Below are 56,346 nucleotides of genomic sequence, written 5' to 3'. Positions count from 1 at the left end.
GCATCAGCCCCAGCTCCAGGTGGATGTGGAGATCGCTGTCGGTAATCTCCAGCTGTCCCTTCACCCCACTGCGTTTAAACCGCAAATGATCCCCTTCCCACTGGTAATTCACATCGAACTGCTTCGACAGATCCTCGGCCAGGGTTTCCGCTGCCTGGCGAGCATGGTCTTTATCGAGGGAATGGGCGCGATGAACATCAATAACAGACATGGATCAGGTTTCTCCGGGAATTAAGGGACGTTTTACAGTGTAAGACGGCATTAAACTTGTAGCCACCCCCGCAGGCGTTAGAATACGGGGTTCAGATTCTGACAGGACCCAGCCATGAGCGAGCAACAACCATCTGCCAACGAGCCGAAGCCGGAGGCCCCGAAAGACGACGTTACCCATTTTGGCTTCCGCGATGTGCCAAAAAGCCAGAAGGCGGGCCAGGTAGCGGAAGTGTTCCACTCGGTGGCCGGCAAGTACGACCTGATGAACGACCTCATGTCCATGGGAATCCACCGCCTCTGGAAGCGCTTCACCATTGAGCTCTCCGGCGTTCGCAAAGGCCATCAGGTGCTGGACATTGCCGGTGGCACCGGCGACCTGACGATGAAATTTTCCGATCTGGTGGGCCCGACCGGCAAGGTCGTACTCGCCGATATCAACGCCTCCATGCTGCAGGTTGGCCGTAGCCGGCTGATGGATCGCGGCTACGCCGGCAACATTGAATACCTCCAGGCGGATGCCGAACACCTGCCGTTCCCGGACAACAGCTTCAATGCTGTGAGCATTGCCTTTGGCCTGCGTAACGTCACCGACAAGGACCAGGCCCTGCGGGACATGACCCGCGTGCTCAAACCCGGCGGCAAGGTGATGGTGCTGGAGTTTTCCAAACCCACTAACCCGCTGCTCAGCAAAGCCTATGATGCCTACTCGTTCAACGCCCTCCCGCTCATGGGCCAGCTGATCGCGGGTGACTCCAGCAGCTATCAGTACCTGGCCGAATCCATCCGCATGCACCCGGACCAGGACACCCTGAAAGCCATGATGGAAGAGGCCGGGCTGGTAAACTGCAAGTACTACAACATGACCGGCGGCGTGGTCGCGCTGCACGTGGGGATCAAGCCCTGATGTTTCCCGGCCCTACCCTGCTGTCCGCTATTACCGCCATCGTCGAGAGCGCCCTCAATCGCGCCCTGGAGCTGGACCCGGCCGGAAAGCAGGCGCTGATGGCCTCGTTAACAGGGCCCGTACAGTTTTCGCTGCAGTCAGTGAACCTCACGCTGGTGCTGCAGCAGGCGGGAGGCAGGGTCCAGGTTGCCAGCCAGCCGGCGGAAATGCCGGCTCTGGTGCTGTCTGGGCGGCCCATGGCCTTTGTCGCCCTCGCTACCGGCGACGACCGGGTATTCACTGAAGGGCGAATTCAGGTGAATGGCGACACCGCCCTGGCACATCAGTTCCAGCGCGCTATCGATCAGCTCAATCCGGACTGGGAAGCGGCCATGGCTGCGCATGTTGGCGATGTGCCGGCGCATTTCATCGGCCAGCGCATTCGCGGCGCCGCAAGCTGGAGCCGGCAGGCGTTCAGGTCCCTGAATGCCAATATCGAGGAATACATCCACGAGGAAAGCCGCAGCTTGCCCGGGCGCCGTGAACTGGAAGCCACCTTCACGGATATCGACCGTCTGAACCTGCAGACCGAGCGCCTGGAAGCCAGGGTCGAGCGGCTGGAACAATCCAATCAAAAAGACCAACCGGAGACGCCGTGACGCGCCTGCAACGCCTGTTCCGCATTGCCTGGGTATTCTGCCGTTACCGGCTGGATATTTTTTTGCCACTGGCGGAACTGCCGCTCCCGCTCAAGCTGTTCTTCCTTCTGGCCCCCTGGCACCTGTTCCCGCAACCAAAGCTCGACAGAGGCGACCGCCTGCGCCTGGCCTTTGAGGAACTGGGGCCGGTGTTCGTCAAGTTCGGCCAGATTCTCTCCACCCGCCGGGACCTGCTGCCGGACGACATGGCGCTCTCGCTCAAGAACCTGCAGGACCGGGTACCGCCTTTCCCTGGTGAGGTGGCCCAGGCTATTATCGAGAAATCCCTTGGTGCTCCGGTGGCGGAGCTGTTTGCACAGTTTTCCAAAGAGCCGATGGCCTCCGCCTCGGTGGCTCAGGTTCATGCCGCCACCCTGCGGGATGGGCGGGAAGTTGTGGTCAAGGTCATCCGCCCGGGCATCGAACGGGTCATTCGCCAGGACCTTGCTCTGCTGTATATGATGGCCGGCCTGCTTGAGCGCTACTGGTCCGAAGGCCGGCGGCTGCACCCGGTGGAAGTGGTGGCGGATTACGACTCCACCATCCACGACGAACTCGACCAGCAGCGGGAAGCCGCCAATGCCAGTCAGTTGCGCCGCAATTTCGAGAATTCGTCGCTGATTTACATTCCCTCCATCGACTGGGACTACACGCGCAAGTCGGTGCTGGTAATGGAGCGCATCCACGGCATCCCCATCGCGGATATTCCGGCCCTCAAGGAAGCCGGCGTGGACCTGAAAGTGCTGGCGGAAAAAGGCGTCGAAATTTTCTTCACCCAGGTCTTTCGCGACAGTTTCTTCCACGCCGATATGCACCCGGGCAATATTTTTGTGGATGTGAGCAACCCGGCGGACCCGAAATACATTGCTATCGATTTCGGCATTGTCGGCACCCTCGCCCCGGATGACCAGAGTTACCTGGCCCGCAACCTGCTGGCATTCTTCCGCCGTGACTACCGCCAGGTGGCGGAGCTGCACATCCAATCTGGCTGGGTACCGCCGGATACCCGGGTCAACGAATTCGAGGCTGCCATACGTACCGTCTGCGAGCCCATTTTTGAAAAGCCGCTTAAGGATATTTCCTTTGGCCATTTCCTGTTACGGCTGTTCCAGACGGCCCGACGCTTCAATATGGAGGTGCAGCCCCAACTGGTGCTGTTGCAGAAAACCCTGCTCAATGTGGAAGGCCTGGGTCGTCAGCTCTATCCGGACCTGGACCTGTGGAGCACAGCGCAACCTTTCCTGGAAACCTGGATGCGCAAGCGAATTGGCCCTTCCGGACTGATCAAGTCCCTGCAGTCCCACCTGCCGGCCTGGCTGGAGCAGTCGCCCGAGATGCCGCAACTGGTCCACGATGCCCTGGTACAACTGCGCAATTCGGGCTCCAACGACCAGTCCAGCCGCGCTACACTGGAACTCATTCGTAAAAACCGTGCCCGTGCGGACCGGCGCTGGCGCAGAGGGCTGGGGGCAGCGGCTCTGGCTGGCGTGGCCTGGCTGAGTGTCGACCATGACCTTGCCACCATCGCCCAGACCATGCCGGCCCACGGCTGGGCACTGCTGGCCGGCGCTACCTGGCTTATTGTTGGCGGCAGACGAAAAAACTGATGGAAGTCATATAAATGCAAGATTCAAAAGCTACAGTCGAGACACCTGACTGGTTAGACGAAATCCGCTGGAACGCGGATGGACTGGTGCCCGCCATCGCCCAGGATGCCACCACTGGCGATATTCTGATGATGGCCTGGATGAACCCCGAGTCTCTCAGGCTGACGGCTGAGGAAGGCCAGGCGGTGTACTGGTCCAGGTCACGGGGGAAATTGTGGCGCAAAGGGGAAACCTCAGGCCACCAACAGGTGATTGCAGAAATCCGCCTGGACTGCGATGAAGACGTGATTCTGCTCAAAGTCGAGCAGAAGGGTGGAATCGCCTGCCATACCGGTCGTCGCAGCTGCTTCTACCGCAGACTGGAAAACGGCAAATGGGCAGGCGTAGACCCGGTGCTCCGTGACCCGGACGCAATATATGGCAACAAGCAGGGAGATAGCAGCAATGAGTGACGTTCTGGAACAACTGGCCCAGGTGTTGGAGGCGCGCAAGGAAGCCGACCCCGAAACCTCCTACGTTGCCAGCCTGCACCACAAGGGACTCAACAAAATCCTGGAGAAGGTCGGGGAAGAATGCACCGAGACGCTGCTCGCTGCCAAGGATGCGGAACAGTCCGGCGATACCCGGGACGTGGTCTATGAAACCGCCGACCTCTGGTTCCACAGCATGGTGATGCTGTCGCGGCTCGGGCTGGGCCCAAAGGATGTCCTTGACGAACTTGCCAGCCGCTTTGACCTGTCAGGCCTGGAAGAGAAAGCCTCCCGGAGCCAATAACCGGGCCACTACCCGGGATAGTACTGGTAATACCTCTGAAGAGGATTTCCGGATGCCCCCCGATGTGGCGTACAATCATCTGTAACAGAAACATTGAAACGAGGGTCCCGGCATGGGCATCAGTATCTGGCAACTCCTAATCGTACTCGGCATTGTTATTCTTTTGTTCGGAACCAAAAAGCTCCGCAACATCGGTAGCGATCTGGGCGGCGCCATTCGTGGTTTCAAGAAATCCATGAGCGATGAAGACAAAAAGGACGCAGACCCGGACGCCATCGAAGGCGAGAATGCCGACGCCAAGCCCTATGAGGCCAGCGCCGAAGAAAAGCCACGGGACAAGTCCCACAGCTGAGACGGCTGAATGTTTGATATTGGCTTTGTCGAGCTGCTGATCTGCGGCATCATCGCGTTACTGGTTCTCGGCCCCGAGCGGTTGCCCACGGCAGCCCGGGCGGCCGGGCGCTGGATTGGCGGTGCCCGGCGCATGGTCAGTCAGTTTTCCTCGGAGCTTGACCGCCAGCTCAAGGCGGAGGAGTTGCGGGAAGAGCTGCGCAAGGCCGGCGACATCGGCCTGGACGATGTCCAGAAGTCCGTTCGCGGCGCCCTGGATGAAGCCAAGAAGTACGAACACATGGTCCTTTCGGACGACGAGAAACCCGGGCACCGGCCCGCCCCCGCCACCCGGCGGGTTGCGGAACCCGCAGAACCAGAAATCCAGCAGAGCGAAGAAATCCCGAAACAGGAAGACACCCCGAAACAACAGGACAGCACGCCGGAAAACCGTTCATGACCACCCAGCCTGACGGCAAAAACACCCAAGGTTCCGACGAAGCACAACCGGAAATGCCGCTGATCGAGCATTTACTGGAGCTGCGCAATCGCCTGCTGAAAATGGTGCTGGCGGTGATCATCTGTTTCGCCGCTATCTATCCGTTCGCCAATGAACTCTACCTGCTGATATCCCAGCCGTTACGGGACCTGCTTCCGGTCGGTCAGACCATGATCGCAACGGACATCACATCGCCTTTCTTCGCACCGCTGAAGCTCGCCCTGGTACTGGCGGTTTTCGTGGCCATACCGGTGATTCTCTATCAGCTCTGGAGTTTTATCGCACCGGGACTTTATGCCCATGAAAAGAAACTGGCGTTTCCACTGCTATTCACCTCGGTGATCCTGTTTTACCTGGGCGCGGCGTTTGCCTACTTTGTCGTGTTTCCCCTGGTGTTCGGCTTCTTCACCGCCATTGGCCCAGAAGGCATTGTTGAATTGCCGGATATCACCAGTTACCTGAATTTCGTGCTGAAAATGTTCTTTGCCTTCGGCATTGCCTTCGAGATACCCATTGCCACCATCCTGCTGATTCTTACCGGCGCCACCACCCCTGAAGATCTTGCTGAAAAGCGGCCGTACATTGTGGTGGGCTGTTTTGTGATCGGCATGCTGCTGACCCCGCCGGACATCATCTCCCAGACTCTGCTGGCCGTACCCATGTGGCTGCTGTTCGAGCTGGGCATTCTGTTCGGTCGCCTGGCCAGGCGCGAAGTGAAAGACCAGGACGCCACGGAAGTCTCTGGCGAATGAACCTGGCGTTACTGTTCGGGGAAGACTTTGTCTCCGCTGAGCAAGCAGTGCTGACCGGGCGCCGGCTGGCGCATCTGAAGTCGGTACTGAAGGTTGCCGAAGGGACTCTGGTGCCGGTGGGCCTGGTGAATGGCGATATCGGCACCGGCCGCGTTCTGCAGCTCACCGACAGCCAGGCAACTCTACAGGTGGAACTGACTGAACCACCGCCCTCGCCACTGCCCCTTACAATGGTTCTGGCGATGCCACGGCCGAAAATGTTCCGCCGGGTACTGCAGACCTGCGCCACCCTGGGGGTCAAGGACATCTGGCTGATCAACAGTTACAAAGTTGAGAAAAGCTTCTGGCAGACACCCTGGCTGTCAGAGGAAAATCTGCGGGAGAACATGGTGCTTGGCCTGGAGCAGGCGCGGGATACTCTGATGCCCCGGGTTCACATCCGTAAGCTGTTCAAGCCGTTCGTGGAAGATGAGCTGCCGGCGCTGCTGAAAAACACCCACGCGCTGGTTGCCCATCCCGGCACCGGCACGCCCTGCCCGGTTCATATCAATGCGCCGGCTACCCTATGCATCGGCCCCGAAGGGGGCTTCATTCCCTACGAAGTGGAAAAGCTGGTTGAGGCTGGCTGCGAAGCGGTTCACCTGGGCAGGCGCATTCTGAAAGTGGAAACGGCGGTGCCGGTATTGGTCAGCCGCCTGTTCGATGCCTGCAGCTAACTCAGTCCGAACGACCCTTCCAGAACTTCATAACAGGCGTGATCACCACCACCAGCACAGCGCCCACCACAACACCGAACAGTCCATCAGCAATGACAGGCACTATGGCCTGGGCATACCCACCAAAGCCCTCGGCAAAGCGATGAATGGCCTCATACACCGGAGGCAACCCGTGGGTCAGAATGCCACCGCCCACCAGAAACATGGCTATGGTGCCTAATACAGACAGGGTTTTCATCATCCACGGCGCCAGCCAGAGGATACCCTCTCCCACCCGCTGAGCAACCAGGCTTTCTTTTTTGCTCAGGTGCAGGCCACCATCATCCAGTTTCACAATACCCGCCACCAAGCCATAGACGCCGACGGTTACTATCACCGCCACCACCGTCAGCACCAGAAACTGTGTGCCGAAAGCCTGGGTACTGACAGTGCCAAGGGTGATCGCAATAATTTCAGCGGAAAGAATAAAGTCTGTACGAATCGCACCTTTGATCTTGTCTTTTTCAACAGACCTCAGGTCTGCACCAGGATCTTTCAGGGCTTCGTGCAGTTCTGCCTTGTGTTTCTCAACCTCCTGCTTGTGCAGGAATCGGTGGACGAGCTTCTCAAAGCCCTCAAAGCAGAGGAAGGCCCCGCCCAACATCAACAGGGGGATGACCAGCCAGGGCACAAAGAAACTGATGGCCAGCGCCCCGGGGACCAGGATGGCTTTGTTGATCATGGAACCCTTGGCCACTGCCCAGACCACGGGCAGTTCCCGGGCAGGCTTCACACCGGTGACCTGCTGGGCATTGAGGGCAAGGTCATCGCCCAGTACGCCGGCGGTTTTCTTGGTGGCGGCCTTGGTCATCAACGCAACGTCATCCAGAACTGTCGCGATGTCATCAATCAGTACGAGAAGACTGCTGCCAGCCATAGTTCATTCCTTTGTGGTTAAACTGCTCCGGCGATCACCGTGCAATCCTGTATCAGGCGTCCAATCCCATGGCCTCGGCCGCAATGCGGTTCTTGATGGGGCCAAGCTGGTTCAGCCAGCGCATTCCGGTATTGCGTAGCCAACGCACAGAGAGCTCATCACGGCCAAACAGCTGCTTGAAACCCTCCATGGCCGCCATCATCGTGAGGTTTTCACCTTTGCGGCGACGCTGGTAACGAGCCAGCACCAGATCATTGTCAGGGTCGATGCCCGCTTTTCTTGCCCGCAGCAGCTCATCCAGCAAGGCCCGGACATCGCCATAGCCCAGGTTCGCGCCCTGCCCCGCAAGGGGGTGTATGGTATGGGCCGCGTCACCCATAAGCGCGAACCCGGTGGCGATGTAATCCTTGGCGTGGCGCTGGCGCAGCGGGAACGCGTAACGACGCGAAACCACCTCAACCGATCCCAGTTCGCGCTCAATAGCGTTTTCAAGCTCCGCCCTGAAGGCATCGTCATCCAGTGCCATCAGGCGTCGCGCTTCTTCGGTATCCTGGGACCACACAATCGAGCAGAAATGCTCGTCACCGGATTCGGTCAGCAACGGCAGGAACGCCAGCGGTCCGGTGGGAGAAAACCGTTGCCAGGCGGTAAACCGGTGGCTTTGCGCGGTTCGTACCGTGCACACAATCGCCTGCTGGTCATAGTCCCATTCCCGGGTTGGCAACCCGACCCACTGGCGCAGACGGGAATGGGCACCATCGGCCGCCACCACCAGTTGCGCGGCCAGCATGCGGTCATCTTCAAGACGAATGCCGCGTGTGTTCCTGTCCTGCCACCAGCCGGTCACCTTGACGCCATCGATCAGCTCCACATTGCTGTCAGCCAGGGCCGTAAACAGCGCCCGCACAATGCGACGATTCTCGATGATGGTGCCCAACGCGGGAGCCCGGAGCTCTGCGGCCTCAAACTGAATACGGCCGGTGCCGTCGCCGTCCCACACGGTCATGGTCTGGTAAGGGCAATGGCGACCGGCGGTGATATTCGACCACACGTCCAGCTGTTGGAGCAGGTGCTGACTGGCGACTGAAATGGCGCTGACACGGGGGTCAAAACCGTCCACATCCGAGGCTGGCGCTGGTTCCTGTAGCAACGTCTTGCGGTCGCTCCCTTCCACCAGCCCGACGTTCCAGCCCTGCCGTGACAGCCCCAGCGCCAGGGCGGATCCCACCATGCCGCCGCCAACCACCAGGATATCGAAATGTGTTAGCTCACTCATGATTGCTGCGTTCCGTTGATTCGGTTCCGGGCGTGCGGATCTGGGCACGGCGACCGCCCAGGCCCATGGCCTGGCGGGCAAACCAGCGTTTGGTGCCGGGCAAAAGATCCAGTCCCATCAGGCCGGCATCACGGGCGGTGGTTATCAGCGGCAGATCCGTGCCGAAGAGTTGAATCAGGGAATCGGAAAACCGCACCGTTTGCTGCCAGTCCTGGCGATGGCGGTTCTGATAGCTTTTCAGTACCGGCAGGCTACCCAGGGCTTGCTGCCGGTCCGCCGCCATCCGGAACTGCTCTACCAGGGCCATCAGCCCGCGCAGGGCCAGGTTAAAGCCCTGCCCGGCCACCGGATGCAGGGTGTGGGCCGCATTGCCCACCAATACAACGCCAGGGCGAACCGACTCGTCCACGGTTTTCAGGGTCAGCGGGTAATGGCTGCATTCGCCGATGCGGGTGAAGCGCCCCAGGCGCCAGCCAAACCGTTGCTGCAGGCGATGGCACTTGTCCTCATCGCTGAGGGATAAAAGCTCCTCGAGCGCATCGCTGTTCAGTGTCCATACCAGAGCCGCGGTGTTTCCCGCCCGGGTTGGTGAGCCATGGGGCAACAATGCCATCGGGCCGGCATCGGTAAAGCGTTCGTAGGCGGTGTAGTGATGACAGTTGGCGGTAGAGACATTGGCGATCAGCGCGTGCTGGTCGTACGCCTGCTCATCGACCCGGAACCCCAGCTTTTCGCGCAGCCCGGAGCGACCACCATCTGCCACCACCAGGCATTGCGCGGTCAGCTCCTGTTCGCCACTTTTGGCGCCAAGGGTGACGCGAACACCGTCCGGCAAAGGCTGCATGCCCGTCACTTCGGCGGGGGCTTCCCACACCACACCGGTCTGAAGCAACTCCCGCATCAAACACAGTCCCATCCAGCGGTTGTCTGCCACATACCCCAGGGCTTCCTGCTGATGGTCGGCTGCATTCAGCCGTGTAGCACCAAAGTGACCACGGTCCGAGACATGGATGTGGCGAATGGGAGTGGCGTACTCCGAAAGCCGCTGCCAGAGCCCCAGTTCCTCGAAAATCAGCCGCGAGCCCCAGGCCAGCGCTGTGGATCGGGCGTCATAGCTGGGCTGATAGCTTTCTGGCAAGGCTTCAGGAGACAGTGGAAACGCCTCCACCACGGTCACCCGCAGTTGCGGCAGGGTTCTCGCCAGCGCCAGTGCCAGCGTGGCTCCCGCCAGCCCTCCGCCGGCGATGATGATATCGGTATCATGCTGTTTCACGGTCAGTCGGCCATCAGCGCTTCGATCTCGGGGATGGTTTTGGGAACCGTATCGGTCAGTACCCGGCAGCCTTCTTTGGTAACCACCACATCATCTTCGATACGGATGCCGATGCCACGCCATTTTTCGTCCACGTCGGTGTTGTCCGGTGCAACGTAAAGCCCCGGCTCAACCGTCAGCGCCATGCCCGGTTCCAGCTGACGCCAGGCATCGCCTACCTTGTAATCCCCTACGTCGTGCACGTCCATCCCCAGCCAGTGGCCGGTGCGGTGCATGAAGAAGGGCTTGAACGCCTGCTCCTCGATGGCCCGCTCCACGGTGGTGTTTTTCAGCAGGCCGAGATCAATCAGCCCCTGGGTGAGCACCTTCAGTGCGGCCTGGTGAGGATGGTCCCAGTGATTACCCGGATGTACCTGTTCAATGGCCGCGTACTGCGCCGCCAGCACCACCTCGTAAAGGGCGCGCTGCTCGTCGCTGAACTTGCCGCTGACCGGGAAGGTACGGGTAATATCAGAGGCGTAACAGTCCAGTTCGCAGCCGGCATCGATCAGCACCAGATCGCCTTCCTTCAAAGGGGCGCTGTTCTCGATGTAGTGCAGTATGCAGGCGTTATGTCCGCCGCCAACAATGGACGGGTAAGCCGTGGAGCGGGCGCCGTTTTCCATGAAGGTGTGGATCAGTTCGGCCTCGAGGTTGTACTCAAAACCGCCCTTGCGGGCACGTTTCATGGCCCGCTTGTGGGCCTCGCAACTGATTTCGCCGGCCCTGGCCATCACCTTTATTTCCGCTGCACTCTTGTACAGACGCAGGTCGTGCAGAAGGTGCTCCAGTGCCACGAACTCCCCGGGAGGGTGGGCGCCGGAGCGAACCTTGCTGCGGATAACCTTGACCCAGTCCATGACTTTGGCATCAAAGTTGTGATCCTTCCCCAGCGGGTAATAAACACGGCTGCGGCCTTCAATCATGCCTGGCAGGATGTCATCGATATCGGAGATCGGGAAGGCATCGTCCAGGCCGAATGTCTCAATGGCGCCTTCGGGGCCGACCAGGAAACCGTCCCACAGTTCTTTCTCGGGGTTCCGCTCCTTGCAGAACAGCACCGACTCGCCATGCTCCCGGCCAGGAATCAGTACCAGAACGGCATCCGGCTCTCCAAACCCGGTCAGGTAGTGAAAATCGCTGTCCTGCCGAAATGGATGCAGTACATCCCGGTTACGTACCCGCTCCGGGGCAGCAGGCAGAATGGCAATGCTGTCCGGCGCCATCCGTTCCATCAGCCGGCGACGACGATCGTTGAATTCTTTGACGGGTATCAGTGAGGCCATGATTTCTCCCACAATTCTGTAGCCTGGATCAGTGCAGCGTCGGTGTTTTCGGGGACGGCTTTTCCGGCGGATTGAATTCGGTAAACACCGCAAGCGCACCCAGCCGCACGTATTCGACGATTTCCATCAGCTGCTGCTCGCTCTCTTCATCCGGTTCGTCATCGTCGGCGACCTGGCTGATGGCGACCATGTCTTCGATCAGCTCGCGAATCTCGTCCGGCGCTTCGCCCAGGGATTCGCCCGCCGACAGCGCCATACCCTCGAGGAAGCCACGGACCCAGGAGGTCAGTGCTTCCAGGCGTTGCTCAATGGCATAGTCATCATCCGGCAACAGTGGCTGAAAGCTCATATCGGTGGCTTTCATAAGTTCCAGGGTCTGGTCGTAGGCAGACCCCATGAACTCCCGGAGCTCATCTGACTCTTCCGTTGCAGTGGGCGGCAGACCCATGTGTTCGCAGACCATTGCCAGCCAGTCTCCTTGGTCTATACGCGAGCCGGCGGCCAGTCGGCCACAAAGAGCGCCGTGGAGTTCCGAAGGGTGGCTGAAGGCCTTGTGGGCACTGAACACATTTGCCCAGCGCTCGAATGCCACAGCGCGGGCGTTGGAGGTGTCGGTTTCGGACATGAAACGGGACGATCCTGTATCAATGAGTGAAGGCTCTATCCTAGCATTCAGGCAATGTTAAGGCACTTGCCCTCTTGATTCCCGGCGCGGATTGCGTAAATTATGTTATAACATATCAATATTCAAACGGAGTACCTGTCCATGCCGATTCAGACATCCACCGTGCTGACATCAAGGGCAAGCCGAACGCAACCGTTCCTGGCCCTGGGCTACCTGCTTGCCACCTGCACCCTGCCGGCCGTCACTTTTGCCGCCGACAACCCCGGCGCCCACGAGCATGGCCACGCCCGGCTTCAGCTAGCGATAGAAAAGAACAGCATCGACCTGATGTTCACCTCGCCCGCCTACAATCTGGCCGGATTTGAACACGAAGCCCGCACAGACGAGGAAAGAAACCGGCTTGCGGAGATCAAACAGTGGCTGAATACCACGCCACTGGTGAATGTGGATGATGCCAGCTGTCGAATAACGGCTGCCGCTGTCGAACTCGGGGGCGAAGATACCGACGATACTCATGGCCATGATCACCACGACGACGATGAGAAAACCAGTCATCGGGAATACGACGTTTCCCAACAACTGCAGTGCCAGGGCATGGGCGCAAACCGGGAATTTACGTCGGCTCTGATGGAGAAATTCGAGAACCTGGAGGAACTCACTGTCGAATGGGTGAGTCAGTCAGGTCAGGGCAGCGCCCGGCTCACGCCGTCCAACCGGGCATTCACAGTCAGCCACTGATCAGTAGACGTCCTCGTCCTCGTAGGGCGTCACGTTTTCGGCAACGATGGAATACGAGGACGAGGCCACATCGTTCTCGGTTCTCTCGATTTGCAGGGTGCCCTCAATCCATACCGGATCGTACAGGGCCTCCAGCTTGAAGCCTTTTTTGTACTTCACATGGATAATCTGGTTCGGGGGCGGGGGCGGCACGTGGATACAGGCGCCATAATACGGCACCAGGAAGAACTCGAGAATCCGCATATCCTGGGTTGTTTTCAACGGCACCACAAAGCCCGGAATCCGGCCGGATTTGCCTTCCATCTCCGGGACGACACGGCCGGTCATGATTTCGTCCGGCAAGGCAGCAGGGCCGTCACCGTCGTGGCTGACCTCTGGCATATTCTCCAGCAGATTGAGATCCTCTGCCGGCATCAGTTCAAGCCAGTCGATCTCAGCGGCGGCTTCCTTTGCGCCGGCTGTCGTGACCATACTCAGCGCAGAGGTGAATACCAGGGCGGCAAATACAGACAGCGGAACCGCAAGTCGCTTACGCTGTCCAGTAGCCTTCAGATTGTGAACCATAAGACCAGTTACTCCCGAGATAATGCAGGAATCATACACCGGATGACCAATGCCTGACATGACCAGCAAGACAGACTTGTCAGCGGATAGTTCCGCAGTCCCCCGGCAAGCTCTCAGCATCAGCAACCTGGCCTTTTGCTGGGACAAGACCCAGCCGCCATTACGCTACCCGGACATCACACTGAACGCCGGTGAACACCTTTTCCTTCGTGGCCCCAGTGGCAGCGGAAAGAGCACACTCCTGAGCCTGCTCGGTGGCCTGATTCTCCCCGACGCCGGCAAACTGAGCCTGCTCGGAACCGACCTGGCCCGCCTGAGCGGCGGCCAGCGGGACCGGTTCAGGGCCGACCACATGGGCGTGATCTTCCAGCAGTTCAATCTGGTGCCCTACCTCACTACCCTGGACAACGTCATGCTGCCATGCCGGCTTTCCCCTAAACGCCGTGCCCGTGCCTTGCCTAGTCCGGAGAGCGAAGCCGAGTCCCTGCTGACCGCCCTGGACATCCCCCCGAGCCATTGGCATCGCCGGGTGACGGGGCTGAGCGTTGGCCAGCAGCAACGGGTGGCCGCAGCGCGGGCACTGACCGGTGGACCGGAACTGATCCTGGCGGACGAGCCCACCTCCGCCCTTGACAGCGACAACCGCGATCGCTTTATCGAACTGTTGCTCGGGCTGGCAGAGGCAAAACAGTCATCCGTTATTTTTGTCAGCCACGATCAGAGCCTGGCCGAGCGATTCAACCACCAGATTGCGCTGACTGCGCTGGATACGCTGGAGAGGGCCCAATGACTGTGCGGTTGGCATTTTCACTGGCGATGGCGAGTCTGTGGTACCGGCGTAAAGTGCTGGCACTGGTCACCCTGACCCTGACACTCAGCATCACCCTCCTCCTGGGGGTTCAGTACCTCCGTACCGAGGTCAAACAGACCTTCACCAATACCATATCCGGCACTGACCTGATTGTGGGCGCTCGCAGTGGCCAGCTGAACCTTCTGATGTACACCATTTTTCATATAGGCGACGCCACCAATAACATTCGCTGGAACACCTACCAGAAACTGCAGGAAGACCAGCGCATAGACTGGCTGGTACCCCTATCACTCGGTGACAGTTATCGCGGCCATCGGGTGGTGGGAACCAGTGAGCAGTTTCCTGAGTACTTCCGTTACGGCCGCGACCAGAAACCCGAACTGGTCGAGGGCAGGTGGTTCAGCGATGTGTTCGAAGTGGTGCTGGGGGCCCGGGTAGCCCGCAAGCATGGTCATCAGCTGGGCGACGACATCATCCTTTCCCACGGGGGCGGCCGGACCAGCTTCTCGAACCATAAGGACACCCCGTTCACAGTAGCCGGAGTGCTCGCTCCCACCGGAACGCCGGTAGACCAGGCGGTTTATGTCAGCCTGGAAGGCCTGGAAGCCATTCACATCGGCTGGGAGTCCGGTGTCGCCATTCCCGGGCGCACCGTGACCCCGGAACAGGCCCTGGAGCGCGACCTGACGCCCGACAACATCACCGCCGCACTGGTCGGGATCGAACGCAAGGTGCTGACCTTCCAGGTGCAGAGGGAAATCAATGAGTTCCGGGAGGAACCCCTGTCCGCGATTCTTCCGGGAGTCGCCCTCAGCGAGCTATGGCGCATCATGGGACAATTCGAGAACGCCCTGCTGGGCATCACCGGTTTTGTGGTAGTCACCAGCCTGATCGGGCTGATTGCGGTATTGCTGACGCTACAGGTGCAGCGCCGGCAGGAAGTCGCCATACTCCGGGCTACGGGCGCCTCGCCCCTGCTGATTGCAGCACTCCACGTGATCGAATGCGTGGCTCTGGCGATAGCGGCCTGCATACTCGCGGTGATAGCGGGCGCGGCCGGCATTGCCGGGCTCAGCCCCTGGCTGCTCGAAACCTGGGGCATTCAGATCGGCTTGCGGCCGTTGAACGGGGTGGAATGGCTGATCATTGCCAGCGTACCCTTCGCTGCGTTTGTTGTAGGACTGATTCCGGCCCTTCAGGCCTGGCGTGGCAGCCGCAAACAGGGGCTGGGGCACGTGGCGCCGGAGTGACGGACGTCACGCATCGCGGGCCATGACATCCCTGTAAATTGACCAGCTTGCAGTCCACACTTATAGTTAGTTCACTTCTTTGATACAGGCGTTGGACGACTCATGGAACAGTCCGAACTACAGGCATTGGCGGACAAACTCGACAGGCTGATCGAACACTGTCGCAAACTGGAACGTGACAACGCGATGCTGCGCGAGCTGCAGGACGACTGGAACCGCGAGCGGGCGCAGCTTACGCACAAGAATGATCTTGCCAAAAACAAGATCGAAGCCATGATAGGCCGCCTCCGGGCACTGGAGCACCACTGATGCCAAAGCAGCCGACAACCGTCGAAGTCAAGATTCTCGACAAGGAATACCTGGTCGCCTGCCCTGAAGAAGAGCAGAACGCCCTCTTACAGGCCGCCAGGCACCTCGATATCAAAATGCGGGAGATCCGTGCCAGTGGCAAGGTCTTCGGCACCGAGCGCATTGCAGTGATGGCGGCCCTGAATATCACCCACGACCTGCTTGAACGGGACACCATGTCCAGCGCCGCCAGCTCGATTCTCAGCGCCATGGACGAGAAGCTGGATACAGCCCTGGGCGAAACCTCCGGTAACTAAGCATTACACACAGATCCGATTCAGGTGTTGCAATCAGCCCCGGCAATGCCCGTATAATAAAGATAACTTCCTGGGCTGTTCGCTGGTCGGATTCGTCCTCGAGCCGATGCGCACTACCCAGGTGGCTACTCTAGGGCATTGTGAGCACGTCCCCTCACGGGGAAAGCCTAATATGTCACAGCGGCCACCGACCTTGAACTTTGGGTTCAAGGGCCACATCCGATAACGGCAGCCCGGGAAGCTTATTTTGACCAACGTTATCTCCCCCCATTCTTTCGAAGACCACTCCGATTCACCATCACGCAGCAAACTCCGCAAGACCCTCAGGCAAAAACGCCGAGCTCTTTCTGTGGAAGAACAGCAGGTAGCGGCCGACCAGCTTGCCTTGAACCTGCTGCGACATCCCGACCTCTACCGTGCACGCCACGTGGCCATTTACCTGCCCAACGACGGTGAAATCGACCCCCAGGTCTATGCCCACATCGCCCGCCGGAGGGGTGTCCGATTCTATCTGCCGGTTCTGCACCCGGTTCATCATGGCAGACTGGTATTCAGCCGCTACACCGACGACACAGGGCTCACAGCCAATCGATTCGGCATTCCCGAGCCTCCTTTCCACAGGGGATTAAGGCGGCCGCCATGGGCACTGGATGCGGTACTGTTTCCATTGGTAGGTTTTGATGAATTCGGTGGCAGGCTTGGAATGGGCGGGGGATTCTATGACCGTACCTTCGCGTTTACGCGCATCCGGCCACGGTTGGCGCCCAAGCTGATCGGGCTGGCCCATGAATGTCAGAAGGTATCGGAATTACCGTTGGAGCCCTGGGATATCCCCCTGCACAGTGTGGTAACGGACCGGGGATATTATCGGGTAAAAGCCGGGAAACAGGGGTGAGGCAGCTCAGTCCCGGACCGCAGGAACCATAACGATTTCGCTGCCATCAGCACTGTAAGTGGCCCTGGGCTCATCCTCGGAAGCCTGAAGCGATGTAAAGCCGGTAATCACAAGACCAACTGCAAAAATCAGCACAATCGACCGAATGATATCGGGCTTGCGGTCCATGGTGAGGGTCTCCGGAATCGGAAAAGTAAAATCTATCTAAATCAGCGGACTATTCTTGTTTTCAAGAATTAGACGAAAGACTAACACCTATCCTGAGTTTTACAATTTTTCACAGGTTAAAATTTTGTAAGAATGGAGTTAGCCTGCCGGATTGGGTGCAGGAGGCCTTCCAAAACACGCTCAAGCACATCCCTGTGGCGCTTGAGCTCCGCCATCCATGGCTCCGCACAGTTTTGGAAGGCCTCCTGCACCCAATCCCAATCTGCGTTATTCAGACTTGTTATTACCTGCACCCAAAAACAGCTGATAAGCCTCGTTATCAGTCATGTTTTCGTAGCGGAAACCGACCTTGTCGAGCATTTTTTCGAAGTCTTTCACCTCGTCATCTTCCACCTGAGCTCCGAGCAGCACACGGCTGTAGGCCGCACCGTGGTTGCGGTAGTGGAACATGGAGATGTTCCAGCGGGTGCCCAGTGACATCAGGAATTTCAGCAAGGCGCCCGGGCGTTCCGGGAACTCGAACTGGAAGACTTTTTCATTGGTGATGCTCGGCGCGTGGCCGCCCACCATATGGCGGATGTGCTGCTTGGCCAGGTCGCTGTCGGTCAGGTCGATCACCGAGTAACCGGTTTCCCGAAGATCCTGGATCAGGTCCTCGCGGCCGTGGCCGCCGGCCTGGATCTGGATGCCGACGAAGATGGTGGCATTGGTGGCATCCGCGTAGCGGTAATTGAACTCGGTGATGCTGCGCTTGTGCAGGGCGTTGATGAAGGTCTTGAACGCACCCGGCTTCTCCGGGATGGTCACCGCCAGGATGGCTTCGCGCTTTTCACCCACTTCCGTGCGCTCTGAAATATACCTCAGGCGGTCGAAGTTCATGTTGGCGCCGCTCAGGGTGGCGATCAGGTTTTCATTCTCGATCTGCTCCCGCTCGATGTACTTCTTGATACCCGCCACGCCCAGCGCACCGGCTGGTTCGGCAATGGAACGGGTGTCCTCGAAGACGTCCTTGATGGCGGCGCAGATCTCGTCGGTGGAAACGGTGATTACCTCGTCCACGTGATCCTTGCAGATCTCCCACGGGTATTTGCCGATCTGCTTGACCGCCACACCGTCGGCAAAGATGCCTACCTCATCCAGAACCACGCGCTTGCCGGCCTTCAGAGCCGCCTGCAGGCAGTTGGAATCTTCCGGCTCCACTCCGATGACCTTGATTTCGGGGCGCAGGTACTTGATGTAGGCGGCCATGCCGGCAATCAGCCCGCCACCGCCAACGCAGATAAAGATGGCGTGAATAGGCTTGCCGAACTGCCACATGATTTCCATGGCCACGGTGCCCTGCCCGGCAATCACGTCCGGGTCATCGTAGGGCGGGATGTAGGTGTAACCGTGCTTCTCGATCAGCTCCTGGGCGTGCGTGGCGGCTTCATCAAAGGCATCGCCCTTGAGAACCACCCTGGCGCCATGGTCACGCACGGAACGTACCTTGATCTCCGGGGTGGTCTGGGGCATCACGATCACCGCCTTGATACCCAGCTTCTTCGCAGCCAGGGCCACGCCCTGGGCATGGTTACCGGCAGAGGCGCAAATCACGCCCTTGGCTTTTTGCTCCTCCGAAAGCTGGGCAATCCGGTTGTAGGCGCCACGAATCTTGAAAGAAAACACCGGCTGAAGATCTTCGCGCTTGAGCAGAATGTTGTTGCCAAAGCGCTTTGAGAGGCTGCGGGCCTCGGTCAGCGGTGTCTCGATGGCCACGTCGTAGACACGGGCATCAAGGATTTTCTTTATGTAGCGTTGCGGCATGGTTCCGTCCGGAGGTCGATGTTTTGTTGGAAAAACGGACAGTGTAGAAACTTTGGCGGGGTTCCGTCTATAAGCGGGTCGCCCGGAAGCGCTATAATGGCGGACACTGTGACCATTTCCCGAAAAAACCGGAGCTCCTTCAATGAATCAGGACGAACTGAAGAAAGCCGTCGCCCAGGCCGCGCTGGACTACATCAGGCCACATCTGGACCAGGACAGCATTATTGGCGTGGGTACCGGCAGCACTGCCAACTGTTTTATCGACCTGTTGGCCAACATACGTAATGACTTCGACGGTGCTGTTGCCAGTTCCGATACCACGGCGGAGCGGCTGAAGAGTCACGGTATTCCGGTGTACGACCTGAACAGTGCCGCGCCGCTCGAGTTCTATGTGGATGGCGCCGATGAGACCAATGAACACCTGGAACTCATCAAGGGAGGCGGTGGCGCCCTGACCCGCGAGAAGATCGTTGCGGCTGTATCCAAGACGTTTATCTGCATTGCCGACGAGTCCAAGAAGGTGGGTATCCTGGGTGAGTTCCCGCTTCCGGTGGAGGTGGTACCCATGGCCCGCAGCTATGTTGGCCGCGAAATCGTGAAGCTGGGCGGTGACCCGGTTTACCGCGAAGGTTTCACGACGGACAACGGCAATATCATTATCGACATCCATAACCTGGATATTTCCCGGCCGATCCAGGTGGAAGAGAAGCTGAACAATATCGTAGGCATTGTTACCAACGGCCTGTTTGCTCGTCGGCCAGCGGATTTGTTGTTGCTTGGCACCAAGGATGGCGTCAAGAGTATTTCCCGCGAGGACGGCTGACTTTCTGCGGCGACCGTGAGCTCGGGGAAAGCCACGAAGAGGGGAGCTCATCAGGGGCACGCTGTGAATACGTCCCTGTACGCTCGACAAAAACACCCATGTTTTTGACGTCCCCTGATGAGCTCCCCTCTTCGCGGCCCAAATTCTTTTCGGGCCTTCATTGAACCAAGCGCTTGCTTGGTTTTTTGATTTGAGTGAGACTGCTCCTATGATTTCCGATCACAGGGAGGCTTTCCGTGTCCGATTACTTCAACGATACCCATGAGCAGGTCCGTCAGACTGCCCGCAAGTTTGTTACCACACATGTTCTGCCTTACATAGACGACTGGGAGGAAGCCGGCGAGTTTCCCCGGGAACTTTATAAACAGGCTGGAGATGCAGGGCTTCTTGGGGTCGGGTTTCCGGAAAGTCTCGGCGGCATTGGCGAAGGCGATGTGTTTATGAAGGTCGCCGTTTCAGAGGAACTGATGCGTTCCACCTCTGGCGGCCTGGTGGCCGGGCTTGGGTCGCTGGATATCGGCCTTCCGCCTGTGGCGAAATGGGCGCAACCAGAGGTGAAAGAGGCCATCGTACCGCCGGTGCTGCGCGGCGAGAAGATCGCAGCACTGGCGATCACTGAACCCGGTGGCGGCTCTGATGTGGCCAGCCTCAAGACGAAGGCGGTCAGGGAAGGCGATCATTACATCGTCAACGGTAGCAAGACCTTTATCACCAGCGGCATTCGTGCCGATCACTACACAGTTGCAGTACGCACCGGGGGCGAAGGTCACGGGGGTGTCAGCCTGTTGCTGATTGACCGCGACATGCCGGGTTTCTTCAGGGGCAAAAAACTTCGCAAAATGGGCTGGTGGGCCAGCGATACAGCGGAACTGTTCTTTGAAGACTGCCGGGTGCCGGTCAACCGCCTGATCGGCGCCGAAAACGCCGGCTTTATTGCCATCATGAGCAATTTTCTGGCGGAGCGCCTGAGTCTCTCGATTATGGCGTACATGACCGCCGAAATAGCCCTGGAAGCGGCCTTGGCCTGGGCCGGGCAACGGGAGGCGTTTGGTCGCCCGGTCAAAGGCTTCCAGGTAACGCGCCACAAGCTGGTGGACATGGCTACCCAGGTGGATGTGGCGCGGGAGTACACCTACCGCTGCGCAGCGCTGATGCAGGCGGGCAAGAACCCGATCAAACAGGTGGCGATGGCGAAGAACTTTGCGGTGGACGTTTGTGAGAAGGTCACCCGCGAAGCCGTCCAGATTCATGGTGGCATGGGGTATATGCGGGAATCGGTGGTGGAGCGGCTGTACCGGGATGGGAAGATTCTGTCGATTGGTGGTGGTACCGATGAGATTATGAAAGAGTTGATCGCGAAGCAGATGCGGTTTTAGGGGGTTGGTTTTGTCGGATTACGGCTTCGCCTAATCCGACCTACATAGAAGATGACCTGCAACCCCCAAAGCGAGACCAACGTTTAGTTTCGATCCGCACCATTGTGCCGTATAATTGCGCCCACTTTTTAAACGCCGTTAAACGCACTTCAGGAAGGATCGCTCATGAACTTCGATAACATCCCGGTTGGCAAAAACCCGCCAGAAGACATCTACGTCGCCATCGAAATCCCGTCCAACAGCTCCCCGGTCAAGTACGAGCTGGACAAAGACATGGGCGCACTGCTGGTAGACCGCTTCATGGCTACACCCATGTTCTATCCGGCCAACTACGGCTTCATCCCCCATACCCTGGCCGATGATGGCGACCCCATTGATGTACTGGTCGTCACCCCCTACCCGATACAGGCAGGTTCGGTTATCCGCTGCCGCCCGGTTGGCGTGCTGAACATGGAAGACGAAGCTGGCGGCGACGCCAAGCTGGTGGCGGTTCCCCACGACAAACTGACCACTTCCTACCACAATGTGAAGGAAATTGACGATCTGCCGGAACTGCTGCGGGACCAGATCCATCACTTCTTCGAGAACTACAAGACTCTCGAGCCGGGCAAGTGGGTCAAGGTTCAGGGCTGGGGCAATGCCGCCGAGGCCAAAAAAGCCATTGAAGACGCCGTGAATGCCTACAAGGGCTGACACCAGCGCTTTCAGGTGAACCTAAAAAACCGGGCTCGAATGGCCCGGTTTTTTTAGGTCATCAGCTTTTCCCGGCATCAGCCCCGGGTCAGCAAGTCACGCATGTCGCTGATTGCAGCACTGGCGCGTGACAGATACGCCGCCATAGTCAGGGAATGGTTGGCCAGCACACCAAAACCGCTGCCATTCAGAATCACCGGGCTCCACATATCGCCCTGGCTACCTTCCAGTTCGATAATGATCTGCTTGGCGCTGGCGAGCGCGTTCTTGTCGTTCAGCACCTTGCGAAAGTCCACCTCGATGGCGCGGAAGATGTGCAACAGGGCCCAGGCACTGCCACGGGCCTCATAGAAGACATCATCGATTTTGGTCCAGGAGGTTTTGACCTCCTCACCCATGGTGTCTTCCGAAAGCGGATCCTCAGGATTGATATTGGACACTGCGTCGGACACCGATGCCTTTCCGACACTCTCACCCAGTGTACGGGAGAGACTGCCCAGACGGGTTTCAAGGTCCCCCAGCCAGTTTGCCAGGTTATCGGCCCTGGCGAAGAACTGGGCATCGGGCTGATCCGGGCGCGACAGGCGGTCGAGGTAGCTGCGCAAGGCCTTGATACCACGACGGTATTCCGCCTCGGTGGAGGGGAGCGCCCAGCTACCGCTGTCGAAGTGCAACTGCGGCTCGGCAATAACCAGGTCCCGATCTTCAGCCGACTGGCTCTGGGAACGGCTGATGTCCCTGCGCATGGCGCGGGAGAAGTCGCGAAGCTGCACCAGTACACCAAATTCCCAGTTGGGCATGTTATCCAGCCAGAGCCCCGGCGGGAATATGTCGTTGGAAACATACCCCCCGGGCTTTTCCAGCAATGTTTCAGCAACACGAATCATGGTCACTGTGGTCGCAAAACCAGTAACAGGCTCCCGCTGCATTTCGGTGGCAACCGCCCGCGTATGCTCCCGAACTGAAAATACATCCGGCTCACTGCTCCAGATCATCCCCAGCACCAGAGCAACCAGGAAATAAACGACCAGGACAGCCAGGATGAGTTTGCCGATAACCCCACCACCACCGGAGAAATCCCGAAGGTCATCTTTGCGATCACTGAAATACTGTCTGATTTTTCCTGACATTGGTTGTTTTTCCCCTGTCTGTCGTTTTGTCTGGCTCAGTCCGTCCGAGAGCGTCAATTACCATGACGCATAGGCGAACTTTATGCAATTTGCGGCTCTGCAGCCGGTGTCACTGGCCCGCTTCAAACGGGCGTCCCAGATGGTACCCCATTGCTCCATCAACACCGATACCGCCCAGTACCGAGTACTCGCTCTCGGTCTCCACACCGGTCACGTATACCCTGACGCCTCTGCTGTGGGCTATGGTGGCCACGGATTCAAGGTAGAAGCGGTTATCCTCATGACTGTCGATGTCGTGGATAAAGCTACTATCGATACGCAGCGCCTGGAATCTCAGATTCCTCAGGTAGCTGAACGGCACACCGCCAACCCCGAAGCGATCGACAATCACCGGCACCTGCAGGCGGTTCAGGGCACGCACCAGGAGCCCTACCTGGACACGGTGATGGTGGATAGCCTGCTCGGATACGCCTACCTGTAACCGTTGGCGTTCCGGTCCCGCCATGGCCAATTGCTCCAGAAGATCTGTCCGGAACCTGTCGCTGGCCACGGACACCACTCCCAGGGTCATTGCCAGTTGAGCATCCGGCTGCTCCCGCAGCAGCGCGAGTGAGCGCGTCAAAACCCAGCGGTCAATATCAGGGGTCATACCAAAACGCTCTGCCATGGGCACGAAGATATTGGCCTTGACCCAGCCATCGGGCGTCTTCATCCGGGAGAACACCTGGTGGAACAGCACGTCACCGTCACCCTTGCCAACCATGGGCTGCAGCCAGAGTGACAACCAGCCATCCCGTATAGCCTGCTTGATGATCGCTCGCCAGGTTTCGCTGTTGTAGTGCTCAAGCCGGTCGGCGTCGGCGGCATGGCATGTGGAAGCCTCGTCCGCCTGGGCCTGGCGCAGGGCCTCATCGGCGGCAGCCATCAGGTCACGGACATTGCGATTCTCGGCAGCCTGGGCGATACCGGCGTGAACCGAAACGTCCATCGGCGCGGAGAAGTCGGAGTAGATGCCATCGAGCTGGTCCAGCAATTGGCGGCACCATATGACGCCGTCTGCCCGGGAAACACCGGGCAGAAAGACGGCAAACCCGGCTCCGGTCAGCCTTCCTGCAAAGGAGTCACTGTGACCGCGGCTAAAGCCCCCGATGGCGTCGCCAATGCTGACCAACAGGCGATCCGCCTCTTCACGGCCGTAGGTCTGGTTATACCGGGCAAAATCCGCCAGCTGGATCAGGAACAACACACCCGGTGCAGCGCGCTCCTCAGACTCCACCTCTACCTTGAGCCTCTGTTCGAAAGCCCTGCGACTGGCCAGCCCCGTCACACTGTCTTCGTTGTTGACCTTGCGCAAATGCTGGATCAGCTTGGCCTGCCCTTCAAACAACTGGCCAAGGTCATCCGCCATCTGGTTCATGGCACGGGTAACCTGATTGAGCTCGCGGGTAGAAGTGATATCCACCCTGCGCCGGAAATCTCGCCGGCCAAGGGCCTGAGCCTGTATCTCTACAGCCCTCAGCGGCCGCAGGATGCGGGTCATCGTCCAGAACAGGCCAATCAACCCGACGCCGGCAACCAGCACGGAACCGGCGACCGTACGGGACGTTACCTTCCAGAGATCTTCATAGGCACGACCAGGATGACTGACCACCCTGACCTTGCCCAGCCGGCTCCAGCCCCGCACCACCTCTGCCTCCCCTACGGGCAGGGGCAGGTCGGCGAGAGATACGAACCAGCCAGGCACCTTTAATTCACGAAGGGACGTTTCCCTGCCGGCAACCTCTTCCCCCTGGTTATCAATGTAAACCACAGACAGGTAACGACCACTGTCGAACACGGCGTCAACTAGGGAGGCGGCGGCTACCGGGTCACGGCCGTCGATGGCGTTGGACAGCGAAAGGCCGATAGCGGTGGCGCCATCCTGTGAGTGGCCACGCAGCTGGTCGGTCATGTAGTCCCGGAAACGGTCGAAGCTCACACTGACGGCAGCAATCAGTACCAGCAATAACAGCCCCCCGGTGAACAACAACAGCAGACTGCGCAGGGTGATCACACCCCGCTGCCGGGCAAATTGTAATGTTTCCTGCATCCGTGCCATAACGGGCAACCCCTGCCTGGAATAACGGTTACCGGGGAGCTGATGTGACCTGCACCGCAGAGTTGACAAACATTTACACAGAGTCACCTACGCCGACAACATTAAACACTATAGACTCTGCAAAACGACTAATGTTGAAAATATCTGCCTGTATTGGAGACGGGCGGCCAGGAACGAAAAAAAATACAGGCCGGAGCACAATGAACGACGAAAGCCAGAAAGACAAACTCAGGCAGCACTTTGCTCGCCGCGTCACAACCCAGGCCAGGGTTGTCCTGGATACGTGGCAGAAGGTCCACGAAGACACCAGCCAGTCTGCCGCGTTCAGGGGCGATTTTGCCAGAGCGGCCGACAAGCTGGTTCGCTACGCCAGACGCTTCGAGATGGCGAGCCATGCTGACTCCGGACAGAAAGTGTTCGAGCTTATTGGCGAGTGGCCCGAAGGCGAGGCGCTGCCGGACGGCCTGGACCGCAAACTGCAGGATGCCATCGAACAGCTCTCCCGGTGCACCCTGCGGCGCACTGACCAGACGGCGAGCGAAGCCCCACAGCAGTATCGCCGCACCCCGGTCTACATAGCGCTGTCCAGCGAGGAAATGGCAGGCCGGCTCATTCGTCAGCTCGAGTTCTTCGGCTTCCGCGCGTCCGCTTTCCACACCTCGGACAAGCTGATTGAAGCCTGCGCCCTCCACAAGCCCGAAACCATCCTCATGGACGTCAACTACGGTGGCGAACAGTTAAGTGGCATTGCCACTATTGAACGCCTGCAGGAGCGCCACGATACGCCCATTCCCATTATCTTCATGAGCGATGAAGACGGCACCATCGAGACGCGGCTGCGCGCCTCACGCTGCGGTGGCGAGGAATTTTTCTTTCCGGCAGTAGACCCGGGCCAGCTGATCGAAAAGATCGAGACATACACTCACGGCAACACGGTAGAACCCTACAAGGTACTGGTTCTGGATGACTCCCGCGCCCAGGCCAAGTTCATGGAAACGGTGCTCAAAAAGGCCGGGATGACCGCCCATATCATCACCGACCCCATGCAGATCATCCATGCGCTGGAGGACTTTTCTCCGGAGATCATTATCCTCGATATGTACATGCCCGGTTGTACAGGCATGGAAATCGCCCGGGTGATTCGCCAGCAGGACCGATTCCACAGCGTACCCATCATTTACCTGTCGGCCGAGGAGGACGTCAGCAAGCAACTCCATGCCATGAGCCTCGGGGGCGATGACTTTCTTACCAAACCCATCGACCCCAAGCACCTGATCGCCACCATCCACAACCGCGGCCGGCGCGCCCGCTCGCTGCTGGCGCTGATGATCCGCGACAGCCTGACGGGGCTGTTCAATCACACCCACACACTGCACCTGCTGGATCAGGAAATCGTGAAATGCCGGCAGAAAGATCAGCCGCTTTGCTTTGCGATGATCGACATCGATTACTTCAAGAAAGTGAATGACACCTTCGGGCATCCCATTGGCGACCGTGTACTCCGAAGCCTGTCCATGTTCCTCAAACAGCGCCTGCGCAAAACCGATCACATAGGCCGGTATGGTGGCGAGGAATTTGCCATCATCCTGCCCGACACCCGCGAGAGCGACGCCCGTAACGTGTTGAACGAAATCCGTGAACGCTTCTCGGAACTGCTGCAGCCAGCGGGTGACCGGGAGTTCAACGTGACGTTCAGTTGCGGCGTTGCCGCCTGGAAGGGTGACACCTCCCCAGCTCTGTGCGAACGTGCAGACAGGGCGCTCTACCGCTCCAAGGAGCAGGGGCGGAACTGCGTTACGGCCGCTGGCGACTGAGCCAATCCGGCTCAGTCGTCATGTTCGACCGTGAGAAAAACGGCCGTCTGGTTCAGTAGCTGATAAGCCACCTCCCCAAACGTGATGGGGCCCGTCAGTTGCGCAGTTTTCCTGCCCTCCAGAGCGGAGTGGAGGTAGTTCAGGATACAGTTACAACCGAACACCAGATTGCCGGGGTGCCTGGGCATGGCGGCCATGAACTTGGCGGGATAATCCGCAACCGGTCGCGCGAACCGGTACCGGACACCCTCGAACACCGGCGCATAGAGTTTGACCCTGCCTGCCGACTCGTTCACTGACTGGATACTCACGTTGACCATCGCCCCACAGTAATCCGCCACCAGGGGCAGCCTGAGGCCAGTTTCCTGTGCGGCGATAACGTCCGCCAGATTGCCAACGACACCATCCACACAACACTCGTCGAGGACGTCGCTGGTGGCGCCGAACGTCAGTTCCGGGCCGAAGCCCGCCTCGAACAGGTTGACCGTATGCACCATGGCTGTGCTGCCCTCCGGCAACGACACGTGCAACACCACTGCACGATCGGTGTGAAGCTCTCCGCTCTGGCCGTCGAGAACGGCTGCACTGCTCTGCCCCAACTCATCCAGGTGAACCCCCGAAACCCATCCGACAATCGGCTTGATGAACATATCGGGGAAGTCCGGAGCGTGGTGAGCGTATACTTCCAGCACAGGACTGCCTGCCGGCAGGATAATGATTGAGTAGCCATTCTCCGGTGCATCTTCCAGCACATGTGCAAGGGTATCCTTGTCATAACAGGCGACACTCACATCCACGGTATCCAGACACTGCACGAAAACCGCCTCCCTGCAGCACTGCCCACCTTCAGACGTCATGAAATAGGGAGTGGTGCCGCCGATCCAGCGGCCGCGGGGCAACTGGTTCAGAAGTGACGCCTCACCGGCGATTGTCAGTGCCACTCCGCGCTCAATCACCTCCGCGGCGCTCGCCACAGACATCAATCCACCTTCTACCCGCGTGTTCATGATTCTGCTCCCGCCTGGCTAGCGCGCTTCAGCTCCAGCAATTGGGAAATTTCATGGTCGAGCTGCTTTTCATGCTTGATGAAAAATCGACGCACTGTATTAACCCTCATGATCTTTGCGTCGTTGCTGGAAAGGGCGGGGAACTCCTGTCGACACCGCGCCAGCAACAACCGAAGCCCCAGCAGATGGATGTCTATGGACTCCTCTGACTCCAAAAGGCGAAACCAGACCGGGTCGCCGGTTGGCGGAATCTGGCGTGACGAGGACGCCTCCGGGTTGTGATCGAGTGGCTGCTCCTCGGCGCTCAATTGTCCCTCGCCGAGGGCGTGTCGTATCTGCCAGGCCAGATAAACATCGATCTCCAGCAGATTGCACACCTGCCGATAGCCCAGGCCGGCCTTCAGGCACTCGACCACACGCTGGGCCAGACCGTGGGTAAAGTCGCGATCCACCTGCCCCAGAAAAGAGGGCCCCTGCTGTTGCTCCCGGTTGTCCGGTAGCGTTGCGTGAATGAAGGTCTTGAAAGCGCCAACATTGGCATGGCGCCAACGCATTTTGGGGCGGACAAGGGAGGGCCGGCCGAACCAGGATTTACCAGCCACCAGATAGGCATGAAGCTCCCTCGCCTGAACGTCGACTTTGACCCGGTCAACGGTCCACGGCTCCTCCAATTGCAACAGTTTTCGGCAAATCTCGGTATCTCGCATGATTCCTCCCTGGACTTGCAGGTCTTTGAGACCGCCAGTCTGTCTCGCATTGCCAAGTATCGACAGACCACCATCGCCTTGATCCAGTTGAACTTAGGGAGTAAATCCGGGGTACCGGGCCGGTATGACATCGGATTTGTTCGCATACGGCAAAAACCGAACATGAAACCAACGTCTTATAGCGCTCTTTCCCATCGTTCCCGACAATAGGCGGGTTATCGGGTAACAAGGCGCTCCTGGTGCCGGGATACTTTTTGACACAAACCTGAATGTCAAAAAGTGTTGATCTGAAGGCCTCAAGCACGCACTATTGGGGAAAAATGTCGCTAAAGTCGGCGATCCTGTAAATAAGTCAGCAAGGCAGATGCAATCATGGCGACCATACTCGTCCTCCATGGACCCAACCTGAACATGCTCGGAACCCGCGAGCCGGAGGTCTATGGCTATGAGACTTTGTCCGACATTGATGAACGATTGCACCGGAAAGCCGCCGAAAGTGGTCATCACCTGCTACATTTACAGTCAAACGCGGAATATGAACTGATTGAGCGGATCCATGAAGCAAGATCAGAAGGGGTGGATTTCATCATTTTCAACCCGGCGGCATTCACTCACACCAGTGTTGCACTGCGGGATGCCATGCTGGCATCAGGCATTCCGTTTATTGAGGTACATATTTCCAACGTGCATGCGCGGGAAGCGTTCCGCCATCACTCCTATTTTTCTGATATCGCCGAAGGCGTTATCTGCGGGCTGGGCAGCCATGGGTACGACCTCGCACTCAAAGCGGCCCTGCAACGAATTCATCGATAGAACTGATTAAACGGGATCGGACTGACTATGGACATTCGCAAGATCAAGAAACTTATAGAGCTGCTGGAGGAATCCGACGTCGAGGAGCTGGAAATTCACGAGGGTGATGATTCCGTTCGCATTTCTCGCCGTCGTGAACAATTGCCTGCGCCGCAGTACATGGCTCAGTATCCGTCTCCGGCACCCCAGCCCGGGTCATACCCGCAGCAGTCCACACAGGCTGCCGATGAGCCGGCCAAACCTGCGGAACCCACCGGCCATGCCGTGAAGTCACCGATGGTGGGCACTTTCTACCGCTCGCCCTCGCCCACGGCCAAGTCGTTCGTGGAAGTCGGGCAGTCGGTTAAGGCCGGTGACGTGGTGTGCATTGTGGAAGCCATGAAGATGATGAACCAGATCGAGGCGGACAAGAGCGGTACCATCGCCGAGATCCTGGTAGAGAACGGGCAGCCGGTCGAATTCGACCAGCCACTGATCATCATTTCCTGAACCCGGTGATACCCTCATGGCTATGTTAGAAAAAGTTCTGATCGCAAACCGCGGCGAGATCGCCCTGCGCATCCTGCGAGCCTGCAAGGAGCTGGGCATCAAGACCGTGGCCGTCCATTCGCAGATTGACCGCGAGCTGATGCATGTGCGCCTGGCGGATGAATCTGTCTGTATCGGCCCCAACAGCGCTACTGAAAGCTACCTGAACATCCCCGCGATCATCAGCGCAGCGGAAGTGACGGATTCCGTCGGTATTCATCCCGGCTATGGCTTTCTTGCGGAAAACGCCGATTTCGCCGAACAGGTGGAAAAAAGCGGCTTTCGCTTTATCGGCCCCAGGGCTGAAACCATTCGCCTGATGGGTAACAAGGTCTCGGCCATCAATTCCATGATCGAAGCCGGTGTTCCCACTGTTCCGGGCTCTGATGGTCCGATCACCGACGATGACGAGCGCACTCTGGAAGTGGCCAGGAGAATCGGCTACCCGGTGATCATCAAGGCAGCCTCCGGTGGCGGCGGCCGTGGCATGCAGGTGGTTCATTCCGAGGCAGCGCTGCTGAAAAGCGTGCAGATCACCCAGAGCGAGGCAAAGAACACCTTTGGCGATGCCACGGTTTACCTCGAGAAATACCTGGAACGCCCCCGCCATGTGGAGGTCCAGGTTCTGGCGGACACCCATGGCAACGTGATTCACCTGGGCGACCGGGACTGCTCCATGCAGCGCCGGCACCAGAAAGTACTGGAAGAAGCACCCGCACCGAACATCGACCCGGAAGCACGGGAAATAACACTGAAGGCCTGCGTCGATGCCTGCAAGAAAATCGGCTATGTGGGGGCCGGCACGTTCGAGTTCCTGTATCAGGACGGCGCCTTCTACTTCATCGAGATGAACACCCGGGTACAGGTGGAGCATCCGGTGTCGGAGATGGTGACTGGCGTGGACATTGTTCGCGAGCAGCTGCGCATTGCCAGTGGCCTGCCCCTGCAATACACCCAGGACGACATCAAGATTTCCGGCCACGCACTGGAATGCCGTATCAATGCCGAGGATCCGAAAACCTTCGTGCCCAGCCCGGGCACGGTCAAGCACTTCCATGCCCCCGGGGGCAACGGCATCCGGGTAGATTCGCACCTGTACAGCGGCTACACCGTGCCACCCTTCTACGACTCCATGGTGGCCAAACTGATCACCTGGGGCGATGATCGGGAAATTGCCCGTCGCCGCATGAAGAACGCGCTGGACGAACTGCTTGTCGAGGGCATCAAGACCAATCAGGCGCTGCACCGGAAACTGGTACGCGATGGCGGTTTCAAACAGGTAGACTTCACCATTCATTATCTGGAGAAGCTGATACGGGACTGACCCGCTCAGCAAATTCGTCTACCCGACAGGACACCAACATGCCCTGGATACAATTACAGATCCCGGCTGATCCCGACAATGCGGACCAGCTCGAGGATCTGCTTATGGAGATGGGCGCCGAAGCCGTCTCCATGGAAGATGCCGCCGACCAGCCACTGTACGAGCCCGACCCCGGCACCACACCGCTATGGCACCAGACCAGCGTGACCGGCCTGTTCGGCTCGGAACGGGACATTGACGAACTGTGCGCTGCGGTCAAGGATGCCTGGCACCAGCAGACACAGCAGTCATTACCGGACATCGACATTACGTTGGTGGAAGACAAGGACTGGGAACGGGAGTGGATGGAAGACTTCAAGCCCCTCCGCTTCGGCGAGCGCCTGTGGATCGTGCCCAGCTGGCACGACGCGCCAGACCCGCAAGCGGCCAATCTTCTGCTGGATCCGGGGCTGGCGTTTGGCACCGGAACCCATCCCACTACTGCACTTTGCCTGGAATGGCTGGACGGCCACGACGTTTCCTCGCGCCAGGTGGTCGACTACGGTTGTGGTTCAGGCATTCTTGGCCTTGCGGCCCTGTTACTGGGCGCTGACCATGTCATCGGCGTTGACACCGATCCCCAGGCACTGGAAGCCAGCCGCGAGAATGCGCGCCGCAACCAGGTTGAGGAAGGCCGGCTTGATCTGTTCCTGCCTGCCGATGAGCCCGACACCATGGCTGACATCATGCTGGCCAATATCCTTGCCCAACCCCTGATCGGCCTCGCGCCCAGGCTGGCGGCGAAGGTGAAGCCCGGTGGCAATATCGTGTTGTCCGGCATACTCTCCAACCAGGCCAGGGAAGTGATGGAAGCTTACGAACCCTGGTTTGTCATGGACGAACCGGAACAGCGTGAAGAGTGGATACGGCTCACAGGACGGCGCACCGACAGGTGACGGAAACGGCTGAACCTACTAAACTCCGTGACTCGTAGCGACGTCGCTTACAGGAATCAAGCATGACCCAGAGCAGCCTGCAGACTCGATGCCCGAAATGCGATACCCGCTTTCGGGTGACCGACGCCCAGCTTAGCGTAGCCGGCGGCAAAGTGCGCTGTGGCAACTGTATGGCCGTGTTCAACGCCGTGGAGCATCAGGTCAAAGGCAGCTCATCCAGCGACCAAAGTGCGACTACCTCCCCGACCGCAGCAAAACAGGACAAATCATCAGACCAGAACTTTACGGCCGATGACGACCTGATTTTCGCGGACAACCCGGAAGAGGATGCCGCCGAAGGCCCTTACGCCGGCACCAAACTGACGTTCTCCGAAGACGAACTGAGCGACAGCTTCCGCACGGTCGATGAACGTAAGAGCGGCACCTTCGAGAGCGAAGACGAAGAGAGCCAAGAAAAAATAGATGAAAGCTGGGCGGAGGCCATGCTCTCTGACGACGCCCCTGCGCAAAAACCGGAGCCTGCCCGACCGCAAGAATCCGAGGCTTCCGCGAAACCGGCAGATCGCACGGAAGAACAGGCGCCAGCACAGTCCGGGCCCACCAGGGCGGCGCCACCAGGGCGGGAAGGCCTGAGTCTGGAACCTGCAGACGAACCAGAGGGGTTCTATGTCGACCAACCCCCATCGTCGTCACGCGACTACGATCGCGGACCGGCAGCGGACGATGAACCCATGACGGCGAGCTCTCCCTATACCAATCTTCGCCGCGAACCTGTTTCCGTTGGCGGCAACGGCAGCGGCCGCCTGAGAACAGCCCTATGGACCCTGGTAGTGCTGGCCCTGATCGGTGTTCTGGTGGCGCAGGTTACCTGGTTCCAGTTCGACCGCCTGTCTTCCATACCGGAACTGCGTCCGTTCTACGAACAGGGCTGCGAAATTGCAGGCTGCGAGTTGAAGCCACTGGTTAACGTCGAGGCCATCCAGAGCCGCAAACTGGTGGTACGAACCAATCCCGACAACCGCAGCCAACTGGTGGTCGACGCTGTCATCATTAACCGGGCGGCCTTCGAGCAGCCTTTTCCCGCCATTGCCCTGACCTTTTCCAACCTGAATGGTGACGTGGTCGCCCAGAGCATCTTCACACCGGACGAATACCTCGCCGGTGAAGGCAGGAAAATGGAGGCCATGCCCTCAGACACACCGGTCAGGATTGTGATCAATATCAGGGACCCGGGCAGAGATGCCGTGAACTACAATATTGCGTTCCGAGCCAATCAGGGGTAAGCAAGTCCTCACTTGCAGAATAGTGGGGACCGCCATCGAATTGCCTGAAAGTCAACCAGACAGAACGAAAAATAATCAACTTTTTCATGACTTCTCCCCTTCAATAGCATCTCTCCCGGCGGTATCATTACCGCCCTTCGGATCAGAATCGGTTACTTATTGAGCAATCGTTCAGATCCGTCGTTCGCTTAACCCGCTGTGACACGGACTCAGATCATGCTGCCAACGGCAAAAATCGGGCCGTATACCCTGCCCAATCCGCTGATCGTTGCGCCCATGGCTGGTGTAACTGATCGTCCTTTTCGCCTGCTCTGTCGGCGGATGGGTGCCGGGCTGGCGGTCTCTGAAATGGTCATTGCGGACAGCAAGCTCTGGAACACACGCAAGTCACAGACACGGATGAACCATCAGGGTGAACCCGAGCCCAGGTCGGTGCAGATTGCCGGCGGCGATCCTGACATGCTGGCCAATGCTGCCAGGCTGAATGCCGAGTTCGGAGCCCAGATCATCGATATCAACATGGGCTGCCCGGCCAAGAAAGTGTGCAACAAGGCTGCCGGCTCGGCACTGATGAAAGATGAAGCGTTGGTGCGGGAGATTCTGGAAGCCGTTGTGGCCGCTGTGGATGTTCCGGTAACCCTCAAGATGCGCACCGGGTGGGACCGGGAGCACCGCAACGCACCGCTTATTGCCCGTATGGCGGAAGATGCCGGCATTCAGGCCCTGGCGATCCATGGGCGCACCCGCGCTGATGCCTACAAGGGCGAGGCGGAGTACGACACCATCGCCGAGGTCAAGTCCCGGGTTGGCATTCCGGTCTTTGCCAACGGTGATATCACCTCACCAGAACAGGCAAGGCATGTGCTCAGCCACACTGGCGCAGACGGTTTGTTGATTGGTCGCGGTGCCCAGGGGCGGCCCTGGATTTTCCGGGAAATCCTGCATTTTCTGGAGACCGGCAGGCACCTGTCGGAACCGCCTATAGACGAGGTGGAACAGGTGCTCAGCGAACACCTGGAAGCATTGCACGGCTTTTATGGCGAAACCATGGGCGTGCGCATCGCCAGGAAACATGTGGGCTGGTATCTGCAGTCCCACGACGAAGACAAGCGATTCCGCAAACGCTTCAACGCCATCGACTGCGCGCTGGAGCAGAAAGACAGTATTCAACAGTACTTTGCAGGCTTACGAAATGGAGAGGTATTCGCAGCATGACGGCTGAGACTTTGGTTAATGACAATCTGACAGCACCCGCCAACGATGACATTCATCAGTTGCAGACGGTGAACAGCAGCGGCAACACCGTTACCCTGCGTGACAGCGTGGAAGTTGCCCTGAAAAACTATTTTGCCCAGCTTGATGGCGCACCGGTCACCGAGGTTTACCAGCTGGTGTTGTCCGAAGTGGAGGCACCGCTGCTGGAGCAGGTGATGAAGTACACCCGCAACAACCAGACCAAGGCGTCAACCATGCTCGGCCTGAACCGCGGCACCCTGCGCAAGAAACTCAAGCAGTACGGTCTGCTATAATCCAGCTACCCGATTGCAACGAGGGCCTCCCGGACAACATTCGCGAGGCCTTCATTCGTTCATACCCAGCAGAAATAAGTGACCCATGGCAAATCAGGCTAATACCCCCGTACGTCGCGCGCTGATCAGCGTGTCCGATAAAAAAGGCATCGTGGAGTTCGGCCGCGCGCTGACTGATCGCGGCATCGAATTGCTCTCTACCGGTGGCACCTTCCGGTTGTTGAAGGAAAACCGGGTACCGGTCACCGAGGTAAGTGACCACACCGGTTTTCCCGAAATGATGGATGGCCGCGTAAAAACCCTGCACCCGAAAATACACGGCGGTATTCTTGGTCGGCGCGGCACGGACGACGCGGTGATGACAGAGCACGGCATTGATCCCATCGACATGGTGATCGTGAACCTCTACCCCTTTGAGGAGACCGTGGCGAAACCGGACTGTGACCTGGCCACAGCGATCGAGAACATCGATATTGGCGGGCCCACCATGGTTCGCGCCGCCGCCAAGAATCACAACGATGTCGCCATTGTGGTGAACACATCGGATTACAGCCGGGTTCTTAAAGAACTGCACGACAATGACGGCCAGCTTACTCACAAAACCCGTTTTGATCTTGCCGTGAAGGCCTTTGAGCACACCGCCGGCTACGATGGCGCCATTGCCAACTACCTGGGCGGGCGCACTGCTGACAACGACAACGCCGACTTCCCCCGCACCTTCAATTCCCAGTTCGTGAAGGTTCAGGACATGCGCTATGGTGAAAACCCGCACCAGCGGGCTGCCTTCTACACCGAGCGCAACCCGCGGGAAGCCTGTATTGCCACCGCAAAACAGCTGCAGGGCAAGGAACTGTCTTACAACAACGTTGCAGATACTGACGCCGCGCTGGAATGTGTCAAACCCTTCGCAGACCCTGCCTGCGTTATTGTCAAACACGCCAACCCCTGCGGCGTGGCCATTGGCGCGGATATCCGGCAGGCCTACGATCTGGCCTTTGCTACTGACCCCACCTCGGCCTTCGGCGGCATCATTGCCTTCAACCGCGAGCTGGATGCAGGAACCGCGAAGGCCATCATTGACCGCCAGTTTGTGGAAGTCATCATCGCCCCCAGCATTGCGCCGGAAGCCGTGGAGCTGGTCGCCGCCAAGAAGAACGTCCGCCTGCTGGCCTGTGGCGAATTCGATGGCGAGCGCGCCAGATCCATGGACTACAAGCGCGTCACCGGCGGCCTGCTGGTGCAGGATCGTGACCTGGGCATGGTAGCCCTGGAAGACGTCAAGGTGGTCACCGAACACCAGCCATCCGAGCAGGAGCTGAACGACCTGCTGTTTGCCTGGGAAGTCGCCAAGTACGTGAAGTCCAATGCCATTGTTTACGCCAAGGCCGGTCGTACCATCGGCGTGGGCGCAGGCCAGATGAGCCGGGTGTACAGTGCCAGGATTGCTGGCATCAAAGCGGCTGACGAAGGCCTGGAAGTGAAAGGCTCGGTCATGGCTTCCGATGCCTTTTTTCCGTTCCGGGATGGCATCGATGCCGCCGCAGCAGCCGGCATAACCGCCGTTATCCAGCCGGGCGGTTCCATGCGCGACCAGGAAGTGATTGATGCCGCCAACGAGCATGGCATTGCCATGGTGTTTACGGGGATGCGGCATTTCAGGCATTGATCGGGAGTCGGGCTCTTGTCGGATTACGCCTTCGGCTAATCCGACCTACGGTCCGAATCTGAAGCTAATGTAGGTCGGATTAGCCGAAGGCGTAATCCGACAAACAGGATGAAAACTATGAACATACTCGTCATAGGCTCCGGCGGCCGCGAACACGCCCTCGCCTGGAAAGCCGCCCAATCCCCGGATGCGGATCGTGTCTTCGTGGCCCCCGGCAACGCCGGCACCGCCCGGGAACCGGGCCTGGAGAACATCAACATTGACGTGATGGACCTCAAGGGCCTGGCGGACTTTGCCGCTGCCAACAACGTCGGCCTGACTATTGTCGGCCCGGAAGCACCGCTGGTGGCAGGCATTGTCGACCTGTTCGAAGAACGTGGTCTGCGGGTATTCGGCCCCAGCGCCGGGGCGGCACAACTGGAAGGTTCCAAGGCCTTCACCAAGGACTTTCTCGAGCGTCAGAAAATCCCCACCGCTGCTTACAGCAATTTCACCGATGTTGATCAGGCACTCGCCTACGTTCGCAAGCAGGGTGCACCCATCGTTGTTAAAGCCGATGGGCTGGCGGCTGGCAAGGGCGTCATCGTCGCAATGACCCTGGAAGAAGCCGAAGACGCCATTCGCGACATGCTAGCTGGTAATGCCTTCGGTGATGCAGGCAGCCGCGTGGTTGTCGAGGAGTTCCTTGAAGGCGAGGAAGCCAGCTTCATCGTTATGGTGGACGGCGAGCATGTGTTACCCATGGCCACCTCTCAGGACCACAAGCGCGTGGGCGACGGCGACACCGGCCCCAACACCGGTGGCATGGGCGCCTACTCTCCCGCCCCGGTCGTCACAGGCGATATCCACAAGCGCATCATGGACGAGGTAATCCACCCGACCGTTCGTGGCATGGCGGCGGAAGGTCATCCCTACAAAGGATTCCTCTATGCCGGCCTGATGATTGATGATAGCGGTGCCCCCAAGGTGATCGAGTTCAACTGCCGCTTCGGCGACCCGGAAACCCAACCCATCATGCTGCGCATGAAATCGGACCTGGTAGAGCTCTGCCAGGCTGCAATCGACCGCAAACTCGACCAGTGCAGCTCGGACTGGGACGAGCGCCCCGCCGTAGGCATTGTGCTGGCAGCGGGTGGCTATCCCGGAAGCTACAACAAAGGGGATGTCATATCGGGATTGCCTGAAACAGAAACCGACGGTGAGAAAGTATTCCACGCGGGAACACGACTCAACGGGGATCAGGTTCTTACCAACGGCGGCCGCGTGCTATGCGCCACTGCCCTCGGACAGTCTGTCACAGAAGCCCGGCAGCGCGCCTACGAGCTCGCCGCAAGGATCCAGTGGGAAGGCGTATTCTGCCGCAAGGATATTGCTTTTCGGGCCGTTGCTAGGGAAAACTCTGCCAGCACCTGATGGCGGAATGCCACCAAAAAAGTCCGGTCTCGCCGGGCTTTTTTGGTGGTTGATACCTGGAAGGGTCAAATCAGGAAACCAAAATACGCTCAAGCGCCCCACGAATGGTTTGAGGAATCGCAACAGCGCGATTCTGTTCACGGTCAACAAACACGTGGACAACCTGACCAAGCGCAGCCGGCTCCGCGTCACCGTCTCTGAACAGACCCAGCTCGTAAGTCACTGAGCTGTTGCCAATCTTGATGACCCTCAGTCCGGCGTCCAGCGCGTCCGGATAGGCCACCGGTTTCTTGAACTGGCAGTTGGAGCTGACCACGTAGCCAACCACTGGCGCGTTATTGATATCCAGATCGCCAACCTCGATCAGGTAGCGGTTGATGGTGGTGTCAAAGTAGGAGTAGTAGGTCACGTTATTCACATGCCCGTAGATATCGTTATCCATCCACCGGGTGGTGATAGGGTAAAAAACACCGAACTCATCTCGTTCCACAGATGTCTCCGTTTATCAGTGTTATTGCGTTATGGCCTAATCAAACAGCACAACCTGACGAACGGCCCTACCGGATGCCAGTTTCTCGAATCCGTCATTGATCTCATCCAGCGTCAGGGTGTCACTGAGCAATTTGTCCACCGGTAATTTGCCCTGGCGAAACAGGGTGACATAACGGGCAAGGTCGCGAACCGGCACACAGCTACCGACATAGCTCCCCTTGAGCGTGCGCTCTTCTGCCACCAGGCTGACCTGCTGGATAGACACCTTCTTTTCCGGGTGGGCCAGACCGCCCGTGACCGTGGTTCCGCCGCGCCGAGTGATCTGGTAGGCGAATTCCAGGGCCTTTTCAGACCCGGCCATTTCAATGGCACAGTCAACACCGCCATTGGTCAGTGCCTTGATCCTGTCGACACAACCTTCTTCACGGGAGCTAAAGGCGTGGGTGGCGCCGAGCTCTTTGGCCAATGCCAGTTTGCTGTCATCCAGATCAATGGCAATCACCTCACCGGCGCCGGCCACCAGCGCCCCCAACACGCTGTTAAGACCAACGCCACCCAGGCCGATGACAGCGACAGTCTGGCCCGCCTTGATATTCGCCGAGTTAATCGCAGCCCCCACACCCGTCAGTACAGCGCAACCGAACAGGGCCGCGTGGTGCAGCGGCAGATCAGCATCGATCTTGACCAGCGAATCCCGCGACACCACCGCGTGGTCGGCAAAGGCGGACACCCCCAGGTGGTGGTTCACCGGCGTGCCATCCGCCCGATGCAGCCGGTGTTCACCGCTGACCAGGGTTCCGGCGTTGTTGGTTTTTGCCGCCGGCTCACACAGCGCCGGGCGGCCTTCTGCACAGGGTGCACAGTGGCCGCAGCTGGGTACAAATACCGCAACCACGTGGTCGCCTTCCTTCAGGTCGCGGACACCGTTGCCTACAGCCTTGACGATGCCGGCCGCTTCGTGGCCCAGTGCCATGGGCACAGGCCGCGGGCGGTTGCCATCAATAACAGAAAGATCCGAATGGCACAGGCCGGCTGCCTTGATCTGGACCAACACTTCATTGTCACCGGGCGGAGACAGTTCCAGTTCTTCGATCACCAGGGGGTTTGTATTCTGGTACGGGCGCTCCGCCCCGATGGCTTGCAAAACTGCGGCTCGAATTTTCATGGCGTATTTCCTCAGTCGGTTTCTGTTCTATGGTCAGGCCAACGACGCAGACGGATCCTTTCGACCAGCGGACACGGAACCGCGCTCGATGCGCCAGGTCGCGTCCACCAGATCGGAGGAGTGGCTATCATCGGATTCCGCGATCAGTACCGTCAGGCCTTCTGCGCGCAGGTCGGCAATGACCTCGGACAAACGCCTGGCCAGTACCGGTGCGACGCCTTCAAACGGCTCATCCAGCAAAATCAGTTCCCGGCCCGGAATCAGCGCCCGGCCCAGGGCCACCAGTTTCTGCTGGCCGCCGGACAACTGCAGGGCCTTGCGCTCACCGAAGTCGGCTATTTCAGGCATCAGCGAATAGACCCATTTCAGGCGTTCTTCACCATCCTTGATATTATTGGCCCACGCCGGCATGAGCATGTTCTCCGACACCGTCAGGTCAGGTATCAGCCTGCGGTCCTCCGGCATGTAACTGATGCGCAGATTGGCCCGCCGGTGAGACGGCAGTTTGCTGATGTCCTGGCCCTTGAAGGTAATGGATCCCCGGGTCGCAGGCAGAAGACCCATAATGGCGCGGATCAACGTGGTCTTGCCGGCGCCGTTATGGCCGATCAGACCTGCCATCTGGCCCTGCGGAATACTCAGGTTAATGTCCCGCAGAATACTGATACCCTCAATGGAAACGTCGAGATTAGCAATTTCAAGGCTCATTTCAGGCGCCTCCTTCGGTTTTAGGCGTCTTCGGTTTGCCGGTCACCAGTTCCTGGACCTTCTCATCCGCCAGCACTTCGTCCACCGGGCCATCCTTGATCACAATACCACTGGCAAAGGCCAGTACCCGCGTGACGTATCGCTGAACAATTTCCATGTCATGCTCAACGAACAATACCGTCAGGCCCCGCTGACGAACCGCCTCCATCACCGTGTCCATCAAGGTGTACTTCTCTTCCATGCTGACACCGCTGGTGGGCTCGTCCAACAGCAACATCCGGGGACTGCCCAGCATGGCAATGGCAATGTCCAGAAGCTTGCGTGCCCCCTGAGGCATGGCGGTAACCATTTCATTACGGTACTGGGTGATGTTCATCTGGGCCAGAATTTCTTCAGCCGCTTCCAGCCGCTTTGTCGTGTGCACCGGCCGAATCATCTGGAACTGTTGATGGTCAGCCGCCGCCAGGGCGATGGCCAGGTTGTCGATCACCGGAAGTTCCAGAAACAATTGCGGAATCTGGAAGGACCGGGTCAATCCCTTTCTCATCAACTTGCGAGGTCCAAGGCCCTTGATGGGTTTACCCCCGAATTCAATGGTGCCGCTGGAAGGAGGCAGGTAACCGGTCACCATGTTGATGAAGGTGGTCTTCCCGGCGCCGTTCGCCCCAATTACCCCGACAATTTCCCCTTCAGTGATGGTTACATTGATGTCTTCAGCGGCTGTCACCGCACCAAAATACCGGGACAAACTGACGGTTTTGAGAATCTCGGTCATTAGGCCACCCCTTTCTTGCGGGTAAACAGGCTCCAGATGCCTTTGGGCAGGAAGAGAATGATCAGCAGCAACACGATACCCAGGATCATTTGCCAGGCATTGGGCGCCAATTCAATGGCATAGGTTCTTACCAGGGTGAAGATCAACGCGGCGATAAAGGGTGCCGCCACGTGTCCTGTACCACCGAGGATGGCGATGAACACGAACTCACCGGAAATGGTCCAGTAGGCCATGGTGGGGTCGACATGGCCAGCGGCCAGCGCAGTCATGGAACCGCCAATGGAGCCGACCGCAGCCGCAATCACATAGTTGATATAGAGCACCTGCTTGCGCGATACCCCCATGTACTCAACCCGCACTTCGTTTTCCCTGATTGCCTCACAGGCCAGGCCGAGGCTGGAGCGGAAGTAACGATTGAGAAACAGGGCAATGCCCAGAGCCAACCCGAGCGCAAGTAGTAGGGCGATCCTTGAACTGCTCTCACCCGAACCTGGGGAAAAGCCCAGAATAGTCCAGTCCACAACACCGAAACCGTCCGTGCTTCCCAGCCCATGGCTTTTGACCAGAAGCCCGTACAGAATCATCGAAAACGCCAGGGACAACATAGCGAAGAATATTTCCCGGTAGCGCGTGACAAGCAGCCCCAGAATCATGGCAACACCAACCGTCACCGCGACGCCAAGAACAATCAACACCAGAGCATCCGTTATACCCAGATAACGGCCACCCAGGCCCACAGCGTAGCCGCCAAGGCAATAGAACAGCCCCTGACCAAACGACACCAGGCCCGCCCGCATAAGCATGACCACCCCCATCACCACCAGAGCGGTAGAAATAGCCAGGGTGGCAGTAAAAACAAGCCAGTTCGGAACCACCAGTGATGCCAGGGCAATGGCAACGGCGGCACCGATCAGGGAAATTTCGCTTTTTTCCAGGATCATCAGATTTTCCTCGCAATCACCTGGCCAAACAGGCCATGGGGTCGGAAGATCAACACTCCAGCCATCACGGCATAGATGATGAACAGTTCCAGTTCGGGCATGGTGTGGATAGACGTCGCTCGCGCAAGACCGACGATGACAGCGCCCACGGCCGCGCCGGTGATGCTTCCCAGACCACCGGTCACCACGACTGCAAAGGCCAGTACAATAACCTCAATGCCGAGTCCCGGTACCACGGAGATAATGGGAGCTGTAATACCGCCGGCGATGGCGCCCAGTGTTGCCCCGATCATGAAGGTGATAGTGAACATGCGGCGCACGTTAACGCCCATGGCTTCGGATACTTCCCGGTCGTGAATGATGGAACGCAGGATCTTGCCGATCTTTGTGCGCTCAAGCCAGAACCACAAGCCCACGCCAATAACGACCGAGACCACCAGTACCAGCAGGTCGTAACGGGATACGGTCAATACATCAATGTTGATCCGGCCCAGAGCGGCGTATGGTTGGTACGCAAAGTAAGGGGTCGTGCCCCAGATCAGCTTCATTACGTCTTCGAGAATCAACAGTACGGCAAACGTAATCAGCAGCATCAGGATCTCATCGCGACCATACATAAACCTCAGTATGCCTCGCTCAATGGCCAGCCCGGTTAGCGCGCCAATCAATATGGCGGAGGCTGCAATAATGGCAAAAGCCATAACCAGATTCTCTCCGCCCCCGGAGTAATACCACCCCAGCGCCGACGCGGCGGCATAAGCCCCAAGGGCGTAGAGGCTGCCGTGGGCCATGTTCAGAATTCTCATAACGCCATAGATGACCGTCAAACCCGCCGCGACCAGAAACAACCAGGATGCGTAGATGAAACCGTCGATCAATATTGCCCAGACCGTTAGCATCAGTGTGTACTCCTAATATCGGACCACCGGCCGCCTTTCAGCTGCCGGTGGTTGATCAATGGATCAGTTACAGTCGACTCCCGGGAAGCCTTCCTTGATCCATTGCTGGGCGTTGTACCCATCCGGAGCAGACACGCACTCACCCGGGTAAGACCGGACATTGCGCAGTTCAGCCTCACCATTCTCGAAATGGTATTCACCGTAAGACATTGGCTGCAGGGCCTGGTGGCCACCAGCCAGGGCCATGCGTACGGTGCCGCTAACCGATTCGAACTCGGCGCCTTTCAGCGCTTCTGCCAGTTGCTCTGAACTGGGCACACCATCGGCGCCGGAGTTATCGGCAGCGAATTTCAGGGCCAGGACGGCCTGAGCAGCCTTGGAGGCCGGATAGCTTGGAGGTGTGCCATGCTCGGCGACATAAGCTTCGGTAAACCATTCGCTCAGGTCATTTTCCGGCATGAAACCACCGAATGGACCACGCCCACCCAGAATGGTGCCGTTGGGTGCCTGACCGTCAAAACGGTGCAGGCCGGATTCACCAGTGGTCAGAATCGCGGTTGCCTGCGACAGCAGACCACGGACGTTTGCCTGAGCGGTGAAAGACTCCATATCGCCGCCCCACATGGAAGAGTGGACAATATCCGGACGCTGGGTCTGGAGTGCGGAAATCTCAGTGCTATAGCTGCCCTGGAAGAGCTGTGGCGTCTGGTTATTGACGATTTCGGCTTCGGGCATCAGCTGTTCCATGGCGAGGGTGAAATCCTGCCAGGAATCCTGGCCCCAGGCGTAGTTCTGCTGGATACCAGCAATCCGGACGGCATCAGGGCGGGTTTCCGCCAGATACCGTGCCGCCCCCACGTTATCCGCGACTGCGTCGAGGCCGGTACGGAACATGTACTGTGGATCTTCAATCTCCTGAAACAGACGGGAGGTACCGCAGTCGAAAGCGATGGTGAACATCTTCATCTCTTCAGCCACCGGCCCGATCGCCAGGCAGTCGCCGGATGAGATATAACCGATCACTGCATCGACGTCCTGGCGCTGAACCAGATTTCGGTACTCTTCAACCTGCTTGGTAGGACCACCCGCTTCATCGACGACGACGGATTCGAGCGTCAGGCCATTAACGCCTTTAGTGTCGTAAGGAGCGGGCAGACTGCCTTCGTTGATCGCTTTGATGACAATGTCCGCCCCCTGGGCAGCAGGCACGCCAAATGGCCCCGAGGCACCACCGGAGAGGAAGGTCACGAAACCCACTTTAAAGGATTCCTCGGCACTGGCGGTTGCTGCCATACCCATGACACCGACCGATGCCATGGCCACAGACGTTGCGGTACCCAGAAGCGTTTTTTGCCAGATGGGACGTTGATTGGAATTTTTCATTTTGTTCTCCTTGATTGTTATTTTCTGTCGTGCATCAGGTTGTGCTTTTGTTTTGCCTTCATTGGTTTGAGTAGTGACCTATCACGGTCAGCCACCGGGTTCACCGCGTCGCTTTTTCACCAAAGCGGGGGACGGTTTCAGGGATTCAGCATCGTAAACGGTCCAGTTGCCCAACATGACCTGGGCCGGTGGGTATTGATCATTGGCCACCGGTGTTCCGATCGCCTGGGCCTGAACAATCTGATGGGTGTCCGGATCAATGTAGGAAACGTACCCCTCCGGATCTTTGGGCAGGGGGATTTCGAGCCCTTCCAGAGCCTCGATCATGGCATCGGTATCCGTGACATCGCCGGCAATACTGATCGCCCTTGCGATGGCCAACATGCCAGCGTAAGCGCCTTGGGCGGAATAACTCGGATAACGGCCGGATAACTCATGAAAGCGGGTAACAAACCGGCGGTTCTGTTCCGTATCCGGCCAGTTCACGTGGTGGCGTGCAGACAGAATGAGCCCTTCCGGTGGATCATCCTTCAGGCTGACAAGGGTTTCGTAATCTCCACCGGCATCAAAATTGGCCACACGCATGCGGCTGAACAATTGCGTGGTACGAGCCTGCTCCAGAAAAGCAATGAAATCCCCGCCCCAGAGAGAAACCACCAGCACATCCGGCGGGGACTCCAATAGTGACTGGATGTAAAGCGAATAGTCCGGTTCATACAGCTTGGGCCAGTAAGTACCGGTTACCTCGTAGCGGGTGTTGTTCTGATTCATGGCTTGCCTGAGATCGCGCCAGGCGACCCGACCGTATTCATAATCCGGCCCCAGGAAGGCAAGTTTCCGCCAACCGTTTTTCTCCTGCAGTTCTGCCAGGTAACGGGCACCGGCTGCGTGTGAATACCAGGTGTCACTCGATACACGGAAATAGTAGCGATGCCCCTCCTCGAGGGAGGCTCGTGAAGACGCGTGGTCGGTCCCCACCATTATGATCTTGCGCTGTTTCGCCAATCGGCTTACGGCCATCCCCACGCCAGAGCTGACCATGCCGCAGAGAATGTTCGCATCGTCGTTCTGAATGAAGTCCTCAGCCATCCGCACCGCGAACGATGCCTTGGAGCGGGAATCGTCCACAATCACCCGCAGGCGCGGAGCATCAGGGTCAGAGGAGAGTTCTTCGAGAGCAAGCTGGATGGCTACGATGCTGTCCCGGCCAAAGCTGGCGGAACGGCCTGTCATTGGGTACATGCAGGCAACAGTGGCATCGGCATGGCTGTCTTCCGCCCCAAGCTCTACCCTGCCCACCGGTGGAGTCGATGGCTGGGCCGGCGCTTCGGCACGGAGAGCGCCACTGGCCAGCAACACAATTGCTGCCAACCAGAATTGCCATGGCCGCTGGCAATACCAGAAGCGGTGCAAAAGGGTCGGTACTGTCTGGTACAGGCGGGTGTTCAGTCCCGGCAAGTCAGCCTCCCGAGCCGGTTGTGTCCGGCGTATGGTTTTGGATTATTGTTGTAAACCATTCACAAGGGTGTGTAGCAAGAGTGAGGCCAATGCACTAAAGCGGGGCCGGAGTCTGGCCTGGAAGGCCCTCCACTTCGCTACTGAGCGGTAAAAACAGGAAGGATGAGCGCTATCCGCTCATTTATGACAGCAAGGATGAGCGGATAGCGCTCATCAATCCATGCCCAGCTTCTGCAAACGACGCTTGAAGGCGTGCCGGGACAACCCCAGGTGTTCAGCGGCTTTTCCCTTGCGGCCGCCGTTTTTCTCAAGGGCATCCAGCAACAGCTGACGCTCGGTCTGCTGTAGCTGCTGATCAAAGGATGCACTGGCGTGATGCTGATCGGCCGGTGGCGTGCTGGCGGCCAGAAATTCACCGGGCAATTGATGAGGGCGAATCAACTGCCCCGGATAGAGAATGGTGAGTCGCTCTATCAGGTTTCGCAGCTCCCGTACGTTACCTGGCCAGTTGTAGGCGCTCAGGCGGGCAAGCGTTTCAGGCAGCATGGTGATGGGTCGGCAGCCCTCTTCCCGCGCCTGGGATTCGATGAACATTTCCAGCAGCTTACAAACATCGTCCTCCCGGTCCCTCAATGGGGGAATGGTAAGCTCGATAACGTTCAACCGGAAATACAGGTCCTCCCGGAAGTGCCCGTTACGGACCTCCGCTTCCAGCGATCGATTAGTCGCCGCAATCACCCGGACATCTGACGTTGCGCTGGCGCCGCCGCCCACAGGGCGGTAGTCACCGTTTTCAAGGAAATGCAGGAACTTGGCCTGCAGAGAGAGCGGTAGCTCCCCGATCTCATCCAGGAATAAAGTGCCGTTATGCGCCAGCGCCACAAGACCGGCCCGTTTCTGGTGGGCGCCTGTGTATGCCCCTTTTTCGGCGCCGAAGAGTTCTGCCTCAATGAGCTGCTCTGGCAGGGCCGCGCAGTTAATTTCGACAAAGGCTTCGGAGGCCCGGGGGCTGTGTTCGTGAATGGCCTTCGCCACAAGGGCTTTACCGGTTCCTGATTCACCCAGCAAAAGAATACGGCCAGCGCTGCTGGCCGCTATCCGTTGCACCTTCTGCCACAGCTGCTGCATGGCGTCACTATCGCCCATCAGGCCGGAAGACGAGGCAGCCCGGCTGCGATGGTAGGCCAGCTCATCACGCATCCGGTTGCGCTCAGTGACCGAGTCAACCAGGTGGAGCAACTCATCCAGGGCAAATGGTTTGGTCAGGTAATCCGTGGCGCCGGCCTTCACTGCCTGTACAGCTGCCCGCGTATCACCATGAGCCGAAATCATCACCACCGGCACATCCGGGTACAGGCGGACCGTTTCGTCCAGAATTTCCATGCCACTCTTACCTGGCAGCCGCAAATCCAGCAGCATCAGGTCGGGGAGACCCCGTTCAAGGATGGCCAGCGCATCCTCCCCGGTATGAGCACAGTTAGTACTGTATCCGGCCTCTTGCAGTGCGAAGGTCAAAGACCGCACAAAACTCTTTTCGTCATCAACGATCAGGATGTTCAGGCGCATAATGGTTTTCAGGTTCTCTCTTTTTGTTGGTCTGTCTTTTTATCGGCCTGTTGTCAGGTTACCACTCTTGCCGGCAGGCAGGGTTACAACCACTGTTGTTCCCTGGCCCGGCAGGCTGCGAATATCCATTTCCCCTTCATTGATCTCGATAAGCTGACGGGTAATACTCAGGCCGAGCCCTGTACCGTCGGAGCGGGTGGTAAAGAATGGCTCGGTTACACGCCTGAGAGTTTCCGGGGACATACCGCAACCGTTATCGGTAACCTCCACCGTCAGACGATGACCATTGCGACAGGCTCTGAGGTGCACCACCCCTCCCGGCTTACAGGCGTGAACCGCATTGGCCACCAGATTGACGAGACATTGAATGATCTGGTCCGGACTGGCATGAATCGTAAGGCTTGAATCGCCTGTGGCACTGACTGTCACCTGACGACTGTCCGCCAGCCCTGAGGTAAGTACCGAGGCATGGCGGAAAATTTTACGGATCTCCACCTGCTGGGCTTCCCCCGGCACTGGCCGGCCATAATCCAGCAGGTCTCCGACGACACGATTAAGGCGATCAATTTCATCCTCGACTGACACCAGCAATTCCCGGCGCTGCTTGTCCGGCTCGCGCTTCTCCAGAGCCTGAACTGTCAACTTGATGGTGGCCAACGGATTACGCACCTCATGGGCAACACCCGTGGCGAATTCCCCGAGCACCGCCATTTTCTCCGCCTGGACGGTGCGCTGAATCATTTCCTGTAAGCGGTCTGCCATGGCGTTGAAGGCGTGTGCCAAAACGTCGATTTCGTCCTTGTCATTTTTGGGAGCCTGCAAACGAAAGTGCAGGTCGCCGGAGGCAAAGGCTTCGGCCCCCTCCGTCAACCGGGCGACCCGCCGACGCAGGCTTCTGGCAAGTGCCCAGAACAGAAGCACCGTTCCCAGGGCCAATACCCCGGCCAGGGCGTATAGTCCCAACTGGGCGTTACGCAACGGACTCAGGATCTCGCCCGCAGAAACCACATAGTCAATACGCCAGCCGGGCAATACTTCCGGACCGGTACGCAGGTCTTTGGGCACCGTTGCCTGAAGGTTACCCGTGGCATCCAGCAGTTCGCCGGTGGGCGTACGCAGGAACGGCCTCAACACCCCGGCCAGATTTTCTGTACGCATCAGTTCAGTCAGTGATGCCAGCCGCACATGCAGGGCAATTGAGCCCTGCACTGCCTGCTCTGCCCCGGTCCGCAGTGGCTGGCGTATGAGCAGCCAGGCCGGGCCACCGGTATCCGGCAGCCACGGTCCGATAATGTCACTGATACCGAAATCGACAACGGGTAGCCCCGCCAGCGACCAGCCTTCACGGTTCCAGTAGGGGCTTCCGGAAGCGGCCTGGCCCGGAACCACTTCCAACAGGTTGTTGCCACTATCAAAAAACAGGATGCCATAAAGATCTGGTGAGTCGGCCTCTACCCGCACCAGTTCCCTGACACCTTCGGGAACCCCCTCGCTGTAGGCCAGATACAATGGCATGGAAGGGTGGGTAGACAGTGTTTCCAACTGATAAACCCGATTTTCGATGAAATTGGTTAGCCGGTTAGCGTTACCGGCAACCTGTGCTTCAAGACGCTCGCCAGCGAGCCGTTCGTTAACCGAATCCGACACTGCGGTGTACAGCGCACTGAGTACCGCGACAGAACCAATCATCAGGGTCAGGGAAATGAAAGAATAACGGCCAACCAGACTGAATCTGGGTTTCATGGCAACCTCATGATGATTGTTGTTGGCAAACGGTAACCAGAATAGATGCTTTGACGGATTTCACAAACACCCACATCGCCAGCAAAACCTGATCATAAATGATAATATTTACTTGTTGTTAATGATTATCATTTGTATAGTTGCCCTCCTCATCTAACCACGCTGTAACAGGAGAGCAATATGCCAACACCCTTTTCCCGAAACCTGCTGGCGCTGGCCGTTATTTCCGCCTCGCTTCCCGCCATGGCCCAGGAACAGAGCCTGAGCGAACTGGTAATTATCGGTGACGATGCGTCCGCATCTGCCCTGCCGGGTTCCGCTCACGTCGTCTCCAACGATGACTTGGAAACCATGAAGTATACGGATATTCACAAGGCCGTACGTGAGGTGCCGGGTGTCTACCTGAAGGAAGAAGATGGCTACGGCCTGCGCCCGAACATCGGCATCCGTGGTTCCGGGTCCGGCCGTTCTTCCAAGATCACCCTGATGGAAGACAGCGTGATGATCGCCCCTGCCCCCTACTCGGCGCCGGCCGCCTACTATTCACCAACGTTCGGCAGAATGAACGGTATCGAGGTTCTGAAAGGTCCGGACCTGCTCCGTTACGGCCCGTACACCGTAGGCGGCGCGATCAACCTGCGGTCGACACCGATTCCCTCGTCCGAAGCCGGCCATGTAACGGCAGAGATCTCGGAAAATGCAGGCAAGCGCATTCACAGCTGGTATGGCAACAGCACTGACACCGCCGCCTTCGTGATCGAAACCTTCCAGGAAGAAACCAACGGTTTCAAGGAACTGCGGCAATCCAACCGCGACACCGGCTTTGAAAAGCAGGACTATGTCGCCAAGGCACGCTTCAATTCCGACGCCTCGGCTGACGTCTACCACCAGCTCGACCTGAAGTTCCAGTACAGCGAAGAACTGAGCAACGAAACCTATCTCGGTCTGACCGATGAAGATTTCAGGCGCGATCCGAACAAGCGTTACTTCCTGTCCCGGCTCGACAACATGGACAACCGCCACAAGGGCTACTCTGCAAGGCACCTGGTAGAGCTGACTGAAGACCTGTCATTGACCACCACGCTCTACCGTAACGAGTTCAAGCGCAACTGGTTCAAGGGCAACTTCAACAGCCTGATCGAAGCGGCCAACAATGGCGACCAGACCGCCTACAACCAGCTTCAGGGAACCGAACCGGTCGGTCCTTTCACGCTGACCAATGGCGCCCGTGAATACCTGTCCCAGGGCATTGAAGTGAAAGCCGACTACGGCCTCACTCTGGCGGGAATGCGCCACGACATTACCCTTGCTGCCCGCGTGCACGAGGATGAAGCGGACCGCTTCCAGCCCAAGGACCGCTATGAGCAGGTCATCAACAACGGCCGTCCGGCCTTCGAATTTGTTGAACAGATCGCGCCCACCGGCGGCGACAACCGCATCGACGAAGCCGAGGCCCTCAACCTGTTTGTGGCAGACCGGATTGCCATTAACCCGGACCTGACAGTAACAGCCCTGCTGCGCTATGAGGATATCGAAACCTCACAGACCCGCTGGAGCACAACGCAGCGCACATCCGCCAGTGATACTGAAACCGCCAGCAACGACACCAGCGAACTGTTGCCCGGCCTCGGCGCCACCTATCGCCTGAGCCCGACGGTTACCCTGATCGGTGGTGTACATCGTGGTATGGCGCCAGCCGGCTCTGGCGGTACCAATGTGGAGCCGGAACTGAGCACCAACTTCGAGGCCGGAGCCCGGTATAACGACGGCGCGCTGCGTGCCGAAGCCATCGCCTTCTACAGCAATTATGAAAACACCGTGAGAAACTGCTCCATCGCCAACCCCTGCAGCGTTGGTAACCAGACCATCGATTCCGGAACCGTCAGCGAGGGCGAATCGGAGATCCAGGGCCTTGAGCTTCTGGCTTCCTATGAGTTCACCCTGGCCAACGGCCTGACGGCACCGCTGCAGGCCACCTGGACTTACACTGACTCCGAAGTCACCAAAGACAGCGATGACGGTAGCGTGCTGAAGGGCGACAACCTGGCGGACCTGCCGGAGAATGTCGCGGCTGTACGTGCCGGCCTCAGGGGCGGAGACCTCTGGGATGCCTACGTCAATGTCTCCTACGTTGATGAAACCTGTACCGACAACACCTGCGGCCGCTCCGGTACTGACAACACTTTCCGCAAAACCGACGACTATACTGTTGTGGACCTCTCCGGCAGCTATGCCCTGAATCCGTCTACCCGTGTGTATGCCAAGGTGGATAACGTGCTTGATGACCAGGAAATTGTCTCCCGCAGCCCTCACGGAGCACGCCCTAACCTGCCCCGGACGGCCTATGTCGGTATCAGCGTTGATTTCTGATGTCTGAAAGGGACAAATCCCGTTGCTCAACGGGTTAACTCAGCAATCCTTCGACCCGGTCCTTGACCGGGTCTTTTTTTGGGGTAGTGTAACCGCTTCCGCAAACGGACGTTTGAAACCCTTCCGCAAGGAGCATGCCCCTGATGACAGCCAGACCTGTTTTTCCCGTGATCGCGCTGCTGATCAGCACCCTGTTGCTCAGTGCCTGTTCCCGTCACAGCCTGTACGACAACGCCATCCGTTGGGAGCGCTCCGGAGCCGGACTTGAGGCATCCCGTATTCAGGTGGATGACATGACCATCGCGTACCTGAGCAACGTGGAACCGGTGGCCGGAGAAACCATCGTACTTATCCACGGCTTTGGCGCCAACAAGGACAACTGGACCCGGCTGGCAGGGGAACTGACCGATGAGTTCAACGTATACGCGATCGACCTGCCCGGCCATGGCGACAGCAGCAAAGCGCTGGACCTGGGATACCGCTTTGAAGATCAGGTAGGCCACCTATCGAAAATCCTTGCAGCCCTGGATATCGATAAACCCCATATAATGGGTAACTCCATGGGCGGCGCCATTACCGCGCTCTACGCAGCCACCTTTCCGGACCAGGTACGTACCGCTGTTCTGTTCGACCCTGCCGGCATCTTCAAGTATGACAGCGAGCTGGTGGAGCTGATAGTGGAGGGGGACAACCCCCTGATTCCATCCAAAGAGGGCGATTTCAAGCGCCTGATTGACTTTGCTCTGGAGAAGAAACCCTTTGTTCCCTGGCCGATTTACGAGGTGATGGAGGAACGGGCCATCGCCAACCGCGACGTCAATCAGGTGATCTTCGCTGCTATCCGCGACAGCGGATACGAACCCGATTTCCGCACTGCCATCACCCGAATAGACGTCCCTGTGCTGGTCATCTGGGGCATGGAAGACCGGGTGATCAACTACCGTAACGCCGATGTGTTCGTTGAGCAGATTCCCGATGCCCGCAAAGTTCTGCTGGAAGGCGTGGGGCATGCACCCATGGTGGAGGTTCCGGAGGAATCGGCACAGCTGTTTCGTGAGTTTCTGGTTGAAACACGGTAGCCTTGCCAAAGCCCTGCTTTTCAACCGTGACGTAAGCCATGCCTGAAGCCATCTGGATCTCTTTTGCCTTTGCCCTCGGCCTGCTGGTCAAGGCCGTTGGCCTGCCTCCGCTGGTAGGCTACCTGGCCGCGGGTTTCGTGCTCAGCGGTATCGCGGCCGCCACCGGCATTGCCGTTGAAGCAACCGATGTGCTGGCGCACATCGCCCACCTGGGCGTGCTGCTGCTTCTGTTTACCGTCGGTCTGAAACTGAAGTTGCGCTCCATTGTAAGCGCCGAGGTCATCGGCGGAAGCCTGCTGCACTTTGGCATCACGTGTCTGGTCTTCACACCGGGCCTTTACCTGTTGATGGAGCTGGACTGGCAAACGGCCTTCATACTGGCCATCGCCCTCTCTTTTTCCAGCACGGTGCTGGCAGCCAAGGTACTGGAGACCAAGCGCGAACTGCGGGCATTTCATGGTCGCGTCGCCATCGGCATCCTGATCATGCAGGACCTGATCGCACTGGTGGTGATGAGCCTGGCCGCCGGCCAGACGCCGTCCCAGTGGGCGCTGATCGTGTTTGGCCTGCCGCTGCTGAGACCCTTGCTGTTCAAGCTGCTGGACGCCAGCGGCCATGATGAGCTGCTTGTTCTTCTGGGATTGTTACTGGCACTGGTTATCGGCGGGTTGGGCTTCGAAGCGATCGGGCTGAGCTCGGAGCTGGGTGCCCTGGTGTTTGGCGCCATGCTGGCCAGTCATCCCCGTTCCCAGGAGCTGGCAAAGTCACTCTGGAGTGTGAAGGAAGTTTTCCTGGTGGGTTTCTTCCTGCAGATTGGTATCGGCGGTCTGCCTGATGGCGAGGCACTGGTGTTCGCGGTGGTCGCCGCGATCGTCCTGCCACTGAAAGGCCTGCTGTTCTTCTTCCTGCTGTTACTGTTCCGGCTGCGAGCACGAAGTGGTTTCCTCAGCTCTCTGTCGCTGACCAATTACAGTGAGTTCGGTCTGATTGTCGCCAGTGTTGCCCTGCCAGAATGGCTGGTTCCCCTTGCGATTACGGTGTCGTTGTCTTTTGTGATTTCCGCACCGGTTAATCGCTACGCTCACTCCCTTTACGAACGCTGGTCCGGTTCCCTGGTGAAGTTTGAAAGCCAGACCCATCACCCGGACGAGCAACCCATTTCTCTCGGCAATACCAGGGTTCTGGTCATGGGCATGGGAAGAACCGGGACAGCTGCCTATGACTGGCTGCGGGAATCCGAAGCGGAGATAATCGGGCTGGATTCAGACCCGGCGAAAACACAGAAACATCAGGAAGCAGGCCGCAATGTGGTCTTCGCCGATGCCGAAGACAATACCTTCTGGCAGGGACTGCACATGCCACAAGTAGAGGCGGTTATCCTTGCCATGAATGACATCGAGGGTAAAGTGATCGCAGCGCGAATGTTGCGCCGCAAGGGGTTTACCGGTTACATCGTGGCCCACACCATGTACGCCGATGAAGCTAAAAAAATCCGCGAGGCAGGTGCTGATGAGGCCTATCTCACCATGAGCGAAACCGGTGTGGCACTGGCCAGCCACCTCCAGGATCAACTGCACGCCATACCGTCACAAACCGCGGGGACAACCTGATGTACGAACCCAGGGGTTCCGACGAACACACCATGACCCAGATGACGTCCCTGCATGAGGAACGCCTGGACTTTGTGTTCAGAACGATAAAGACGACTGGTGCCCGGCGCGTGCTGGATCTGGGGTGCGGGTCAGGCTCCCTGCTTTACCGACTACTGGCAGACGATCAGTTCGATGAGGTTACCGGACTGGAAGATTCCGGCGTTTCCCTGCGCCAGGCACGTTCGGTTCTGGCAGATTACCTGAACAAAGAACCTGCCAGAGTCCATCTGATCCGTGGGTCCTACGCCGAGAGCAATCCGGCGCTTGCAGGCTATGAGGCAGCGGCCATGGTGGAAACCATTGAACACGTCAATCCGGAGCAACTTTCACGGGTTGAACGGGCCGTTTTTGGAGAGTATCGGCCCGGCTGCCTGTTCATGACTACCCCCAACCGGGAATACAATCCGCTGTTCGATCTGGCGCCCGGAGAATTCCGCGAGGAGGATCACAAGTTTGAATGGGACCGGCTCAAGTTCCAGCGCTGGGCCCGGGGGGTGGCGGAACGTAATGGCTACGATGTCCGTTTCGGCGGTATCGGGGAGTTTGTACCCGATGTCGGGCACCCCACCCAGACCGCCTTTTTCACTCGCATCGGCTGATCAGCGGGTTCTGCGCCAGGCACTGAGTTCTGCAATGGTGTGCTGGAATTTGCGGCGGGTCTCCCGGATCACGAAGGGCACATCCTGCGGTGGCTGTATTTCTTCAAAGTGATGCGACAGGATTTCCCGCATACCGTCCAGAACTGTACGTGGCTGGCCGTTACGTTCAAACCCGCCAATCCAGTTGTTCCTGGGCGTGAACTCTTCCATCAGGGTATAGGGCGAGCTGATCACCAGTGTGCCACCATCGGCGAGGCGCTGGTGAATATCCCCCAGGAATGCCCCGGGGTCCTGCAGGCGGTCAATCAGGTTACCGGCAAAAATCAGGTCGTAGTCCCGGTGCTCTTCTCCCAGCCGGCAGGCATCACCCGTGGCGAAGGATACCCGCTCGGCCGCTCTCGCTAGGCCAAGCTCTTCAAGGCTTACCGTGGCTCGCGTTCCCAGTTCCCCTTCGTCCCGGCGAAAATAATCGATCGCTCCCGTTTGCCGGAGGTTTTGCGCCGCATCCACAAAGCTTTTCGAAAGATCCACACCAGCAACCTGCTCAAACACCCTGCCAAGCTCGAACGCTGTGCGACCAACCGCGCATCCCAGATCCAGAGCCTTGCGTTTATCCCGGCCGGCCATCAGTTCCTGACAGATGCCGGCACAACGGGCCGGGTAATTGCCGATTCCGAAATAGCTCTCACCGAAATGAAATCCCAGATACTGGCTGAGCAGTTCGTCGGTTTCGTACACGTTCATGGCTGATCCTCAGTGGTAATCCGCGCCGGTTTGCGGGAGCGCACAGGTGCGAAACCCGGTGTAAACATCGTTTCTCTGGGCCAGGTAGGCCTGGCGGTAGGTCCCCCGGATAAGGTTCGGTGAAGTGGCGCAGCTGCCACCACGGGTGACCTTGTGATCTCCGAATTGCAGCGTCGACATGAACGGGTACATATCAATCCGGAATCCGTCGTAGGGGAAGAACTGGCTGCTGGTCCACTCCCACACACTGCCGATCATCTGGCGACAACCAAAGGGACTGTCACCGGCCGGAAAATCCCGAACCGGGTTCCGCGCCATGGCCCGACCACCCATGTCAGCGTGCTCCGGACCCACCGGTTCGTTGCCCCAGGGGAACCGTTTGAAGGGTTCACCCACCCGGTTACCCAGGGCAGCCACTTCCCACTCATACTCTGTCGGCAGTCGCCGGCCAGCCCACCTGCACCAGGCTTCCGCTTCCCAATAGGTGATATGGCACACCGGCGCATCGGGATTCAATGTCTGCCATTGATCGAAAAACCGCTCCTGCCAAGCACCTTCATGCCAGCGCCAGTACAGCGGGTGTTTCGGAGCATGCAAAACGGGCTCGGAGCTGCCGTGAACCAGCGAGACATCCGTCTCCGTCTGCAGCCACTTGCGGCCACCAAATGACCAGAGCTCCGGACGCCGGTAACCGCCATCGTCCACGAACGCCATAAACTCCCGGTTGGACACCGGCATACGGGAAATGGCAAACGGTTCCAGCTCCACTTCAAACCGTGGTTTCTCGTTGTCGAAGGCAAAATCGGTAGTGGCATAGTGATCAGACTCACCCGGCATCCCTATCAGCCACCGCCCGGCCGGGATCACCGCATCTCCGTCAATGCGGTCACCGGGAGCCACGCGTTCTTCGGT

Annotated in this window: 57 protein-coding genes and 1 other RNA gene (2 of these 58 running past the window's edge); 33 read left to right on the top strand and 25 right to left on the bottom strand. The window is 58.4% G+C overall.

The features are described from left to right. Window positions 1-211: the 5' portion of a polyhydroxyalkanoic acid system family protein gene (locus QPL94_RS05525; protein WP_285356061.1), read on the bottom strand. Its footprint begins 68 nt before the window's first position; 211 of the gene's 279 nt are visible here — the first part of the coding sequence; its start codon is at window positions 209-211; its stop codon lies off the left edge, out of view. Window positions 212-325: 114 nt separating this feature from the next. Between QPL94_RS05525 and ubiE the strand changes: the two genes are divergently transcribed. The 9 genes from ubiE (at window position 326) to QPL94_RS05480 (ending at window position 6,472) form a co-directional block, all read left to right on the top strand. Next, window positions 326-1,117 carry a bifunctional demethylmenaquinone methyltransferase/2-methoxy-6-polyprenyl-1,4-benzoquinol methylase UbiE gene (gene ubiE / locus QPL94_RS05520; protein ID WP_285356059.1) on the top strand — a complete coding sequence of 264 codons (792 nt, stop codon included), beginning with the start codon at window positions 326-328 and terminating at the stop codon, window positions 1,115-1,117. Then, window positions 1,117-1,755: a ubiquinone biosynthesis accessory factor UbiJ gene (locus tag QPL94_RS05515; RefSeq protein WP_285356057.1), complete on the top strand. Its 639-nt coding sequence runs from the start codon at window positions 1,117-1,119 to the stop codon at window positions 1,753-1,755. The genes ubiE and QPL94_RS05515 overlap by 1 nt, the downstream gene beginning before the upstream one ends. Beyond that, complete coding sequence (gene ubiB / locus QPL94_RS05510; protein ID WP_285356055.1) at window positions 1,752-3,401, top strand: ubiquinone biosynthesis regulatory protein kinase UbiB; 1,650 nt, start codon at window positions 1,752-1,754, stop codon at window positions 3,399-3,401. Before QPL94_RS05515 ends, ubiB begins: the two co-directional genes overlap by 4 nt. Window positions 3,402-3,415: 14 nt before the next feature. After that, entirely contained in the window at window positions 3,416-3,853 is a 438-nt protein-coding gene (hisI, locus tag QPL94_RS05505; protein WP_285356054.1) for a phosphoribosyl-AMP cyclohydrolase, read from the top strand. Continuing rightward, window positions 3,846-4,175 (top strand): phosphoribosyl-ATP diphosphatase, encoded by a 330-nt coding sequence (locus tag QPL94_RS05500; protein ID WP_285356052.1) that lies wholly within the window; start codon window positions 3,846-3,848, stop codon window positions 4,173-4,175. The genes hisI and QPL94_RS05500 overlap by 8 nt, the downstream gene beginning before the upstream one ends. 112 nt (window positions 4,176-4,287) lie before the next feature. Then, window positions 4,288-4,527, top strand: a complete 240-nt coding sequence (gene tatA, locus QPL94_RS05495; protein WP_137435970.1) for a twin-arginine translocase TatA/TatE family subunit — start codon at window positions 4,288-4,290, stop codon at window positions 4,525-4,527. A 9-nt stretch (window positions 4,528-4,536) separates the two neighbouring features. Beyond that, window positions 4,537-4,965, top strand: a complete 429-nt coding sequence (tatB, locus tag QPL94_RS05490; RefSeq protein ID WP_285356050.1) for a Sec-independent protein translocase protein TatB — start codon at window positions 4,537-4,539, stop codon at window positions 4,963-4,965. After that, window positions 4,962-5,756, top strand: a complete 795-nt coding sequence (gene tatC, locus QPL94_RS05485) for a twin-arginine translocase subunit TatC (protein WP_285356049.1) — start codon at window positions 4,962-4,964, stop codon at window positions 5,754-5,756. Before tatB ends, tatC begins: the two co-directional genes overlap by 4 nt. Next, window positions 5,753-6,472: a 16S rRNA (uracil(1498)-N(3))-methyltransferase gene (locus QPL94_RS05480; protein ID WP_285356048.1), complete on the top strand. Its 720-nt coding sequence runs from the start codon at window positions 5,753-5,755 to the stop codon at window positions 6,470-6,472. The genes tatC and QPL94_RS05480 overlap by 4 nt, the downstream gene beginning before the upstream one ends. A gap of 1 nt (window position 6,473) precedes the next feature. Here the strand turns inward: QPL94_RS05480 and QPL94_RS05475 are convergent, their stop codons facing one another. Genes QPL94_RS05475 through QPL94_RS05455 form a run of 5 tightly spaced genes read right to left on the bottom strand, consistent with a single transcriptional unit; the run spans window position 6,474 to window position 11,887 of the window. Next, on the bottom strand, window positions 6,474-7,388 hold the full coding sequence (locus QPL94_RS05475; protein WP_285356046.1) for a DUF808 domain-containing protein: 915 nt from the start codon (window positions 7,386-7,388) through the stop codon (window positions 6,474-6,476). Between the two features lie 52 nt (window positions 7,389-7,440). Further along, on the bottom strand, window positions 7,441-8,664 hold the full coding sequence (locus QPL94_RS05470) for a UbiH/UbiF/VisC/COQ6 family ubiquinone biosynthesis hydroxylase (RefSeq protein WP_285356044.1): 1,224 nt from the start codon (window positions 8,662-8,664) through the stop codon (window positions 7,441-7,443). Beyond that, on the bottom strand, window positions 8,657-9,937 hold the full coding sequence (ubiH, locus tag QPL94_RS05465) for a 2-octaprenyl-6-methoxyphenyl hydroxylase (RefSeq protein WP_285356042.1): 1,281 nt from the start codon (window positions 9,935-9,937) through the stop codon (window positions 8,657-8,659). Before ubiH ends, QPL94_RS05470 begins: the two co-directional genes overlap by 8 nt. Before the next feature lie 2 nt (window positions 9,938-9,939). Next, window positions 9,940-11,262 carry a Xaa-Pro aminopeptidase gene (gene pepP / locus QPL94_RS05460; protein ID WP_285356041.1) on the bottom strand — a complete coding sequence of 441 codons (1,323 nt, stop codon included), beginning with the start codon at window positions 11,260-11,262 and terminating at the stop codon, window positions 9,940-9,942. Window positions 11,263-11,290: 28 nt separating this feature from the next. After that, window positions 11,291-11,887, bottom strand: a complete 597-nt coding sequence (locus QPL94_RS05455; protein WP_137435985.1) for a UPF0149 family protein — start codon at window positions 11,885-11,887, stop codon at window positions 11,291-11,293. A 141-nt stretch (window positions 11,888-12,028) separates the two neighbouring features. Between QPL94_RS05455 and QPL94_RS05450 the strand changes: the two genes are divergently transcribed. Then, window positions 12,029-12,625, top strand: a complete 597-nt coding sequence (locus QPL94_RS05450) for a ZrgA family zinc uptake protein (RefSeq protein WP_285356040.1) — start codon at window positions 12,029-12,031, stop codon at window positions 12,623-12,625. On the opposite strand, the gene QPL94_RS05445 is transcribed toward QPL94_RS05450, so the two are convergent. Next, entirely contained in the window at window positions 12,626-13,096 is a 471-nt protein-coding gene (locus QPL94_RS05445; protein WP_285357844.1) for a DUF3299 domain-containing protein, read from the bottom strand. Window positions 13,097-13,247: 151 nt separating this feature from the next. Between QPL94_RS05445 and QPL94_RS05440 the strand changes: the two genes are divergently transcribed. From QPL94_RS05440 to QPL94_RS05415, 6 genes are all read left to right on the top strand, one after another. Next, window positions 13,248-13,979 (top strand): ABC transporter ATP-binding protein, encoded by a 732-nt coding sequence (locus tag QPL94_RS05440; RefSeq protein WP_502881537.1) that lies wholly within the window; start codon window positions 13,248-13,250, stop codon window positions 13,977-13,979. Next, window positions 13,976-15,250 carry an ABC transporter permease gene (locus QPL94_RS05435; protein WP_285356038.1) on the top strand — a complete coding sequence of 425 codons (1,275 nt, stop codon included), beginning with the start codon at window positions 13,976-13,978 and terminating at the stop codon, window positions 15,248-15,250. Before QPL94_RS05440 ends, QPL94_RS05435 begins: the two co-directional genes overlap by 4 nt. 102 nt (window positions 15,251-15,352) lie before the next feature. Next, entirely contained in the window at window positions 15,353-15,559 is a 207-nt protein-coding gene (locus QPL94_RS05430; RefSeq protein WP_285356037.1) for a TIGR02449 family protein, read from the top strand. Next, window positions 15,559-15,855, top strand: coding sequence for a cell division protein ZapA (locus QPL94_RS05425; RefSeq protein WP_285356036.1), 297 nt, complete (start codon window positions 15,559-15,561; stop codon window positions 15,853-15,855). Before QPL94_RS05430 ends, QPL94_RS05425 begins: the two co-directional genes overlap by 1 nt. Window positions 15,856-15,919: 64 nt before the next feature. Next, window positions 15,920-16,099: non-coding RNA, 6S RNA (gene ssrS / locus QPL94_RS05420), on the top strand. Window positions 16,100-16,102: 3 nt separating this feature from the next. Continuing rightward, the gene (locus QPL94_RS05415) at window positions 16,103-16,750 is read left to right on the top strand and encodes a 5-formyltetrahydrofolate cyclo-ligase (RefSeq protein ID WP_502881510.1); all 648 of its coding nucleotides are present in this window, start codon (window positions 16,103-16,105) and stop codon (window positions 16,748-16,750) included. 6 nt (window positions 16,751-16,756) lie between these two features. Here the strand turns inward: QPL94_RS05415 and QPL94_RS05410 are convergent, their stop codons facing one another. Together QPL94_RS05410 and ilvA are read right to left on the bottom strand one after the other, a co-directional pair. Further along, window positions 16,757-16,918 (bottom strand): hypothetical protein, encoded by a 162-nt coding sequence (locus QPL94_RS05410; protein ID WP_170979007.1) that lies wholly within the window; start codon window positions 16,916-16,918, stop codon window positions 16,757-16,759. A gap of 267 nt (window positions 16,919-17,185) precedes the next feature. Continuing rightward, entirely contained in the window at window positions 17,186-18,721 is a 1,536-nt protein-coding gene (gene ilvA / locus QPL94_RS05405; RefSeq protein WP_285356034.1) for a threonine ammonia-lyase, biosynthetic, read from the bottom strand. Between the two features lie 142 nt (window positions 18,722-18,863). On the opposite strand from ilvA, the gene rpiA reads away from it, so the two are divergent. The 3 genes from rpiA to ppa all read left to right on the top strand — a co-directional run bounded on the left by rpiA (window position 18,864) and on the right by ppa (window position 21,613). Then, window positions 18,864-19,544, top strand: a complete 681-nt coding sequence (gene rpiA / locus QPL94_RS05400; protein ID WP_285356033.1) for a ribose-5-phosphate isomerase RpiA — start codon at window positions 18,864-18,866, stop codon at window positions 19,542-19,544. Between the two features lie 236 nt (window positions 19,545-19,780). Next, window positions 19,781-20,920, top strand: a complete 1,140-nt coding sequence (locus QPL94_RS05395) for an acyl-CoA dehydrogenase family protein (protein WP_285356031.1) — start codon at window positions 19,781-19,783, stop codon at window positions 20,918-20,920. A 165-nt stretch (window positions 20,921-21,085) separates the two neighbouring features. After that, complete coding sequence (gene ppa, locus QPL94_RS05390; protein ID WP_285356029.1) at window positions 21,086-21,613, top strand: inorganic diphosphatase; 528 nt, start codon at window positions 21,086-21,088, stop codon at window positions 21,611-21,613. Window positions 21,614-21,690: 77 nt separating this feature from the next. Here ppa and QPL94_RS05385 read toward each other — a convergent pair whose 3' ends face one another. Continuing rightward, a complete protein-coding gene (locus QPL94_RS05385; protein ID WP_285356027.1) occupies window positions 21,691-22,743 on the bottom strand; it encodes a DUF2333 family protein in 1,053 nt (350 codons plus the stop codon). A gap of 109 nt (window positions 22,744-22,852) precedes the next feature. Further along, complete coding sequence (locus QPL94_RS05380; RefSeq protein ID WP_285356025.1) at window positions 22,853-24,841, bottom strand: bifunctional diguanylate cyclase/phosphodiesterase; 1,989 nt, start codon at window positions 24,839-24,841, stop codon at window positions 22,853-22,855. 200 nt (window positions 24,842-25,041) lie between these two features. Between QPL94_RS05380 and QPL94_RS05375 the strand changes: the two genes are divergently transcribed. Further along, entirely contained in the window at window positions 25,042-26,655 is a 1,614-nt protein-coding gene (locus QPL94_RS05375) for a diguanylate cyclase (RefSeq protein WP_285356023.1), read from the top strand. A gap of 11 nt (window positions 26,656-26,666) precedes the next feature. Here the strand turns inward: QPL94_RS05375 and QPL94_RS05370 are convergent, their stop codons facing one another. Next, window positions 26,667-27,662: a DUF6976 family protein gene (locus QPL94_RS05370; RefSeq protein ID WP_285356020.1), complete on the bottom strand. Its 996-nt coding sequence runs from the start codon at window positions 27,660-27,662 to the stop codon at window positions 26,667-26,669. Then, complete coding sequence (locus QPL94_RS05365) at window positions 27,659-28,369, bottom strand: hypothetical protein (RefSeq protein WP_285356018.1); 711 nt, start codon at window positions 28,367-28,369, stop codon at window positions 27,659-27,661. The genes QPL94_RS05370 and QPL94_RS05365 overlap by 4 nt, the downstream gene beginning before the upstream one ends. A 372-nt stretch (window positions 28,370-28,741) precedes the next feature. On the opposite strand from QPL94_RS05365, the gene aroQ reads away from it, so the two are divergent. The 9 genes from aroQ (at window position 28,742) to purD (ending at window position 37,860) form a co-directional block, all read left to right on the top strand. Next, window positions 28,742-29,182, top strand: coding sequence for a type II 3-dehydroquinate dehydratase (aroQ, locus tag QPL94_RS05360; protein ID WP_285356016.1), 441 nt, complete (start codon window positions 28,742-28,744; stop codon window positions 29,180-29,182). A 27-nt stretch (window positions 29,183-29,209) separates the two neighbouring features. Then, window positions 29,210-29,671, top strand: a complete 462-nt coding sequence (gene accB, locus QPL94_RS05355; RefSeq protein ID WP_285356015.1) for an acetyl-CoA carboxylase biotin carboxyl carrier protein — start codon at window positions 29,210-29,212, stop codon at window positions 29,669-29,671. 16 nt (window positions 29,672-29,687) lie between these two features. Then, window positions 29,688-31,034 (top strand): acetyl-CoA carboxylase biotin carboxylase subunit, encoded by a 1,347-nt coding sequence (accC, locus tag QPL94_RS05350; protein ID WP_285356013.1) that lies wholly within the window; start codon window positions 29,688-29,690, stop codon window positions 31,032-31,034. Window positions 31,035-31,072: 38 nt separating this feature from the next. Then, entirely contained in the window at window positions 31,073-31,969 is an 897-nt protein-coding gene (gene prmA / locus QPL94_RS05345) for a 50S ribosomal protein L11 methyltransferase (RefSeq protein ID WP_285356011.1), read from the top strand. 62 nt (window positions 31,970-32,031) lie between these two features. Then, window positions 32,032-33,252 carry a DUF3426 domain-containing protein gene (locus tag QPL94_RS05340; protein WP_285356009.1) on the top strand — a complete coding sequence of 407 codons (1,221 nt, stop codon included), beginning with the start codon at window positions 32,032-32,034 and terminating at the stop codon, window positions 33,250-33,252. Between the two features lie 216 nt (window positions 33,253-33,468). Next, window positions 33,469-34,467 carry a tRNA dihydrouridine synthase DusB gene (dusB, locus tag QPL94_RS05335; protein WP_285356007.1) on the top strand — a complete coding sequence of 333 codons (999 nt, stop codon included), beginning with the start codon at window positions 33,469-33,471 and terminating at the stop codon, window positions 34,465-34,467. Then, complete coding sequence (gene fis / locus QPL94_RS05330; protein ID WP_137436028.1) at window positions 34,464-34,781, top strand: DNA-binding transcriptional regulator Fis; 318 nt, start codon at window positions 34,464-34,466, stop codon at window positions 34,779-34,781. Before dusB ends, fis begins: the two co-directional genes overlap by 4 nt. 85 nt (window positions 34,782-34,866) lie before the next feature. After that, window positions 34,867-36,447 carry a bifunctional phosphoribosylaminoimidazolecarboxamide formyltransferase/IMP cyclohydrolase gene (purH, locus tag QPL94_RS05325; protein WP_285356005.1) on the top strand — a complete coding sequence of 527 codons (1,581 nt, stop codon included), beginning with the start codon at window positions 34,867-34,869 and terminating at the stop codon, window positions 36,445-36,447. Window positions 36,448-36,564: 117 nt separating this feature from the next. After that, complete coding sequence (gene purD / locus QPL94_RS05320; protein ID WP_285356004.1) at window positions 36,565-37,860, top strand: phosphoribosylamine--glycine ligase; 1,296 nt, start codon at window positions 36,565-36,567, stop codon at window positions 37,858-37,860. A 70-nt stretch (window positions 37,861-37,930) separates the two neighbouring features. On the opposite strand, the gene QPL94_RS05315 is transcribed toward purD, so the two are convergent. The 10 genes from QPL94_RS05315 to QPL94_RS05270 all read right to left on the bottom strand — a co-directional run bounded on the left by QPL94_RS05315 (window position 37,931) and on the right by QPL94_RS05270 (window position 48,990). Beyond that, window positions 37,931-38,302 (bottom strand): acyl-CoA thioesterase, encoded by a 372-nt coding sequence (locus QPL94_RS05315; RefSeq protein ID WP_285357841.1) that lies wholly within the window; start codon window positions 38,300-38,302, stop codon window positions 37,931-37,933. Window positions 38,303-38,386: 84 nt separating this feature from the next. Beyond that, window positions 38,387-39,517, bottom strand: a complete 1,131-nt coding sequence (locus tag QPL94_RS05310) for a zinc-dependent alcohol dehydrogenase family protein (RefSeq protein WP_285356002.1) — start codon at window positions 39,515-39,517, stop codon at window positions 38,387-38,389. Window positions 39,518-39,550: 33 nt separating this feature from the next. Beyond that, on the bottom strand, window positions 39,551-40,225 hold the full coding sequence (locus QPL94_RS05305) for an ABC transporter ATP-binding protein (protein WP_285356001.1): 675 nt from the start codon (window positions 40,223-40,225) through the stop codon (window positions 39,551-39,553). Between the two features lies 1 nt (window position 40,226). Next, on the bottom strand, window positions 40,227-41,000 hold the full coding sequence (locus QPL94_RS05300; protein ID WP_285356000.1) for an ABC transporter ATP-binding protein: 774 nt from the start codon (window positions 40,998-41,000) through the stop codon (window positions 40,227-40,229). Beyond that, window positions 41,000-41,941 carry a branched-chain amino acid ABC transporter permease gene (locus QPL94_RS05295; RefSeq protein ID WP_285355999.1) on the bottom strand — a complete coding sequence of 314 codons (942 nt, stop codon included), beginning with the start codon at window positions 41,939-41,941 and terminating at the stop codon, window positions 41,000-41,002. Before QPL94_RS05295 ends, QPL94_RS05300 begins: the two co-directional genes overlap by 1 nt. Continuing rightward, window positions 41,941-42,840: a branched-chain amino acid ABC transporter permease gene (locus QPL94_RS05290; protein ID WP_285355998.1), complete on the bottom strand. Its 900-nt coding sequence runs from the start codon at window positions 42,838-42,840 to the stop codon at window positions 41,941-41,943. Before QPL94_RS05290 ends, QPL94_RS05295 begins: the two co-directional genes overlap by 1 nt. A 63-nt stretch (window positions 42,841-42,903) precedes the next feature. Next, window positions 42,904-44,223, bottom strand: a complete 1,320-nt coding sequence (locus tag QPL94_RS05285; protein ID WP_285355997.1) for an ABC transporter substrate-binding protein — start codon at window positions 44,221-44,223, stop codon at window positions 42,904-42,906. A gap of 87 nt (window positions 44,224-44,310) precedes the next feature. Next, on the bottom strand, window positions 44,311-45,681 hold the full coding sequence (locus tag QPL94_RS05280) for an ABC transporter substrate-binding protein (RefSeq protein WP_285355995.1): 1,371 nt from the start codon (window positions 45,679-45,681) through the stop codon (window positions 44,311-44,313). 213 nt (window positions 45,682-45,894) lie between these two features. Next, entirely contained in the window at window positions 45,895-47,247 is a 1,353-nt protein-coding gene (locus QPL94_RS05275; protein WP_285355994.1) for a sigma-54-dependent transcriptional regulator, read from the bottom strand. Between the two features lie 39 nt (window positions 47,248-47,286). Beyond that, entirely contained in the window at window positions 47,287-48,990 is a 1,704-nt protein-coding gene (locus QPL94_RS05270; protein WP_285355993.1) for a sensor histidine kinase, read from the bottom strand. A 180-nt stretch (window positions 48,991-49,170) separates the two neighbouring features. Between QPL94_RS05270 and QPL94_RS05265 the strand changes: the two genes are divergently transcribed. The 4 genes from QPL94_RS05265 to QPL94_RS05250 all read left to right on the top strand — a co-directional run bounded on the left by QPL94_RS05265 (window position 49,171) and on the right by QPL94_RS05250 (window position 54,690). Continuing rightward, window positions 49,171-51,360, top strand: coding sequence for a TonB-dependent receptor family protein (locus QPL94_RS05265; protein WP_285355992.1), 2,190 nt, complete (start codon window positions 49,171-49,173; stop codon window positions 51,358-51,360). Between the two features lie 143 nt (window positions 51,361-51,503). Next, the gene (locus QPL94_RS05260) at window positions 51,504-52,439 is read left to right on the top strand and encodes an alpha/beta fold hydrolase (protein ID WP_285355991.1); all 936 of its coding nucleotides are present in this window, start codon (window positions 51,504-51,506) and stop codon (window positions 52,437-52,439) included. 38 nt (window positions 52,440-52,477) lie between these two features. Beyond that, window positions 52,478-54,049, top strand: coding sequence for a cation:proton antiporter domain-containing protein (locus QPL94_RS05255; protein WP_285355990.1), 1,572 nt, complete (start codon window positions 52,478-52,480; stop codon window positions 54,047-54,049). Further along, complete coding sequence (locus QPL94_RS05250) at window positions 54,049-54,690, top strand: methyltransferase domain-containing protein (RefSeq protein ID WP_285355989.1); 642 nt, start codon at window positions 54,049-54,051, stop codon at window positions 54,688-54,690. The genes QPL94_RS05255 and QPL94_RS05250 overlap by 1 nt, the downstream gene beginning before the upstream one ends. On the opposite strand, the gene QPL94_RS05245 is transcribed toward QPL94_RS05250, so the two are convergent. Continuing rightward, window positions 54,691-55,434 (bottom strand): putative 4-mercaptohistidine N1-methyltransferase, encoded by a 744-nt coding sequence (locus QPL94_RS05245; protein WP_285355988.1) that lies wholly within the window; start codon window positions 55,432-55,434, stop codon window positions 54,691-54,693. Between the two features lie 9 nt (window positions 55,435-55,443). After that, on the bottom strand, window positions 55,444-56,346 hold the 3' portion of the coding sequence (gene senA / locus QPL94_RS05240; protein WP_285355987.1) for a selenoneine synthase SenA. It continues 456 nt past the right edge of the window; 903 of the gene's 1,359 nt are visible here — the last part of the coding sequence; the start codon falls outside the window, past its right edge; it ends in the stop codon at window positions 55,444-55,446.

The sequence above is a fragment of the Marinobacter sp. SS13-12 genome (assembly GCF_030227115.1).
Taxonomy (GTDB): domain Bacteria; phylum Pseudomonadota; class Gammaproteobacteria; order Pseudomonadales; family Oleiphilaceae; genus Marinobacter.
Note: the sequence above shows the minus strand (reverse complement) of the source record. Positions and strands in the feature narration are given on the sequence as shown.

Bases quoted from the DNA above. Each gene is read 5' to 3' on its own strand.
- QPL94_RS05475 (WP_285356046.1), bottom strand. From the start codon at position 7,388: ATGGCTGGCAGCAGTCTTCTCGTACTGATTGATGACATCGCGACAGTT.
- fis (WP_137436028.1), top strand. From the start codon at position 34,464: ATGACGGCTGAGACTTTGGTTAATGACAATCTGACAGCACCCGCCAAC.
- QPL94_RS05270 (WP_285355993.1), bottom strand. From the start codon at position 48,990: ATGAAACCCAGATTCAGTCTGGTTGGCCGTTATTCTTTCATTTCCCTG.
- QPL94_RS05300 (WP_285356000.1), bottom strand. From the start codon at position 41,000: ATGACCGAGATTCTCAAAACCGTCAGTTTGTCCCGGTATTTTGGTGCG.
- QPL94_RS05295 (WP_285355999.1), bottom strand. From the start codon at position 41,941: ATGATCCTGGAAAAAAGCGAAATTTCCCTGATCGGTGCCGCCGTTGCC.
- accB (WP_285356015.1), top strand. From the start codon at position 29,210: ATGGACATTCGCAAGATCAAGAAACTTATAGAGCTGCTGGAGGAATCC.
- tatB (WP_285356050.1), top strand. From the start codon at position 4,537: ATGTTTGATATTGGCTTTGTCGAGCTGCTGATCTGCGGCATCATCGCG.
- QPL94_RS05380 (WP_285356025.1), bottom strand. From the start codon at position 24,841: ATGGCACGGATGCAGGAAACATTACAATTTGCCCGGCAGCGGGGTGTG.
- dusB (WP_285356007.1), top strand. From the start codon at position 33,469: ATGCTGCCAACGGCAAAAATCGGGCCGTATACCCTGCCCAATCCGCTG.
- QPL94_RS05285 (WP_285355997.1), bottom strand. From the start codon at position 44,223: ATGAAAAATTCCAATCAACGTCCCATCTGGCAAAAAACGCTTCTGGGT.
- QPL94_RS05515 (WP_285356057.1), top strand. From the start codon at position 1,117: ATGTTTCCCGGCCCTACCCTGCTGTCCGCTATTACCGCCATCGTCGAG.
- QPL94_RS05305 (WP_285356001.1), bottom strand. From the start codon at position 40,225: ATGAGCCTTGAAATTGCTAATCTCGACGTTTCCATTGAGGGTATCAGT.
- QPL94_RS05430 (WP_285356037.1), top strand. From the start codon at position 15,353: ATGGAACAGTCCGAACTACAGGCATTGGCGGACAAACTCGACAGGCTG.
- purH (WP_285356005.1), top strand. From the start codon at position 34,867: ATGGCAAATCAGGCTAATACCCCCGTACGTCGCGCGCTGATCAGCGTG.
- QPL94_RS05310 (WP_285356002.1), bottom strand. From the start codon at position 39,517: ATGAAAATTCGAGCCGCAGTTTTGCAAGCCATCGGGGCGGAGCGCCCG.
- rpiA (WP_285356033.1), top strand. From the start codon at position 18,864: ATGAATCAGGACGAACTGAAGAAAGCCGTCGCCCAGGCCGCGCTGGAC.
- accC (WP_285356013.1), top strand. From the start codon at position 29,688: ATGGCTATGTTAGAAAAAGTTCTGATCGCAAACCGCGGCGAGATCGCC.
- hisI (WP_285356054.1), top strand. From the start codon at position 3,416: ATGCAAGATTCAAAAGCTACAGTCGAGACACCTGACTGGTTAGACGAA.
- ubiE (WP_285356059.1), top strand. From the start codon at position 326: ATGAGCGAGCAACAACCATCTGCCAACGAGCCGAAGCCGGAGGCCCCG.
- ppa (WP_285356029.1), top strand. From the start codon at position 21,086: ATGAACTTCGATAACATCCCGGTTGGCAAAAACCCGCCAGAAGACATC.
- ilvA (WP_285356034.1), bottom strand. From the start codon at position 18,721: ATGCCGCAACGCTACATAAAGAAAATCCTTGATGCCCGTGTCTACGAC.
- QPL94_RS05450 (WP_285356040.1), top strand. From the start codon at position 12,029: ATGCCGATTCAGACATCCACCGTGCTGACATCAAGGGCAAGCCGAACG.
- QPL94_RS05275 (WP_285355994.1), bottom strand. From the start codon at position 47,247: ATGCGCCTGAACATCCTGATCGTTGATGACGAAAAGAGTTTTGTGCGG.
- QPL94_RS05480 (WP_285356048.1), top strand. From the start codon at position 5,753: ATGAACCTGGCGTTACTGTTCGGGGAAGACTTTGTCTCCGCTGAGCAA.
- tatA (WP_137435970.1), top strand. From the start codon at position 4,288: ATGGGCATCAGTATCTGGCAACTCCTAATCGTACTCGGCATTGTTATT.
- purD (WP_285356004.1), top strand. From the start codon at position 36,565: ATGAACATACTCGTCATAGGCTCCGGCGGCCGCGAACACGCCCTCGCC.
- QPL94_RS05365 (WP_285356018.1), bottom strand. From the start codon at position 28,369: ATGCGAGATACCGAGATTTGCCGAAAACTGTTGCAATTGGAGGAGCCG.
- QPL94_RS05250 (WP_285355989.1), top strand. From the start codon at position 54,049: ATGTACGAACCCAGGGGTTCCGACGAACACACCATGACCCAGATGACG.
- aroQ (WP_285356016.1), top strand. From the start codon at position 28,742: ATGGCGACCATACTCGTCCTCCATGGACCCAACCTGAACATGCTCGGA.
- tatC (WP_285356049.1), top strand. From the start codon at position 4,962: ATGACCACCCAGCCTGACGGCAAAAACACCCAAGGTTCCGACGAAGCA.
- QPL94_RS05445 (WP_285357844.1), bottom strand. From the start codon at position 13,096: ATGGTCACGACAGCCGGCGCAAAGGAAGCCGCCGCTGAGATCGACTGG.
- QPL94_RS05340 (WP_285356009.1), top strand. From the start codon at position 32,032: ATGACCCAGAGCAGCCTGCAGACTCGATGCCCGAAATGCGATACCCGC.
- pepP (WP_285356041.1), bottom strand. From the start codon at position 11,262: ATGGCCTCACTGATACCCGTCAAAGAATTCAACGATCGTCGTCGCCGG.
- QPL94_RS05255 (WP_285355990.1), top strand. From the start codon at position 52,478: ATGCCTGAAGCCATCTGGATCTCTTTTGCCTTTGCCCTCGGCCTGCTG.
- QPL94_RS05265 (WP_285355992.1), top strand. From the start codon at position 49,171: ATGCCAACACCCTTTTCCCGAAACCTGCTGGCGCTGGCCGTTATTTCC.
- QPL94_RS05470 (WP_285356044.1), bottom strand. From the start codon at position 8,664: ATGAGTGAGCTAACACATTTCGATATCCTGGTGGTTGGCGGCGGCATG.
- QPL94_RS05425 (WP_285356036.1), top strand. From the start codon at position 15,559: ATGCCAAAGCAGCCGACAACCGTCGAAGTCAAGATTCTCGACAAGGAA.
- QPL94_RS05315 (WP_285357841.1), bottom strand. From the start codon at position 38,302: ATGGATAACGATATCTACGGGCATGTGAATAACGTGACCTACTACTCC.
- QPL94_RS05500 (WP_285356052.1), top strand. From the start codon at position 3,846: ATGAGTGACGTTCTGGAACAACTGGCCCAGGTGTTGGAGGCGCGCAAG.
- QPL94_RS05290 (WP_285355998.1), bottom strand. From the start codon at position 42,840: ATGCTAACGGTCTGGGCAATATTGATCGACGGTTTCATCTACGCATCC.
- QPL94_RS05455 (WP_137435985.1), bottom strand. From the start codon at position 11,887: ATGTCCGAAACCGACACCTCCAACGCCCGCGCTGTGGCATTCGAGCGC.
- QPL94_RS05375 (WP_285356023.1), top strand. From the start codon at position 25,042: ATGAACGACGAAAGCCAGAAAGACAAACTCAGGCAGCACTTTGCTCGC.
- QPL94_RS05440 (WP_502881537.1), top strand. From the start codon at position 13,248: ATGACCAGCAAGACAGACTTGTCAGCGGATAGTTCCGCAGTCCCCCGG.
- QPL94_RS05410 (WP_170979007.1), bottom strand. From the start codon at position 16,918: ATGGACCGCAAGCCCGATATCATTCGGTCGATTGTGCTGATTTTTGCA.
- prmA (WP_285356011.1), top strand. From the start codon at position 31,073: ATGCCCTGGATACAATTACAGATCCCGGCTGATCCCGACAATGCGGAC.
- QPL94_RS05435 (WP_285356038.1), top strand. From the start codon at position 13,976: ATGACTGTGCGGTTGGCATTTTCACTGGCGATGGCGAGTCTGTGGTAC.
- QPL94_RS05245 (WP_285355988.1), bottom strand. From the start codon at position 55,434: ATGAACGTGTACGAAACCGACGAACTGCTCAGCCAGTATCTGGGATTT.
- QPL94_RS05370 (WP_285356020.1), bottom strand. From the start codon at position 27,662: ATGAACACGCGGGTAGAAGGTGGATTGATGTCTGTGGCGAGCGCCGCG.
- QPL94_RS05385 (WP_285356027.1), bottom strand. From the start codon at position 22,743: ATGTCAGGAAAAATCAGACAGTATTTCAGTGATCGCAAAGATGACCTT.
- QPL94_RS05260 (WP_285355991.1), top strand. From the start codon at position 51,504: ATGACAGCCAGACCTGTTTTTCCCGTGATCGCGCTGCTGATCAGCACC.